Genomic DNA, 54,561 nt, shown 5'->3' with positions numbered 1-54,561 from the left:
TATTGGCGATAAGCGCCACGTCCAGAGTGCCCTCGGCCAGCCGCTCGCGCAGCTTGACGCCCAGATCCAGCTCGATCTCGTAAGTGACGCGGGGCAAGGCCCGCCGCAAGGCGGGAATGAGAGCGCCCAGCCAGGTCATGGACACCTCGCCCAGGCCCAGCCGCACGGTGCCGGCGGGCTGGACCGCGGCTTCCGTGTCGTTGAAGACCGCCTCGACCTGATGCAAGAGCGGCGCGACACGTTCGACAAAACGCCGCGCCTGCAAAGTCAGCTCCTGCCGCCGGCCGCGGCGCTCGAACAAGGGATAGCCCAGGGCGGTCTCCAGCTCCCTCATGCGCGCCGAAATCGCCGGCTGGGTCGTGTGCATGCGCTCGGCCGCCGCGGCAAACGTGCCCAACTGGGCGATCCAGCACAGCGTCTGCGCATGCATGAGGTTGGGGCGGGTCATGGCGCCGACTATACATCAATGCAATTGATGATTTTCGATAAACAACTTTGCTTGGATTTATGAATAACAAGTTCGCACAATGCCGGCATCCCCCTTTCTCCGAGCCAGCAGACAGATATGAATTCCGTGCGCGAACACGTCTCCGAGGACGAATGGCAGACCCGCGTGGCCCTGGCCGCGGCCTATCAGCTGGCGGCGCTGCATCGCATGACCGACCATATCTACACGCATATCTCGGCGCGCATCGGCGAGGGGCAGTTTCTGTTGAACGCCTATGGACTGATGTTCGACGAAGTGACGGCCTCCAATCTGGTGAAGGTCGACCTCGACGGCAATATCCTGCTGGACCCGACGGGCCTGGGTATCAACCAGGCGGGCTTCGTCATTCATAGCGCCATCCATGCCCGGCGCCACGACGCGCTGTGCGTCATGCACACGCATACCCAGGCTGGCGTCGCGGTATCGGCCCAGGCCGCGGGGCTGCGCATGCTGTCACAGCATGCCATGCGTTTCTACGGCAAGCTGGCCTACCACGACTACGAAGGCGTGGTGCTGGACCTGGACGAGCAGGCGCGCATTACGCACAACCTCGGCCCGCACAACGCCATGATCCTGCGCAATCATGGCCTGCTGGTCTGCGGCGACACCATCAGCGATGCCTTCGACCAGATGTACTACCTGGAGCGGGCCTGCCAGATACAGGTCGCGGCGCAGGCCGGCGGCGGGCCGCTGATCGAGGCCCCGGACGCCGTGGCGGCCCGCGTGGCCGCGCAATTCGACCGGCCCGGCCGGCCATCGCGCGACAAGCACTGGCCGCCGCTATTGCGCATGCTCGACCGCCTCAAGCCCGAGTACCGCCAATGACGCGCATCCTCATCATCGGCGCCGGCGCCGTGGGCGCCACCCTCGCCTGGCATCTGAGCGGCACCCCGGCCCATGTGGCGCTGCTGGCGCGCGGCGCGCGCAAGGCGGCCATCGAGGACAAGGGCTTGACGCTGTGGCGCGCCGGCCGCCCTCTCGGCACGCGCGCGATCCCGCTGCTGTCAAGGCCGGAGGGCGATTGGGACGCCGTGTTGCTGTGCGTGAAGCAATACGACCTGCCCGCGCTGCTGCCCAGCTTGCCATCGGGCAGCCCGCTGGTGCCCATGGTCAACGGCGTGCCCTGGTGGCTGTTGCGCAGCCACCCCTTGCTGCGCGGGCGGCGCGACTGGGGCGAGTTCTACGGCGGCTTTCCGCCGATGTCCGCCGAGCGCCTGATGGGCGCCGTGGTCTATTTCCCCGCCCAGATGCGCGACGCCTGCAATGTCGAGCAAGGCGGGCGCGACAGCCTGGCCCTGGGCGAGATCGAAGGCAGGCCCGGCGCCCGCCTGCACAAGCTGGCCGCCGCGATCAACGCCAGCGGCCTGCAATGCCGCACGAGCGAGCACATACAAGCCGATATCTGGAACAAGCTCCTGGGCAACGCCGCTTTCAATCCGGTCAGCGCGCTGGCCCGGGCCACCATGCACCAGATGCTGACCGAGCCCGGCCTGCGCCGGCTGTGCGCACGCCTGATCGGCGAGCTGATGGCCGTGGGCCAGGCCCTGGGCTACCAGGAATCCCAGGGCGTGGAAGGCCGCTTGCGCCAGGCCGAATCGGCTGGCCACGCGCGCACCTCCATGCTGCAAGACGCCTTGGCCGGCCGGCCGCTCGAAGGCGAGGCGCTGATAGGCATCCTCACCCGCATGGCCGCCCACCTCGGCATCCCGGCCCCGACGCTGGACAGCGTATGGGCCCTGCTCAACAGCCGCTTTCCCCCAACCGGCGACAGACCATCCGGCGGCTGAACACACCACAACAACATCCTCAGGAGGAAGACATGACGCTTGGCTGCTTACGCCCCACCCTGCTCGCCGCGGCCCTGGCCCTGCCCATCGCCTGCGCCCAGGCCGCCAACTATCCCGACAAGCCCATCAACATCATCGTGCCGTTCTCGCCCGGCGGCGTCACCGACGTCATGGCGCGCCTGGTGGCCGAGAAACTGCAGGATGACCTCAAAGTGCCGGTCGTGGTCGTCAACAAACCCGGCGCCGGCACGACCATCGCCACCAACTATGTGGCCCGCTCGGCGCCTGACGGCTACACCATCCTCATGGCGGCCTCGACCTTTGCCGTGGCGCCGGCGCTCTACAAGGAGAAGGCCGGCTACGACCCGGAAAAAGACTTCCGTCCCGTGTCGCTGCTCGCGGCCGTGCCGCACCTGCTGGTGGTGGCCCCCGGCCTGCCCGCCGACAACGTCGCCAGCCTGGTGAAGTTTCTCAAGGCCGGCGACGGCAAACAGGGCAACTACAGCTCCTCCGGGCCCGGCACCTCCAATCACCTGGAAGGCGAGCTCTTCTCGACCAATGCCGGCGTGCGCCCCAATCACATCCCCTATCGGGGCAGCGTGCCGGCCCTGAGCGCCATTGCCGCCGGCGAGGTCAACTTCATGTTTGTCGATGTGGCGGCGGCCAAACCCTTTCTGGAGGGCGGCAAGGTCCGCGCCCTGGCCGTCACCACGGCCAAGCGGTCCGCGCTGCTGCCCGAGCTGCCGACAGTGGGCGAGTCCGGCGTGGTCAATTTCAGCGCCACGCCCTGGCTGGGCTTCGTCGTGCCGGCGAAAGTCCCCGACCAAGTCGTGGCGACCCTGGGCGGCTCGCTGGCCAAGATGGCCGAAGATCCCAAGCTCAAGCAGCGCTTCTATGACATGGGCCTGGAGCCCAGCTTCAGCCAGCCGGCGGAATTCGGCAGCTTCATGGCGCAGGACCGCGCCAAATGGGATGCCGTCATCCAGCAGGCCGGCATCGTCACGCTGGAATGAGGGCCAAGGCGCCTGGCGGCGCCTTGGCTGTCAGCGATTGCCGCGCTGGGCGGCGATGAGATGGCGCAGCAGCTGTTTTTCCGTCTCGTCGCGGTCCGAGCCTTCCCATTCGTAGACGCCGCTGCCGGACTTGGCGCCCAATTGCCCCGCCGCGACTTTGTCGCGGAACAGCCGCGGCGCGGCCTTGGCATCCGACAGGCTGGGCGAGAGATAATCCATGATGTTGCAGGTCAGGTCCAGGCCGATGAAATCGGCATTGCGCAGCGGACCGACCGCGGCCCAGCGGCGGCCGAAGGTCAACCTGGCCACCAGGTCCACGGTCTCGGCAGAACAAATCCCCTCCTCGACCAGATAGGCGGCCTCGCGCATCAAGGCAAACTGCATGCGATTGCCCACGAATCCCGGCACGTCGCGGTAGACGTCCACCGGCGTCTTTCCCGCCTGCCGGAGCCAGCCGGAAACCCGCTCGGCGACCTCCTCGCGGGTCTTCTCGCCGCGCACCACCTCGACCACCGGGATCAGGTAGGGAGGATTCCACCAGTGCGTGCCGACGACCCGCTCGGGCCGCGCGCTGCCCTCGGCGATCTCGCTGATGCGCAGCACCGAGGTATTGGTGGCGATGATGCAGTCCGGGTGGATGGCGTCGATGGCCGCCAGCAAGGCCCGCTTGAGTTCCATTTTCTCGGGCACGGCCTCGACCAGTAGATCACAGCCGGCCACGCAGTCGGCCAGGGTCTCGCAGACCCGGACCTGTACTGGCGCATCCAGGCCCATCAGCGCCAGGTGCTCGGCGATGCGCGTCTTGACCGAGGCGCGCGCCGCTTCGAGCGGATCCCAGATGGAGACGTCAAACCCCGCGACCATGAAGGCCTGGGCAATGCCGTGCCCCATGAGGCCGGCGCCGACCACGGCGACGCGGGCGCTCATGCGCCCTCCGCCAGGCGGCTGATCCGATACCCTTGAGGCGAAAAACTGCCGTTCTCCTTACGGAACTGAGTCATGAAATCCGGCCACAGCGCGGTGAGCTTGCCGCTTTGCGGATGCAGATACCAGCTGCTGCAGCCGCCCTCCACCCAGACCGTGCCGGCGCTGCGCCGGTAAATGCTCTCGACATAGGCCTGCTGCGCGGCCGCGTCAGGATTGACCACGGCCTGGCGTTCAAAGATGAAATCGACCGCGCCGCGGATGTAGTTGATCTGGGTCTCGATCATGAAGATCATGGATCCCGCGCCCAGGCCGGTGTTGGGGCCCAGCATCATGAAGAGATTGGGAAAGCCGGCCACGGCGGTGCAGGCGAAAGCCTGGCCGCCGCCGCGCCATTGCTCGGCCAGGCAGACCTCGTTTTCACCGTGGATGCGCTGGGCGATGGGCAGCTCGGTGGCCTCGAAGCCGGTGGCAACCACCAGCAGGTCCAGGTCCACGCGCTCGCCGTTCTTCAGGATGACGCCCTCGGCGTCGATGCGCGCGATGCCGGCCGTCTCCAGCGAGACATTGGGCTGCTGCAGCGCCGGATAGTAGTCGTTGGAGATCAACACGCGCTTGCAACCGATGGCGTAATGCGGCGTGAGCTTCCGGCGCAGGCGCTCGTCGGGCACCTGCTGACGCAGATGGTTCAGCGCCGTGGCCGTGATCTGCTCAATGAAGGCCGGCACCTGGCGGCGCTGCGGAAAGCGGCTCTCATTGCCCCAGAAGAGTTCGTCGCGCAGCTCCTGGGCGGCTTGCGGAAAACGCTCAAAGAGGCCTTTTTCCGCCTCGCTATAGACATGGTCGCGGCGCGGGATGATGTAGGGCGCCGAGCGCTGGAAGACCGTCAGGCGCTCGGCCGAACGCGCCAGTTCCGGCACGATCTGGATGGCCGAGGCGCCGGTGCCGATGACGCCGATGCGCTTGCCGGCCACGTCATAGCCGGCGTCCCATTTGGCCGAATGGAAGACGCGGCCCTTGAAGCCGGCCAGGCCTTCGATATCGGGATACGAGGGATCGGAGAGATGGCCCGCCGCCGAAATCAGCACGCGCGCCTTGAAGCCGCCGGCGGCGGTGTCGACCAGCCAGGCGGCCGAGTCAGCGTCCCACTGGGCCCGGCTGACCTCGGCGCCGAAGCGCACATGGTCGAGAATGCCCTCATCGCGGGCGGTGTCGCGCAGATACTGATGGATCTCGGGCTGGGGCGCATACACGCGGCTCCAGCGCGGATTGGGCCGGAAAGAATAGGAATAGAGGTGGGACTGGATATCGCAGGCCGCCCCCGGATAGGCGTTGTCGCGCCAGGTGCCGCCGACGTCGGCGGCGCGTTCGAGCACCAGGAAGTCCCGCTGGCCCTGGCGCTTGAGCGCCACGGCCATGCCCAGGCCGGAGAATCCCGTGCCGATGATGAGCACCTCGGTTTCGGTGCGCGGCGCGGCGTGGTTGGCTTTCATGTCTGTCTCCCGCTTCAGGCGTGGCTGTTCTGGACGACATGCCCGGCGGGCCAGCCATCGGGCTGCCGCACAAAGCTGTCTATCATGATGAAGAGTTCGGAGGGGCGCTCATGGACCACCCCATGGCCGGCATGGATTTCCGCATAGCGGCAGTTCTTGATGCTACCGAACAACAGGCGGGAATGGCGCAAGGGCGCCATCTGGTCCTGCGTGCAGGCGATGACCAGGCTGGGCACGGCGATGGCCGCCGCCTCGGCGCCGATATCGACGTCGCGGTTGAAGGCCATCTTGCGCGAGCGGTCCGGCCCCGTGCGCACGCCCTGGATCAGGGCGTCGAGTTCGGCGTCGTTCTTGGCATTGAGAAACGCCTGGCTGAAATTGGTGAACACCGAGAAAGGCGCGAGGGCGTCGTGACCGCTTTCGTACAGGCTGCGCCAGATGTCATTGCGCAGCCGCTGCTGGGCGTCCGTCTTGAGCCAGCCCGCCACCAGCGTGAGCGAGGCGAGCTGCCCGCCATGGCGCGCGGCGTACAGCGCGCCGATCACCGCGCCGAAGGAGTATCCGACCAGATGCACGGGGCCGTCCAGCGCCTGCACCACGGCCTGCACCTGATCCAGGTAGGCCTGCGCGCCAGGCGTCTCGGGATCGACGAAATCCAGCGCCACCACGCGATGACGCATGGCCAGCATGGGAAACAGCGCCCAGAAGTTGTTCTCCGCCGAGCCGCCCGTGCCGTGCAGCAGCACGATGGTCTTGGCCTCGGCCGCCCCGGGCGCGGAATCGTAGTACGTGACCGGGACATCGCCGGCCGACACGCGGCCCGTGTATACGTCTTTCATCAAAGTCATGAGCGGCAATCCATCAGTTTTCGAAAGTGACGACCTGGGTGACCGCCTGGATGTTCTTCTCTTCGGCCAGGATCTGGCGCGCCAGATCCTGCGGCGGGCCGCCCAGCGGCCGGGCGCCCAGCGAAGCGATGCGCTCTCTGACCGCCGGATCGGCCAGCACCTTGTTCAGGGCGGCATTCAGGATGCTTATCCTGTCCTTGGGCGTGCCGGCCGGCGCCGCCACGCAGAACCACACCGACACTTCGTAGTCCGGAAAACCCGCCTCGCGCAAGGTGGGCACATCGGGCAACTGGGCCGAACGGGTGCGCGACGTGACGGCCAGGGCGCGCAGCTTGCCCGACTGCACAAAGCCCAGCGCCGAAGAAATCTGGTCGATGGTGAAATCGGTATTGCCGCTCATCAGGTCGACCAGCATGGGCGAGCTGCCCTTGTAGGGCACGTGCATGGCGCTGATATGCGCCTGCAGCTTGAACAGCTCCGTCGAAACATGGCCGCTGGATCCCACGCTGGGGCTGCCGAACGTCAGGCCGTCTTTTTTCTTCTGCGCCAGGCTGATCAGCTCGGCCACGCTGTTGACGCCCAGCTTGGGGCTGACCATGAGGGCATTGGGCAGTTCGGCCACCAACGCCACGGGCGCGAAGGCCGTCTTGGGGTCGAAGGCGAGGTTTTTATAGACATATTTGTTGACGATCATGGGGCCCGGCGTGCCCAGCATGATGGTGTTGCCGTCGGCCTTGGAGCGCAAGACCGATTGGGCGCCCAGATTGCCGTTGGCGCCGGCGATGTTCTCGGCGATGACCGTCACGCCCAGCTCCTTGCCCAGGCCTTCGGCCATCATGCGGCCCAGAATGTCGGTCGTGCCGCCCGGGGCGAAGGGAATGACCAGCCGTATCGGCTGCGAGGGCCAGGACGCGGCGCTGGCGGCCTGGGCGAGCGATAGGGCCAGGGCGCCCAGGAACAATCTCATGGGTTTGATCATGATGTCTCCATTTTTTTGATTGAAAGAAAACCGGGGATGGCTAGCCGTAGCGTCCGCCGCTGATGTGCAGGACCTCACCCGTGATGAAGCCGGCCCGCGCCGAGGCCAGGAAGGCGACCGCGTCGGCGACCTCCTCCGGCTGGCCGATGCGCTTGATGGGCATGCCGGCCAATGAACGGGCCTCGATGCCGGCGAATTGGGGCAGATTGCGCAGCCGCTCCGTCTCGATGATGCCGGGCGCCACGGCGTTGACCGTCACGCCGCTCGGGCCCAGTTCAATGGCCAGGGCGCGCGTCATGCCGATGACGCCAGCCTTGGAGGCGGAATAATTGGCCTTGTTGACATCGCCGAAATGCGCGCGCGACGCCATGTTCACAATGCGGCCATAAGCGCGCTCGACCATGAGCGGGGCGATCTCGCGGATGCAATGGAAAGCGCCGCTCAGATTGACCGTGAGCACGTCCGCCCATTGGGCATCGCTCATCTGCGCAATGGCGCTGTCGCGCGAAAACCCCGCGTTGTTGACCAGGATGGAGATGCCGCCCCAATTCGCCAGCACATCGGCCACCACCAGCTTGACCGAGTCCGGCCGGCTGACGTCCAGCGTCCGGGCCAGCGCCGCGCCGCCGGCCTGGACGATGGCCTGGGCCGCGCATTCGGCCGCCGCCCCGTCGATGTCCGCCACCACCACCCTGCAACCCTCGCGCGCCAGGGTCCGCGCGCAGGCCAGGCCTATGCCCTTGGCCGCCCCGGTGACAAACGCCACCTGATTCTCGATACCCAGTTCCATGTCACCTCGCAAAACCGGCGTGTCGTCCGCCGTGATGCGAGCAGTGTGCCGGGGGCAGGCAGGCGACGGTTAGCGCGACATGACGCTTTAATCACAATATGAACAAGATGCTCATAGCGTGGTCCGGCTGCCGCCCGCGAAGACTTCAGCCGGCCCGCGAGAACGAGGGGATGACGCCTCCCAGCTGCAGTTCTTCGGCGATCAATTGCGCGATCCAGGCCTTGCGCTCGGCCGTCATGCGGCTGCGGATGGCCGCGACACTGAGCGCGGCCTGGCTGCCGCTGGCAAACTCGAAGCGCATGCCCACGCCGCTGACCCCATCGGCCACCAGATCGGCGGTGTCGGCATAGCCCCGGCGGCGGGTCTGCTGCACCAGCTTGCGCAGGTCACCCAGACTCAGGCCGCGCGGATCGAACTCGTCCTGGTGGCGGTGATACAGGGCGGCGATCTCATCGTCCGGCAGCGTGGACAACAGCGTGCTGCCGGCCGATCCTATGCCCAGCACGCGCATGCCGCCGACCTGCAGAACCAGCGCCTTGACCGGATAAGCGCCTTCTTCGCTATGCAGGCAATGGCCGTAATCGCCGTTGCGCACGACCAGGAAAACCGTGTCCTCGGTGCGCCGCGCCAGCCGGCGCATGATGGGCCGCAGACGCTCGACCACGGGCGCCGAGCGCATGGCGGCCAAGCCCAGCTGCATGGCCTCCACGCCCAGGCGGTACTGGCGCGTCGCATCGCGTTCGGCCAGGCCGAACTCCACCAGGCTGGAGGCCAGCCGATAGGCCGTGGAGCGGTCCAGCCCGGCCTGGACGGCCAGTTCGGCGATCCCTATGCCCTGCGGGTGGGCATGCGAAATATGGCGCAGCAGGCTGAGCGCGCGAAACACCGCCTGGGCGCCTTTGGTCGACGCGGTCATATGGGAGAGGTAAGGACGGCCGAAGGGTTCACAGGGCGATCATAAGCGGGGCCGTCATAGGCGGCCGCGCGCAATGCCGGCCAGTCCTGGCCGCGCACCGCCCGCGCCAAGTCCGCGAACCCCGCCGGCCCGCCGGGCCACTCCCGCGCCACGTCCCGGCACAACTCCCTCGTCCGGCGCGCATCCAGCACGAAGTCGCCCTCGCAGCCGCCGGTATGAACCGTGCCGTCGGCCAGGGTCAGCGACAGGCGGCAGGCCCAGCGATTCACCGACTCGCAGGCCCTGACCTTCACCATGGCCGAGCGCGCGTGCAAGGGCCCTTGCCCAAACTGCGCCGTGAAATGCGCCATGCCAGGCTGGCCATCCTGCAGCGTGGCGGCCAGCATGAAAGGCGCGCTCATGATGGCGCCCGAAGGCGTGGCAAAGGGACCATGGGCATCGATGCCCGGATACGCCGCGTCCAGCGGATGCATGGCCAGGTCCACCGCCACGACTTGGCCGGCATCGATCGTCGCGAGCAGGGCGCGCAGCGCGTGCACCGGCGCCTGATTGAAGGCGCAGCCCGGATAAGGCTTGAAGGCCATGCGCGGCAAATGCCAGTCCGCAAGCGCCTTGGCGTCCGCCATGGCCGCCGGACCCGCCGGACCGGCATAGGCCCGCGCAAAACCGCTGCCGCCTTCCAGGCAGCGCGGCGCGCCCTGCATGCCGGCGCGCGCCAGCAGGGCCGAACTGACGGCGTCGCGGCTGGCCTTGGCGACTTGCAGGCGCCACTCCTGCGAGCCGTCCACCCAGGGCTGCAAGGTGCCCGAAGCATGTTGCGTGGCGATGGCCAGCGCCGACACCGCCTGCGCCGGCGGCAGGCGCAACACGCGGGCACAGGCCACGGCCGCGCCCAGCACCCCATAAAGCGGCGTGGCCCGAAAGCCCTGGCGGCTGGTTTGCCCGGCCAGGCCTAGCGCCAGCCGGGGAATCAACTCATAGCCCAGCAACAGGGCGTCCCAGATATCCTCCGGCGCGGCCTCCTCGGCCAAGGCCAGCACCGCCGGGATGACGATGCAGCCGATGTGCGTGACGACCTCCGGATGGGTGTCATTCTGGCCGCGCGCGGTGATGAGCCCGGCGTTGATGAAAGCCGCGTCGCAAGCGCTGCGGCTGCCGCGGCCGCCCAGCAGGCGGCTGGCTCCCGGCGCGCGCGCCACGCTGGCCAGCACATCGCCCAGCGGATCATCGGCCGGGTCCACCGCCAGGCCCATGGTCAGGTTGTACAGAAGACAATTGCGCAGCGCCTGGCGCACCGGCTCGGGCGCCGCCTCATCGCGCAGGGCATACGCCCAATCAACGAACTGGCGGGCAAGCGGGACGTCCTGGACAGCGGTCATCGTGGCAGGGAATGTGGGCCCGCGCAAGCGCGGCGGACGCCCACAATGCCGCCCGCCGCGTCCTGGGGTCAATCCCGGTCTGGATGCTTGTTCACAATATGAACAAATCGTGCCATGGACGAATCTGGCGGCATGGCCGCCCGGAGCACTGCCAATTTCTGAGCCATCGATCTGCCCTTTCTTGCGTAATTGTTCTAAATGATCGTCGTAAAGCTTGTCTGCTCGCGGCATGAATACTTCATACCAGCGGTTCTTCTCGGATCGAAGACCATCAAATCCCCATTGCGCTTGCCAAGAAATCATAGCTTCCATGGAATATTCCAACGAGGGATATATCCGATGGCGCGGACCGTCCCTACGGCATTGCCGTATAATCCCGCAACTTCAGCCGCCGCCCGAACGCGGCGGCCCAGGCCATGGGGGCACGCCCCCTGCCCGTGAACAGATCAAGCCATGAAAAAAGCAGCTCCTCCGCCGCAGCGTCCCGCGCGGTGGCCGGCGTCGCGCATCAGTGAAGCCCGCAGCCGCGTCGGCCTGCCCCAGGCAGACTTCGCCGAACTGCTGGGCGTCAGTGTGCGCACCCTGCAAGATTGGGAACAAGGCCGGCGCAACCCTTCGGGCGCGGCCCAGACCCTGCTGCGGGTGGCGATACGCCATCCGGAGACCTTGCGCGACCTGCCGCCCATGGACGAACCGGCCTGAAAAACTCCCGCGACGCGGCCGCCAGCCGCGCGCGAACCTACGGTGAACAAGATTGGAAATCCTGGAAACATCCCGGGCCGGCAAAGGCCCCAGCAGCACCGGCCAGCGCCCTGAAAAGGACCACGGCTATGGCGGCGGCGCCGGCCAGCCCGGCAAGGGCGGCGATGACCGCGCGCCGCGCGTGGGCTTTGTCAGCCTTGGCTGCCCCAAGGCGCTCGTGGACTCGGAGCGCATCCTCACGCAGCTGCGCACCGAGGGCTATGAAGTCACGCCCGAATACAACGACGCCGACGTGGTGGTGGTCAATACCTGCGGCTTCATCGACAGCGCCAAGGCCGAGTCGCTGGAGGCCATCGGCGAGGCCCTGGCCGAGAACGGCAAGGTCATCGTGACCGGCTGCATGGGCGTGGAAGAATCCGCCATCCGCCAGGTGCATCCCAGCGTGCTGGCCGTCACCGGCCCGCAGCAATACGAGCAGGTCGTGCGCGCCGTGCATACGGCCGCGCCGCCGCGCCTGGATCACAATCCCTATGTCGACCTGGTGCCGCCGCAAGGCATCAAGCTCACGCCGCGCCACTACGCCTACCTGAAGATTTCCGAGGGCTGCAATCATCGCTGCAGCTTCTGCATCATCCCGTCGATGCGCGGCAATCTGGTGAGCCGCCCGGTGGGCGATGTGCTCAGCGAAGCCGAGCGCCTGGTCAAGGCGGGCGTGAAGGAGTTGCTGGTGATCTCGCAGGACACCAGCGCCTACGGCGTAGACCTGAAATACCGCAGCGGCTTCTGGAATGGCCGTCCGGTCAAGACGCGCATGACGGAGCTGTGCGATGCGCTCTCGGAGCTGGGCGTCTGGACGCGGCTGCACTATGTCTATCCCTATCCGCACGTCGACGACATCATTCCGCTCATGGCCGATGGCCGCGTGCTGCCCTACCTTGACATCCCTTTCCAGCACGCCAGCCCGCGCATCCTCAAGGCCATGAAGCGTCCGGCCTTCGAGGACAAGACGCTGGCGCGCATCCATCAATGGCGCGCCGCCTGTCCGGACCTGACCATACGCTCGACCTTCATCGTGGGCTTTCCGGGCGAGACGGAAGAGGATTTCCAATACCTGCTGGACTGGATGACCGAAGCGCAGCTGGACCGCGTGGGCTGTTTCCAGTATTCGCCAGTCGAAGGCGCGCCGGCCAATGCCCTGGCCGACCCGGTGCCCGATGCCATCAAGCAGGAGCGCTGGGAGCGTTTCATGGAGCACCAGCAAGCGATTTCGGCGGCCCGCCTGCAGGCCCGCATCGGCCGCGAGATCGATGTGCTGATCGACGAGGTCGACGAGGACGGCGCGGTGGGCCGCTCCAGCGCCGACGCGCCGGAGATCGACGGCTGTGTGTATGTGTCCAGCGAAACTCCGGTCAAACCCGGCGACATGGTGCGCGTGCGTGTCACCGACGCTGACGAATACGACCTCTGGGCCGACCGCATCTGATCGCCATCGCCGCCAAGATGCGCGGCATGGCGCCAGGCCACACACTGACGGCGCGCAAGGCCGGCGCTCGCGCCTGCATCCCGCGCCGGCCTGACGCCGAGGTCGGCAGGCGCGTAAACTAGAGCGGTTCTTCATCCAGCCGGCCTCCAGGCCGGCCCACCGCTTTAGCAGCCATGCCTCTGAAACAAATCTGTGTGTATTGCGGCGCAAACGGCGGCCGCCAGCCCGAGTATCTCGAACAGGCGCGCGCCTTCGGGCAAGAACTGGTCAAGCGCGACATCGGCCTGGTCTACGGCGGCGCGGCCGTCGGTTTGATGGGCGCGGTGGCCGATGCGGTCATGCAGGCCGGCGGCCAGGCCGTGGGCATCATCCCCGCCAGCCTGGTGCAGAAAGAACTCGCCCACCACGGCCTGACCGAGCTGCACATCGTGCAATCCATGCACGAGCGCAAGACCATGATGGCCGAACTGGCCGATGGCTTCGTGGCCCTGCCCGGCGGCGCCGGCACGCTCGAAGAGATCTTCGAGACCTGGACCTGGGCCCAGCTGGGCATGCACCAAAAGCCCTGCGGCCTGCTGAACGTCGCCGGCTACTACGACGACCTGGCCCGCTTCCTGGATCACACCGTCGCCGAAGCCTTCATGCGGCCCCAGCACCGCGCCATGCTCGCCATCGAAAGCGACGCGAGCGCGCTGCTGGACCGCTTCGCTGCCTATGAACCGCCCACGGTATCCAAATGGATCGCCCCGGGCGAACACTGACGCGCACACCATGATCCAGACCGCCGCCTCGACCACCGCAGACTGTCTGCGCAATTATTTCCATGCCAAGGACGAGAATCGGCCGTGGTATATGACACGCGCCTTCGCGACCGACGCCGTCCTGGAGATGCGCCTGAACACCCAGGCCATCGCCTTCCCGCCGCAGGCGCGGGGCCTGGAGGCCATCACCGACACCTTGGTGCGCAAGTTCGGGCAGACCTACGAAAACGTCTTTACCTTCTACCTGGCCGCGCCGCCCGAGGCGCCGGCCCTGGCGGGCTTTTCCTGCGACTGGTTCGTGGGCATGACCGAGAAGGCCGGCGGCTCGGTGCGCGTGGGCGCGGGCCGCTATGACTGGCTGTTCCAGGCCGAGCCCTATCTGGCGCGCCAGCTCAATATCTCCATCGACGTCATGGAAGTGTTGCCGCCGTCGACCCTGCCAGCCGTGCTCGCCTGGCTGATCCAGCTGCCCTATCCCTGGACCGACGCGGCCCGGGTCGTGGCGGCCGCGCCGCCCATCGAAGCGCTGGCCCCCGTGATGCATTGGCTGCGCCACGAGACCGCCCCGGCCACCCTGATTCAGGCATGAAGTACACCCTCGTCGCCTTCGATTTCGATGGCACCCTGGCCGATACGCTGCCCTGGATGGAATCCATCCTGCATGAGGTGGCTGAAAAATTCGGCTTTCGCAAACCCGATGCCGAAGAACGCTCGCGCCTGCGCCAGCACAATGCCTACGAAATCATGAAGGCGCTGGGCATCCCGATCTGGAAAGCGCCCGCCATCCTGGCCTTCGTGCGCCAGGCCATGGAAGACGCCGTCCCCAAGGTGACGCTGTTCCCCGGGGTGGACGCCACGCTGCGCGCCATGCACGGCGCCGGCGCGCGCCTGGCCGTCGTGAGCTCCAACTCCACGGCCAATGTGCAGCGCGTGCTGGGCCCCGAGCTGGCGGCGCTGATCGCCGACTATGCCTGCGGCACCGATCTGTTCGGCAAGTCCGCCAAGATGGAACACCTGCTGCGCGACACCCGGACCGAGGCCAGGCGGGCCATCCTGATCGGCGACGAGATCCGCGACATCGAGGCCGCGCGCAAAGTCGGCGTGGACAGCGGCGTGGTGGCCTGGGGCTATAACCGCGAGGCCGCGCTGCGTGAACACGCCCCCGACCTGGTCTTCAGCAATGTCCACGAGCTTGCCCGTTCCTTGTTGCCCGCCTCCTGAGTCCCGACCATGACGCCCGATCCGCGCTATCTCATCACCGACGCCCGGGACCTCGCCGAACGCTATGGCGAGCCCGGCCAGCCTTCGCTGGCCAAGGAAGTCGATCATGTGCATCCGCACTACCGGGCCTTCATCGAGGCCGCGCCCTTCGCCATCCTGGCCACCGCCGGCCCCGGAGGCCTGGATGCGTCGCCGCGCGGCGATCCCGCCGGTTTCGTGACGATCGAGGATGAACGCACCCTGCTCTTGCCCGACCGGCGCGGCAACAACCGCATCGACAGCCTGCGCAATGTGCTCGACGATCCGCGCGTGGCGCTGCTCTTTCTCATTCCGGGCGTGGGCGAGACGCTGCGCGTCAACGGCCGCGCCCAGATCAGCGTGGATCCCGACCTGCTGGCGCGCTTCGCCATGGACGGCAAGCCGCCGCGCTCGGTGCTCGTCATCCATGTCGAGAAGGTGTTTTTCCAGTGCGCCCGGGCCATCGTGCGCTCGAGGCTGTGGGATCCGGCCACGCAGATCGCGCGCGACCGGCTGCCCAGCACCGGCCGCATCCTGGCCGACATGAGCGCCGGCGGCATCGACGGCGCGGCCTATGACCGCGACCTGGCCGAGCGCACGCGCAAGACCTTGTACTAAGGCTGCCAGCCGCGCACGAAGACATCGGCCGGCTGGCGCTTGCCGCCGGCTTTCTGCAGCTCCAGCAGGCGCAGCACGCCCTGGCCGGTGGCCAGATCCACGCCTTGGGCGGTGGCGCGCAGCACCGTGCCCGGCGCCGCTGCGCCCGCTTCGTCCAGCGCCTGCGCGCGCCAGACCTTGACCGGATCGGCCAGGCCCGGCAGCCGCACCGTGGCGCCCGGCACCGGATTGAAGGCCCGGATGCGGCGCGCCAGCAACTCGGCGCTTTGGCCCAGATCGAGCGCCGCCTCGGCCTTCTCCAGCTTGGCGGCGTAGGTCACGCCCGTTTCGGGCTGCTTGCGCGGCGCCAGGCTGCCCAGGTCCGCCAGCGCGGCCACGATGGCTTCGGCGCCGGCCAGGGCCAGCGCATCATGCAGCTCGGCCGCCGTCGTGTCGGGCCCGATGGGCACCACGCGCTCAAGCAGCATATCGCCCGTATCCAGGCCATCGTCCATTTGCATGATGGTCACGCCGGTGCGCGTATCGCCGGCCTCGATGGCGCGCTGGATGGGCGCGGCGCCGCGCCAGCGCGGCAGCAGGCTGGCGTGGATATTGAGGCAGCCGCGCGCGGGCAGCTCCAGCGTCCAGCGCGGCAGGATGAGGCCGTAGGCCGCCACCACCATGACATCGGGCGCCACCTCGGCCAGGCGGGCCCGGGCGGCCTGGGCTTCGTCCGGATAGCGGCCGTCCAGGCGCAGGCTGCGCGGCTGGGCCACCTCGATGCCGGCGGCCAGGGCCGCCGCCTTCACGGGGCTGGGCGTCAGTTTCAGGCCGCGTCCGGCGGGCCGGTCGGGCTGCGTCAGCACCAGCGGAATCTCATGGCCGGCGGCCAGGAGGGCCTGCAGGGCCAGGCGGGCGAAATCCGGCGTGCCGGCGAAGACGAGGCGCATGGGGAAACTTCCAGAGTGAGGCAAAAGCGTATTGTGAAACCGGCGCCGCAAAACACAAAGCCCGCCGTCAGGCGGGCCTCATGCGGCGGCGGGGCCGTCAGGCGCGCACGGCTTCGCGCTCGGCCTTCTTGAGCCGGGTCTTGATGCGGTTTTGCTTGAGGACGGAGAGATACTCGACGAAGACCTTGCCGTCCAGGTGATCGATCTCGTGCTGCACGCAGACCGCCAGCAGGCCCTCGGCCTCGAACTCATAGGGCTGGCCCTGGGCGTCGAGCGCCTTGCAGCGGATGCGGGCGGCGCGCTTGACCTCGTCATAGACGCCGGGCACGGACAGACAGCCTTCTTCGTAGACCTGCAGTTCTTCGCTTTTCCAGGTGATCTCGGGATTGATGAGCACGCGCAGCTCGTTGCCCTCTTCGGACACGTCGATGACGATGACGCGCTCGTGCACATCGACCTGGGTGGCGGCCAGCCCCACGCCCGGCGCGTCGTACATGGTTTCGGCCATGTCCTTGACGAGCTGGCGGATGCGGTCGTCCACGACCGCGACCGGCTTGGCCACCTTGTGCAGGCGAGGATCGGGATAGCGGAGGATGGGAAGCAAGGCCATGGAAAAGTCGGAATTACGGAACAATAAGGCGTAGACCCATATGATAGTTCATCAGAAACGGGATTTCTAATAGTTTTCAGCTAATGCGGGCATAGGGCGGCGCGGCTCAGGTCACCGCGGCCCGCTCCCGAAACGCCGGCTGGTCCCAGGCGCGCGTGTCCAGCACCTCGCGCAGGATCTCCACCGCGTCCCAGACATCGGCATAGCCCAGGTAGAGCGGCGTCAGGCCGAAACGCAGCACCTCGGGCTCGCGATAGTCGCCAATCACGCCGCGCGCGATCAGCGCCTGCATGACGGCATAGCCTTCCGGATGGCGAAAGCTCACGTGGCTGCCGCGCCGGACATGCGCCTGGGGCGTGATGAGCGTGAGCGGATGGGCGGCGCAGCGCGTGCGCACAAGCTCGATGAACAGGTCGCCCAGCGCCAGGGACTTGCGCCGGACCTCGGCCATATCGGCCTGCGCGGCGATGTCAAGGCCGCATTCGACCAGCGCCAGCGAGGTGATGGGCTGGGTGCCGCAGAGATAGCGGCGTATGCCCTCGGCCGGTTCATAGCGGTCCGACATGGCGAAGGGCCGCTTATGGCTCCACCAGCCGGACAGCGGCTGCCAGAAGGCGTTCTGGTGGCGCGGCGCCACCCACAGAAAGGCGGGCGAGCCCGGCCCGCCATTGAGGTATTTATAGGTGCAGCCAACCGCGAAGTCCGCGCCATCGGCCGCCAGGGCCAGCGGCACGGCGCCAGCGGCGTGAGCCAGGTCCCAGATGATGAGCGCGCCATGCGCATGGGCCTGCGCCGACACGGCCGCCATGTCGTACATCGCCCCGCTGCGATAATTGACATGCGACAGCACGACCGCGGCTACCCGGTCGTCCAGCGCGTCGGCCAGCGACAGCTGCTCATCGATCAGGCGCAGCTCATACCCCCGGTCCAGGAAATCCATCATCCCTTCGATCATGTAGAGATCGGTGGGGAAGTTGTCGCGCTCGGAAACGATGACGCGCCGCGAACCCTGGAGGCGCAAGGCCGCGGCCAGCACCTTGAACAGATTGAGCGAGGTGCTGTCGGTGACCACCACCTCCTGGCCAGGCACGCCCAGCAGCGGGGCCAGCTTGGCGCCCAGCCGGGCCGGCAGATCGAACCATCCGGCGCTGTTCCAGCTGCGGATCAGCCCCTGGCCCCATTGCTCGCCCACCACGGCCTGGGCGCGCGCATCCGCCGCGCGCGGCTTGGCGCCCAGGGAATTGCCATCGAGATACAGCACCCCGGGCGGCAGCGAAAACTGCGCCTTCAGGGGCGCCAGGACATCGGCCTGGTCAGCGGCCACGCATTCGTCACGGGTGCGCATATTCGTCGGAACAAGAAGCTTGGGGGGAGCTTCATACTAGCAGCGGCCCGTCCGGCCTGCATTGCAAATTCCCCATGACAACCGCGCTTTTTTGCATGATTATGCGAGACATTGGAGACAAATTCGCAAGATATTCGAAATATGACCTTGGACACGATAGATCTCAAGATGCTGGCCCTGCTGCAGAAAGAGGGACGGTTAAGCAACCAGCAACTGGCCGAGCGCGTGGCGCTCTCGCCATCGGCCTGTCTGCGGCGGCTGCGCGCACTGGAAGACAGCGGCGTCATCCTGGGCTATCAGGCCATCGTGGATCCGGCGCGCACGGGCCAGCCCTTCGAGGCCATCGTGCATGTCAGCCTGGATCAATCCCAGCCGGGCTGGCACGAGGCCTTCGTGGCCCATCTGGCCGACTGGCCCGAGGTGCGCGAAGCCAGCATCGTGACCGGCGCCAGCAACTACATCCTGCAAGTGCGCACGGCGGACCTGCAGGCGTTTTCGGGCTTCGTGGTGGACAAGCTCAATCGCGTGCACGGCGTGCGCGAGATCTGCTCGCACATCGTGATGCGCAAAATAAAAACGCCAGGCCAGCCGTCGCCCCGAGGGTGACAGGCCGTCCTGGCGCCGGCGCCGTTCAGCAGCAGGCGATGCGCTTGCCGCCGCCGTAACGGGCGCTCTGCCGCTCGCGGAAGAACGCTTCGTAACTCATCGGCTCCTGGTCGGGATGCGTGCGGCGCATATGCTCGACATAGTTCTGGTAGTCGGGCACGCCGACCATCAAACGCAGCGTCTGGCCCAGGTAGCGGCCGGCGGTGCTGGCCGCCTGGCCCATGTTGGCAAATAGCATATGCGCCTCCCTGTCAGTGCGAGCTCGCCGCGGCGGGCGTGGCGGGCATGGGTTGATACGGCGTTTCCTGGGCGGTGGGCTTGTTGCTGCCGCGCGCGCGGATCACCGAGCGGATGCCGAAGACCACCACGCTGAGCACCACCAGCATGAAGATGCCGCACAGGCCGGCGTTGATGTAGTCGTTCAGGACCACGCGGCCCATCTCCTGCAAGGACTTGGCCGGCGCCAGGACCTTGCCTTCGGCGATGGCGGCGTTGTACTTGGAGGCATGCGCCAGGAAGCTCACCTTGGGATCCGTGTCGAAGATCTTCAGCCAGCCGGCGGTCAGCGTGCAGGCCAGCAGCCAGATGGTCGGCAGGATGGTGACCCAGGCGTAGCGGTCGCGCTTCATCTTGAACAGCACCACCGTGCCCAGCATCAGCGCCACGGCGGCCAGCATCTGGTTGGCGATGCCGAACAGCGGCCACAGCGTATTGATGCCGCCCAGCGGATCGACCACGCCCTGGTGCAGGAAGTAGCCCCAGGCCGCCACGCACAGGCCGGTGGCGATCAGGTTGGCCGGCAGGGACTCGGTGCGCTTGAGCGAGGGCACGAAGGTGCCCAGCAGATCCTGCAGCATGAAGCGGCCCGCGCGGGTGCCGGCATCCACGGCCGTCAGGATGAACAAGGCCTCGAACAGGATGGCGAAGTGATACCAGAAAGCCATCATGGACGGGCCGCCCAGCGCCTGGTGCAGGATGTGCGCCATGCCCACGGCCAGCGTGGGCGCGCCGCCGGCGCGCGAGATGATGGTGCTCTCGCCGACGTCCTTGGCCGTCTGGACCAGCTCGGCCGGCGTGATCACGAAGCCCCAGCTGGAGACGACCTGGGCCACCTGGTCCGGCGTGGTGCCGATCACGGCGGCCGGGCTGTTCATGGCGTAGTAGATGCCCGGTTCGATCACGCAGGCGGCGACCAGGGCCATGATGGCCACGAAGGACTCCATCAGCATGCCGCCGTAGCCGATATAGCGGGCCTGGGTTTCGTTCTCGATCAGCTTGGGCGTGGTGCCCGAGGAGATGAGCGCATGAAAGCCCGACACCGCGCCGCAGGCGATGGTGATGAACAGGAAGGGGAAGAGATTGCCCGACCACACCGGGCCGGAGCCGTCGACGAACTTCGTCAGCGCCGGCATCTTCAGGTCCGGGGCCACGAACAGGATGCCGATGGCCAGGCCGACGATGGTGCCGATCTTCAGGAAGGTCGACAGGTAGTCGCGCGGAGCGAGCAGCAGCCACACGGGCAGCACGGCGGCAACGAAGCCGTAGCCGATCAGCACCCAGGTCAGGCCCACGCCGTCGAAGTCGAAGTGCGGCGCCCAGGTCGGGCTTTCGGCGACATTCTGGCCGAAGATAATGGCGGCCATGAGCAGCACGAAGCCGACGACGGAGATCTCGCCGATGCGGCCGGGCCGGATATAGCGCAGGTAGATCCCCATGAAAATGGCGATGGGCACGGTGGCGGCGACGGTGAAAGTCCCCCAGGGCGAGTGCGTCAGGGCCTTGACCACGATGAGGGCCAGCACCGCCAGGATGATGACCATGATCATGAAAGCGCCGAACAGCGCGATCACGCCCGGGACGGTGCCCAGTTCTTCCCTGACCAATTCGCCCAGCGACCGGCCGTCGCGGCGCGTGGAGATGAACAGGATGGTGAAATCCTGCACCGCGCCGGCGAAGACCACGCCGGCCAGGATCCACAGCATGCCGGGCAGATAGCCCATCTGGGCGGCCAGCACGGGCCCGACCAGGGGGCCGGCGCCAGCGATGGCGGCAAAGTGGTGGCCGAACAGCACGTGCTTGTTGGTGGGCACGTAGTCCAGGCCGTCGTTGTACTTCCAGGCCGGCGTCATCCGCGTGCCGTCGAGCTGGAACACCTTGTCGGCAATGAAACGGCTGTAATAGCGATAGGCGATGAGATAAACGCAGACGGCGGCGATCACCACCCAAAGCGCATTGACGGTCTCGCCACGGGCCAGAGCGACGGTGCCGAGCGCGAACGCGCCCAGTATCGCCACGGCCACCCAGACCAAATGCTGGCCCAGTCCCTTGCTGGTATGCATAGAGCTCCTCCTGCAGGCTGATCGCGATCTGTCGATCCGTGAGGCGGGTCTGCCTTGCCTGCTGTGTTGTCATGGAGCGGCCGATAGGCCGCCCGCCCGGTTCGGGCGGGCAATAGTATTTCCATTCGCGGCACGGCAGACAAGCGCGCCATTACGCAGTCCGGCTAAGTACTACTACGTAGTGGGGACGCAGCACCTTCCCAAGCGGTTCCCCAATTTCGGCGAAAATGCCCGAAAAAGCAATCCCTGCCCCGCCCCCCATGAAACTCCGATCCAAGATCCTCCTGCTGGCGGTCGTCCCCCTGCTGGCGGCCGTCAGCGCCATCGCCCTGGGCATCACCATGCAGACGCTGGAGCTCGCGCGGCACCAGAAAGAAGTCCTGCGCGCGGCCTGGATAGACACCAAGGAGGCCGAGCTGCGCCACTATGTGCGGCTGGCCTACAGCGCCATCGCGCCGCTCCTGCACGGGCCGGACACGCCCGAGGCGCGCGCCCGCGCCCTGGAGACGCTGTCCAAGATGGAGTTCGACCGCGACGGCTACTTCTTTGTCTACAGCATGCAGGGCATAAGCCTGATGCACCCGCGTCAGCCCGAATTGGTCGGACGCAATCTGCACGAGATGCGCGACCGCGACGGCAATTGGGTCATCCAGGACCTGCTGGCCGCCGCCCACGCCGGCGGCGCGGCCGGCAGCCCCATCCGCTATCTCTGGGAAAAACCCTCCGTGCACGAGACGGTGCGCAAGCTGGGCTATGTCATGGAAATCCAGCCCTGGGGCTGGATGATAGGCACCGGCATCTATATCGACGATGTCCAGCAGACGCTGGCCCAGGTCGACGCGGCCGTGCAGAGCAGCATCAGCGAAATGATCCGCTGGGTGGGCGGCATTTCGGCGCTTTGCCTGGTGTTCGTGGCGGTCTGCGGCCTGGCGCTGAACATCAGCGACCACCGCCAATCCGATGCCAAGCTGCGCCTGCTGGCGCGCCAGGTGGTGCGCAGCCAGGAAGACGAGCGCGCCCGCCTGTCGCGCGAGCTGCACGACGGATTGAGCCAGGTGCTGGTGTCCATCAAGCTGCAGCTGGAGGCGGCGCGGGCGCGCCTGAAACGCGCGCCCGCCGACGCCGCGCACACCGTCGACCCGCTGCTCGACGGCGCCCTGGGCCGCCTGAACGGCGCCGTGGGCGAGGTGCGCCGCATCTCGCACAATCTGCGCCCCACGCTGCTGGATGACCTGGGGCTGCCGGCCGCGCTGGAGCATCTCACGCGCGAACGCTGGGAAACGCCGCGGGGTCCGCTGGATGCGCGGCTGCGGGTGGAGGGCGCGCCCGAACCCCTGCCCGAAAACCAGGCCACGGCCTTCTTCCGCCTGGCGCAAGAGGCGCTGGCCAATGCCTTGCGCCATGCGCAGGCCAACCATGTCGAGATGCGCCTGCGCTACGCGCCCGGGCAGACCGAACTCATCATCCACGACGATGGCCGCGGTTTTGATCTGCACGCCGTGCGCGACGATCCGCGCGACGGCATCGGCTTGCACAATATGAATGAACGCATGGCGGCCCTGGGCGGAGAGCTTTTCATCCAGAGCGGCCGGCAAGGCACGACGCTGCATGCCCGGCTGCCGCGCGCGGCCGTCAAGGAGGCCTTTGCATGACCCCTTCGCGTATCCTGCTGATCGACGATCACGCCCTTGTGCGCGATGGCCTGAAGCTGCATCTTGAATCCCACCCCTGGCTCACCGTCGTCGGCGAGGCCGACAACGCCCAGGCCGCCCTCGACCTGCTGGCCCGCTGCCCGCCCCATGAGCTGCCCGACCTGGTGCTGCTCGATCTCTATATGCGCGGCATAGACGGCCTGGAGCTGGCCAGGCTGCTGCACGAGCGCTATCCGCAGATCGCGGTCCTCATCCTGTCCATGCACGACAACGTCGAGTACATGCTGCAGGCCGTGCGCGCCGGCGCGCGCGGCTATCTGCTCAAGGACGAGCCCGCCGAAGACATCCTCACGGCCATCAAGACCGTGTCCGCCGGACGCAATTATTTCAGCGCGCGCGTGGCCATGAAGCTGGCCCAGAGCTGCGCGCCGGCCTCCCTGCTCACCCAGCGCGAGCGCGAAATCCTGCGCCACATCGGCCTGGGACAGGCCAACAAGCAGATCGCCCAGGCGCTCAATCTTTCCGTGCGCACGGTGGAGACCCACCGCCAGAACCTCAAACGCAAGCTGGGCATCGAAGGCCAGGCCGAGCTCATCAAATACGCCATCGAGCATCGCCTGCCCTGACATCGGGCCCGCCGACGCCTGCCCCGCAAGATGCGACCTGGCGGTCACGCCCGGTCGCCCGCTTGCCTGCTACGCTTGCGGCTGCAAGCCACACCCGATACCGACATGCCCCTGCAACACGACCCCGAAGAACTCGCCGCCTGGCTGCGGCTGTCGCTGGAACCCGGCGTGGGCCCGGTCACGGCCTGCGGCCTGCTGCGCGCCTTCGGCCTGCCCCAGGCGCTTTATGCGCAAAGCGCCGGCGCCCTGGCCCGGCAGTTGCCTCAGCCCCTGGCCGTCCAGCTGGCCGCCGACGCCGCGCCCGCGGTGCAAGCCCTGGTCCAGCGCGGCCTCGAATGGGCGGCGGCCGATGATCACTACATCCTGACCCTGGCCGACCCGGCCTATCCGCAATCGCTGCTCAGCATCACGGATCCGCCGGTGCTGCTCTACGTCAAGGGCCGACCCGAGCTGCTCAACCGCCCGACGCTGGCCGTCGTGGGCGCGCGCAACGCCACCCCCATGGGCGCGCAGAACGCCCGCGCCTTTGCCCGCCACCTCGCCGCCCATGGCTGGTGCGTCGCCAGCGGCCTGGCCCTGGGCATAGACGCCGCCGCGCACGAGGGCGCGCTGGCCGCCGGCCCTGGCGGCGGCGGCACCGTGGCGATCCTGGGCACGGGCGTGGACCGCGTCTACCCGGCGGGCAACCGCCAACTGGCCCATGCCATCGCGGCCGGCGGCGCTCTGGTCTCGGAGTTCGCGCTCGGCACGGGCGCCCAGGCCCATCATTTCCCGCAGCGCAATCGCCTGGTGGCCGGCCTGTCGCGCGGCGTGCTGGTCGTGGAGGCGGCGCGCCAAAGCGGCTCGCTCATCACGGCGCGCCTGGCCGGCGAGAACGGCCGCGAGGTGTTCGCCATCCCGGGCTCCATCCATTCGCCGCTGTCGCGCGGCTGCCATGCGCTCATCCGCCAAGGCGCCAAGCTGGTCGAGACCGCGCAGGACATCACCGACGAACTGGGCTCGCCCCAGCGCGCGCCGCGTCAGCCGGCGCCGGCCGCGCCGCCGCAAAGCGCGGCGCTCGATGCGCTGGGCTACGACCCGCAACATCTCGATTCCCTGGCCGCAGGCAGCGGCATCGATGCCGCCGCGCTTGCCGCCCAGCTCACCGAACTGGAAATCGAAGGCTGGGTGGCGCGCCTGGACGATGGGCGCTACCAGCGGCTCAAATAGGCGCGGCGCCGCGTTTCGCCGCCGGCGCATGGGTGGTCTACACTTGGACAACAAGCGCTACACCATCAGGAACAGACATGCCTTTGCCCACCCGCGTCAAGATTGTCGAAGTCTCCCCCCGTGACGGTCTGCAGAACGAAAAAGACTTCGTTCCCACCGATATCAAAGTCGAATTGGTCAATCGCCTGAGCGCGGCGGGTTTCCCCAATGTCGAGGCGGCCTCCTTTGTATCGCCCAAATGGGTGCCGCAGATGGCCGACGGCGCCGAACTGATGGCGCGCATCGAGCGCCGCCCCGGCACGATCTATTCCGTCCTCACGCCCAATCTCAAGGGCCTGGAAGGCGCGTTGGCCGCCAAGGCCGATGAAATCGTCATCTTCGGCGCGGCCAGCGAAGCGTTTTCGCAGAAGAACATCAATTGCTCCATCGCCGAATCCATCGCCCGCTTCGAGCCGGTCGCCGAGGCGGCCCGCGCCGCCGGCCTGCGCGTGCGCGGCAGCATCAGCTGTGCGCTGGGCTGCCCCTATCAGGGCGAAGTGCCGATCTCCAGCGTGGTGGACGTGGCGCGCCGCTTCAAGGCCCTGGGCTGCGATGAAATCGACGTGGCCGACACCATAGGCGTGGGCACGCCGCGCCGCGTGCGCGAAGTCATGAGCGCGGTCAGCGCCGTGATGGATCCTTCCGGCCTGTCCGGCCATTTCCACGACACCTATGGCCAGGCGCTGGCCAACATCCTCGCGGCGATGGAGACGGGCATCGCGATTTTCCACAGCTCGGTCTCCGGCCTGGGCGGCTGCCCCTATGCCAAGGGCGCCACCGGCAACGTGGCCACCGAGGACGTGCTCTACATGCTGCGCGGCCTGGATATCGATACCGGCATCGATTTCGACGCCGTGGTGGACATCGGCCAATGGATGGCCGCCAAGCTGGACCGCAAGGGTTCGAGCCGCGCCGGCAACGCCATTGCGGCCAAGCGCCAAGGCTGAGGCGGGCGGTCCGCGCCGTATCCCGCCCCATACCGCCGTGACCGCCAACGCTCCATCGCCCCAAGCGCGCGCCGATCTCCTGCAAGAGATCGGCCCGCTGCCGCTCAATGGCCAGGCCTGGCCCGACTGGGTCCGCATCCTGACCTGGATCGTCCTGGCCATCATCGGCCTGGAGCTGCTCAACAGCGCCATCGGGCTGCCGCCGGGCCGCATCAACATGCCGCTGGCCGCTGGCGTCGCGCTGGCCTTTTTGGGGCTGGCCCTGGTGTCCTGGCATATGCAGGTGTCGATCACCACCATCGACGACCGCGGCCTGCACCAGAGCTGGTTCACGCGGCGCGACGTCGCCTGGGATGACATTCAGTCCGCCCGCTTCCTGCCCTGGCTGTTCTCCAAGCGCCTGGTGGTCGTCACGCGCCAGGGCCGCCCGGTGGTCTTCCAGGCCGGCACGCGCGAGCTGCAAGCCGCCTTCGGCAAGATCTCGCGGCTGTACCGCCCCGGCGGCTGACGGTCAGCGTATCGGCAGCGCGTACATCAGGCCGCCCTGGTTCCATTGCGCATTCAGGCCGCGGGCGATCTTCAGCGGGCTGCCCTGGCCGACATTGCGCTCGAAGCTCTCGCCATAATTGCCCACCTGCTTGATGATGTTGTAGGCCCACTTTTCGTCCAGGCCCAGATTGGCGCCCGCGCCCGGCACCACGCCCAGGATGCGGCGGATGTTGGGATTCTCGCTCTTGGCCTGCTCGTCCACATTGGCCGAGGTCACGCCGTACTCCTCGGCTTCTATCATGGCCGACAGCGACCAGCGCACCACGTTCAGCCAGGCGTCGTCGCCCTGGCGCACGAAGGGGCCCAGCGGCTCCTTGGAGATGATCTCGGGCAGCACGACGTAGTCATCGGGCTTTTCCAGCTTGGAGATGCGAATCGAGGCCAGGCCCGAGGCATCGGTGCTGAAGACATCGCAGCGGCCCGCGGCAAAGGCATTGACCACTTCGTTGAAGGTCTCGATCACGACCGGCTTGTAGCTGACCTTGTTGGCGCGCGCCCAATCGGCCAGGGTGTTTTCGTTGGAGGTGCCGGTCTGCAGGCAGATGGTGGCGCCATTGAGTTCCTTGGCGCTCTTGACGCCGAGTTTCTTGGGCACCAGAAAGCCCTGGCCGTCATAGAAGTTGATGCCGGCATGGATGATGCCCAGCGCGGTATCGCGCTGCTGCGTCACCGTGGTGTTGCGCGTCAGCACGTCGACTTCGCCGGATTGCAGCGCGGTGAAGCGCTGCTGCGAATTCAGCGGCACGATCTTGAACTTGCCGGCATCGCCGAATACGGCCGCCGCCACGGCGCGGCAGAGATCGACGTCCAGGCCGCGCCAGACGCCCTGGGCGTCTGGCGCCGAAAAACCCGCGAAACCCGTGGTCGTGCCGCACACCACGGCGCCGCGCTTCTTGACCACGTCCAGCGTGGCGGCTTGCGCGCTTTGCAGGCCGGCCAAGGACAGGGCGGCAAACGCCGCCAGAGCTGCAATCTTCATACCGTACTCCTCTCGTTACCCAGCATGGCGCGCCTGGCGCCGAAACGTCCGCAAGCGTACCCAGAAGCGGCGCGCGGGCAAAATAAGCCGCGCGCATTCCGATATAGCCGCGATGCCTAAGGCCGCCCCCTAGGCGGCCAACGAGATCGATACCGGCTCATTGGCCTGGCAGGCATCCAGGGCCCGCGCCAGGCGCTTGACGCCCAGGGCGATCTTCTCTTCGTTCATGGTGGCGAAGGACATGCGCATGGCAAAGGCGTCCGCCTTGGATTCATCGGCATAGAAGGCCTTGCCGGGCACATAGACCACTTCTTTCTCGATGGCGTAGGGCAGCAGGCGCGTGGCGTCGATATCGCCGGTCAGGCGCGCCCAGAAGAACATGCCCCCCTGGGGCTTGGAGAAGGTGACGCGGCCCGGCAGCTCGCGCGCCAGCGCATCGGCCAGCGCGTCGCAGCGCAGGCCATAAGCCTGGCGGATACGCGGGACATGGTGGGCGTAATGGCCATCGGCCAGGTACTGCGCGACGATTTCCTGTATCCAGGCCGAGCAGGCCATGTCGTCGGCGGCCTTGGCGCTCACGCAGCGGCGGCGCACCTCGGCCGGCGCGACCATCCAGCCGATGCGCAGGCCCGGCGCCATGGTCTTGGACATGCTGGAGATATAGACGACCCATTTGCGCTGCTCGGCGTCGGCCAGCGCGGCGATGGGCGGCACCGCCTCGCCCGAGAAACGCAGCTCGCCGTAGGGATCGTCCTCGACGATGAGAAAACGGTGTTTGACCGCCAGCTCCAGCAGGCGCAGGCGGCGCTCGCGGCTGATGGTCGCGCCACAGGGATTGGAAAACGACGCCACCACGCAGACCATCTTGGGCTTGACCCGGGCGGCCAGCTCGTCCAGCGCGTCGATGTCTATGCCTTGCGGGCCGGAGTCGACGGTATGGACGTTGGCGCCGGTGTACAGCATGGCCTGCACCGAGTTCGGGAAGGCCGGGCTTTCGATAATGGCGTTATCGCCCTTTTGCAGCATGACGCGGGCCAGCAGGGCCAGCGACTGCTGCGACCCGCCGGTGACGGCCAGCTCGGTGTCCGGATCGCAGCGCAGCCCGCGCTCGGCCGACAGCCGGGCCAGTTCATGGCGCAGGCTGGCCTGGCCGTCGATATTCGAATACTGCAGGCAAGCGCCCAGGCGGGCCAGGACCTGGGTCGATGCCGCGGACAGGCCGGCGACGTCGAAGAGTTCCTGGGCCGGATAGCCGCCAGCCATGGAAATCGTGCCCGCGCGCATGGCGTAGGGCATGAGGGAGCGGATGGGCGGGATATAGGGCGCCTGAAACGGCGCGGCAAAGGCGTACTCGGTTGCGGCGAAGGACATGAGAGCGGAACGGAGGCGATCCCCGTCACATGGCGGCACGGCCAACCCTGGCCGCGCTTGCGAGGCGCCAAGCAACGATGGCTTAATTCTTGAAACATGAAGTGCTGCGTCGATTCTATGCCCGCGGCGCACGCCGGGCAACGCGGCGCCGCCCGGCCGCTGCCCGGCGGACCTAAACTATGGCGCAAAGGCCGCAATCCGGACCGTCAACCACGAGAACTCCGCATGACCGATACCATGGCCACACGCCTGGCCGCCCTCGAACAACGCATCGCCCAGGCCTGCGAGCGCGCCGGCCGCCCGGCCGGCAGCGTCCAGCTGCTGCCGGTGAGCAAAACCTTCGACGCCGAGGCCGTGCGCGAGGCCGCCGCCCTGGGCCTGCGCCGTTTCGGCGAAAACAAAACCCAGGAGATCCGCCAGAAGGCCGATCCGCTGGCCGACCTGGGCCTGTCCTGGGTGATGATCGGCCACCTGCAGACCAACAAGGCCAAGGATGTCGTGCGCGACGTCGCCGAGGTCCAGTCGCTGGACCGCCAGGAGCTGGCCGATGCCTTGCAGCGCCGGCTGGAGCCGGCCGGCCGCAGCCTGGATGTCCTCATCCAGGTCAAGACCTCGCCCGAGCCGAGCAAATTCGGCCTGCCGCCCGAAGCCCTGCCCGGCTTGCTGGCGCATCTGCGCCAGGCCTGCCCGGCGCTGCGCGTGCAGGGCCTGATGACCATGGCGGTCAACTCGGACGACAGCGCCGCGGTGCGCGCCTGCTTTCGCCGCCTGCGCGAGCTGCGCGAGCGGCACGCCACGGCCGAACTGCCGCTGGCGCGCCTGTCCATGGGCATGAGCGGCGACTTCGAGATCGCCATCGAGGAGGGATCGACCGAGGTGCGCATCGGCAGCGCGCTGTTCGGCGCGCGCAGCTACGCGATCTGAGGCAAGACAGGCGGCAAGGGCGGCGGCATAATGTGCCCCGTAAAGGCGCGGGACCGCGCCGATAACGATAATTTCCCGCAAGGAGACAAGCCATGCACAAGCATGCCAAGCGCCTGCTGGCGTTTGCCGCCCTGGGCTTTGCCGCCGCCGCCTCGGCGCAAAGCTGGCCCACCCAAGCCGTGCGCTGGATCGTGCCCTACCCGGCCGGCGGCGGCGCCGACGTCGTGGCGCGCAGCGTGGCCAGCGGCCTCGAAAAACCGCTGGGCCAGACCCTCGTGGTCGAAAACCGCCCCGGCGCGGCCACCATCATCGGCGCCACCGCCATCGCCCAGGCCGAACCCAATGGCTACATGATAGGCACGGCCGACTCCGGCACCCTGGCCTTCAATCCCTCGCTCTATGCCAAGCTGTCGTATGACCCGGCGAAGTTCAGCTATATCGGCGGCATCGCGCGCTTCCCGCTGCTGCTGGCCGTCAATGCCAACTCGCCCTTCAAGACGGTCAACGACGTCCTGCAGGCCGCGCGCAAAGAGCCGGGCAAGCTGACCGCCGCCTCGGCCGGCGCGGGCTCGCCCCACCACCTGGCGCTTGAACTCTTCAAGCAGCGCGCCAACGTCAACATCCTGCACGTGCCCTACAAGGGCGCCGCTCCCGCCATCCAGGACCTGCTGGGCGGCCAGGTCGACGTGATGTTCATCGACCTCGCGGCCGGCCTGCCCAATGTCAAGGCCGGCAAGCTGCGCGTGCTGGCCTCGGCCACGCCCTCGCGCCTGAAGGCCCTGCCCGACGCGCCCACCATGGCCGAGCAAGGCGTGCCCGACTTCACGGCCTACGCCTGGCAAGGCCTGGTCGGCCCGGCCGGCCTGCCCAAGCCGGTGATGGACAAGCTGTCGGCCGAACTCCAAAACACCCTCAAGTCCGAGGCGGTGTCGCAAAAGCTCAACGACATGGGCGTCGAACCCATGCCCATGGGCCCGCAGGACTTCAAGGCCTTTGCCGAAGGCGAGCGCGCCGCCTGGGCCGAGGTCATCAAGAAGGCCAACATCCATCTCGAATAAGCCGCCGGTTCCCATGGAAAAAAATAACGGCCCGTCGGGCCGTTATTTTTTTCGCATCAGTGTTTCATGTGGCCATGGTCCATGCCCGGGTTGTGGCTCACCGGCTTGACCTTGAAATTGACCTGGACCTCGCCGGCCTTCTCGAACTTCAGCGTGGCGGGCACGGTGCCGCCCTCGGCGAAGGGCGTCTTCAATTTGAGGAACATGACGTGATAGCCGCCCGGCCTGAGCTCGACCTTGCCGTCGGCCGGCACCTCGATGCCGCCGTCGACCTCGCGCATGCGCGCCATGCCGTTTTCATTCTTGACGGTGTGCAGCTCCACGCGCTCGGCGGCCGCCGATGACACCGACACCAGGCGATCCGGCGTCTTGGCGTCGTTTTCGATCTCCAGATAGCCCGCGCCGTTTTCCTGGCCGGGGGCCGAGGCCCGCACCCACAGATCATCCACCTCGATCTGGCCGACCTTGTAGTCCGCGGCCATGGCCGTCGCGCCCGTAGTCAAGGCCAGCGCGGCCGCAAGGACGAGCTTACGCAAAGTCATCGCATTACTCCAAAGCAAAGCCGGCGCCTGGCCGGCGGGTTACAGGGCCTGTCCCTGGCGCTTGCGCACCAGGGCGCGGGCGGCGGCCAGAACGGCGTCCGTCAGGGCCACCATGGCCTGGGAGTTTACCCGCCAATGCTGCCAGAAGAGGGGCACGTCTTCCCAGGCGCGGGCGCGCAGAGGCACCAGGCGGCCGCTGTCCAGATCCTCCTTGATGAGCGGCAGCGGATTCATGGTCCAGCCCAGCCCGTCCAGCGTGGCCTGCACGAAGGCGCGGCTCGACGGCACCCACCAGACCGGCGGCTGCCAGGGCTCGCGGCCCATGATGCGGCGGGCGAACCGGGCCTGCAGCCCGTCCTTGCGGTTGAACACCAGCACCGGCGCCTGGGCCAGGGTGCGCGCATTGACGCCCTGGGAAAAATGGCGCGCCTGGAAGCCGGGCGAACAGGTGGCCACGTAGCGCATGCTGCCCAGGGGATGGATGCGGCAGCCCTGCACCGGCTCGGCCAGCGTGGTCACCGCGCCCAGCACGGCGCCATTGCGCAGCAGGGTCGCGGTGTGGTCCTGGTCTTCGGACTGCATGTCCAGGGTGGCGCGCGACCGGGCGGCAAAGCGCGTGGCGGCGTCGACGAACCAGGTCTCCAGGCTGTCATGGTTGACGGCCACGGGGATGCTCGCCTGCGTGATCTCGTCCTCGGCCACGCCCAGGCGCAGCAAGGCATCGTGCTCCAGCAAGGCGGTTTGTTCGGCCAGCTGGACCAGCACCTGGCCATCGGGCGTGGCCCGCGCCGGCACCGTGCGCTGCACCAGCAGGCGGCCGCTGCGGTCCTCCAGCGTCTTGATGCGCTGCGACACCGCCGACGGCGTGATATGCAGGGCCGCCGCGGCGCGCTCGAAACTGCCTTCGCGCACGACGGCGGCCAGGGCGCGCAGATGATCGTGGTCCAGTCTCATGGCCAGGGTAGCCGCTCCGATTAAGTTTTACTTAAGATGGTTAATCAAAATTAGCTGTATTTCACTGCCAAGGCAAGCCAGAATGACCTCATCCCGGCTGCGGCGCCTCGCCCGGCCGGTTTTCATTCCAGGCTGCAAACGATGTTCACGCTCACCTTTCCCGCCTTCTTCACCGCCTGGGCCAGCGGCACCGCCACCGGCCTGGGGCTGTTTGCCGTGGTCGGCGCCCAAAGCGCCTTCGTCCTGCGGCAGGGGCTGATGCGCGCGCACGTCATGACCGTGCTGGCGACCTGCGCGCTGGTGGACGCGGTCTTCATCTTCGGCAGCGTCTGGGGCCTGCAGCGCCTGACCGAATGGGTGCCGGGCCTGACCCGGGCCATTCTCTGGTTCGGCGTGGCCTTCCTGGCCTGGTACGGTCTGCAATCGGCGCGCCGCGCCTACAAGGGCGGTTCGCTGGCCCATTGCCGCGAAGCCGTGCCGTCGCGCGGCGCGGCCCTGCTGGGCGCGCTGGGCTTCTCGCTGCTCAACCCGCATTTCTGGCTCGACATGGTGGTGGTGGGGTCGCTGGCCCACGGTTTCGCCGAAGCGCGCCCGGCCTTCGCCGTGGGCGTGCTGACGGCCTCGGTGCTGTGGCTGGCCGTGCTGGGCGTGGGCTCGCGCCTGTTCGCGCCCTTTTTCAGCCATGCACGGGCCTGGCGCGTGCTGGACGGCATCATCGCCGTCGTGATGCTGGTCCTGGCGGTCTCCCTGGCCACGGGCGACCTGGGCGGCTAATTCTGTCCCTATAATGGGACTCCCCATCCTGTCACGGTCGCCGTTGCGGCCCTCCAGCCCATGCGAGGAACCCGAGAGCAACGCCTGCCCTCCCTGGCCGCCATCCAGGCCTTCGAGGCCGCCGCCCGTCTGGGCGGCTTTGAACCCGCCGGCGCCGAACTGGGCGTCACCGCCAGCGCCATCGGCAAGCGCATCGGCACCCTGGAGGCCCAGCTCGATACCGTGCTGTTCGTGCGCGGCCGGCGCGGCGCCACGCTGACCCCGGCCGGCCGCGAATATCTCGAACAGGTGCGCAGCGCCCTGGGACAGCTGTCGGCCGCCGCGCTCAAGGCGCGGGCCGAGCCCCCCACGGAACTGCTGCGCGTGGTCTCCACCCCCACCTTCGCCCGGCAGGTCCTCATCCCCTATCTGCCCGAGTTCACCGACCGCCATCCCCAGGTCGACCTGGAGATCCTGTTCTCGGTGCCCTATCTCGAGATCGCCCCGCCCAATGCCGATCTCTGGATACGCTTCGGCAATGGCCAGTATCCGGGCCTGCATGTCCAGCAGCTGACCGACGACGAAGTCTTCGCCGTGTGCTCCCCGGGCTACCAGAAGCGCCATGGGCCCTTCGAGCGGCCCGGGGACCTGGCCCGCGCGGCCCTGCTGCGCTGCCCCATGGAGCCCTGGCGACCCTGGTTCGACCGGGCCGGGCTGGGCTGGCCCGAGCCCACGAAGGGCGTCTGGCTGGTGGACCTGGGCATGGTGCTGGCCGCCGCCCATGCCGGCCAGGGCGTGGCGCTGGGCCGCAAGACCCTGGCCGCCGAGTGGCTTAACGAGGGCAAGCTCGTGCGGCTCTTCGATGTGACCTCGCGCGGCGAGTTCCAGTACTACCTCTGCCATGAGCAGCGCCGGCCCCTGCAAGGCGGGGCGCGCGCCTTCGCCGACTGGATCGCCGGCGTCTGCGCCCATATCGCCCGCCGTTGAGCCCATCACCGGAAAATAATTCCGGCACCCATCGGAATTCCCCTCCGATTGGGCCCCTTTCTTCTAGGGATTTACGAGAAAACGGCGGCGAATATAAGTTTCGCGTAAGCATTAAAGACCAGAGTACCGAGCTCAAAGAGGAGAGCGCCCGCGACGCAGCACGACAAGAGTGGCGCAAAGAACTGGTTTTTTCGCAGTCGGACCAACCACGGCCAAAATCACATTAGTGTGGACGGTCCCCATGCCAATCACAACGGAGACATCATGGACTTTCGTTTGAAGCTGCTTGCCGGTACCCTGACGCTCGCCCTCTCGGCGGGAGCCTACGCGGCAGACCCCATCAAGATCGGCGTGGCCGGTCCCTACACCGGCGGTTCTTCTTCCATGGGCGTGAGCATGCGCGACGGCGTGCGCCTGGCCATCGAAGAAATCAACAAGAACGGCGGCGTGCTCGGCCGCCAGCTGGTCGGCGTCGAGCGCGACGACGAAGCCAAGAACGAACGCGGCGTGCAGATCGCCCAGGAGCTCATCAACAAGGAGCGCGTGGTCGCCACGGTGGGCTACATCAACACCGGCGTGGCCCTGGCCTCGCAGCGCTTCTACCAGGACGCCAAGATCCCGGTGATGAACAACGTCGCCACCGGCAGCGTGATCACCCACCAGTTCAAGGCGCCGGAGTACCCGGACAACTACGTCTTCCGCAACGCGGCGCATGACAGCATCCAGGCGCCCATGATCGTCGAAGAGGCCGTCGCCCGCCGCGGCTTCAAGAAGGTCGCCATCCTGGCCGACTCGACCAACTACGGCCAGCTCGGCCGCGAAGACCTCGAAAAAGCCCTGGCCTCCAAGGGCATCAAGCCCGTGGCCGTCGAGAAGTTCAACATCAAGGACGTGGACATGACGGCCCAGCTGCTCAAGTCCAAGGAAGCCGGCGCCGAAGCCGTCCTGACCTACGGCATCGGCCCCGAACTGGCCCAGATCGCCAACGGCATGGCCAAGCTCGGCTGGAAGGTGCCCATCATCGGCAGCTGGACGCTGTCCATGGCGAACTACATCGACAACTCCGGCGCCAACGGCGAAGGCGCGCGCATGCCGCAAACCTTCATCCAGGATCCGGACACGCCGCGCCGCAAGGCTTTCATCGACGCCTACCTGGCCAAGTTCAAGCCCAAGAACAACCGCATCGACTCTCCGGTGTCGGCGGCCCAGGGCTATGACTCCATCTACCTGCTGGCCGCGGCCATCAAGCAGGCGGGCAGCACCGAAGGTCCCAAGGTGCGCGAAGCCCTGGAAAACCTCCAGACCCCGGTCGAGGGTGTGGTGATGACCTACAACAAGCCCTTCAGCCACGACAACCACGACGCCATCACCGAGAAAGAAGTCGTGATCGGCGAGGTCAAGGGCGGCCGGGTCGTCAAGGCCAAGTAATACACAAGCTGTCTACCGCAGCGCGGGCCCGCACGGGCCCGCGCGGTATCCGCTCGGCGCGCGGGCCGGGGTTCTCACTGCGCATACATGATGATTCTTCTACAGCTTATCTACAGCGGTATCGCGCTGGGCATGATCTATGCCGTCATAGCGTTCGGATATCAGCTCACCTTTGCCACATCCGGCACGCTCAACTTCGGCCAGGGGGAAGCCCTGATGCTGGGCGCGCTGGTCGGCCTGACGCTGGTGGGCCTGGGCGTGAACTACTGGGTCATGATTCCCATCGTCTGCGTCTTCGGTTTCCTGCAGGGCATGTTCGTCGAACGGGTCGGCGTGCGGCCGGCCATCAAGACGCGCTCCGAGTTCGGCTGGATCATGGCCACCATCGCCCTGGGCATCATCTTCCGCAACGTGGCCGAGAACGTCTGGGGCCGCGATGACCTGCGCTTTCCGTCGCCGCTGCCCGAGGCGCCGCTGAAGGTCCTGGGCGCCAATGTGCTGCCCATGGAACTGCTGGTGGTGTTCGGCGCGCTGGCCATGATGCTCCTGGTGGAGCTGTTCAACCGCAAGTCGATCTACGGCAAGGCCTTCGTCGCCACCTCCAATGATCGCGATGCCGCCGGCCTGATGGGGATCAGCACCGGTCTGGTCATCACCTTTTCCTACGCCATGTCGTCGCTGACGGCGGCATTCGCCGGCGTGCTCGTCGCGCCCCTCACCCTGACCGGCGCCACCATGGGCGCGGTGCTGGGCCTGAAGGCCTTCGCCGTGGCCATTATCGGCGGGCTGTCCAGCGGCATGGGCGTGGTCGTGGGCGGCCTCATCCTGGGCATCGCCGAGACCACCACCGGCTTCTATCTGTCGACCGGCTACAAGGATGTTCCCGGCCTCGTGCTGCTGCTCCTGGTGCTGACCTTCAAACCCGCCGGCCTGTTCGGCAAGACCGCGATCAAGAAGGTGTAAAGCCGATGAAACCCTTGCACCGTGTCCTGGCCGTCGTGGCCCTGGCCTGCCTGGCGGCCATCCCGCTGGGCGTGACCAACACCTATTATCTGCACCTCATCGAAACCATCATGATCTACTCGATCCTGCTGTTCGGGCTCGACATCGTGGTGGGTTATACCGGACAGGTATCGCTGGGCCATGCCGGCCTGTTCGGCGTCGGCTCCTACGTGGCCGGCGTGCTGGTCTTCCATCTACAGATGCCTATCTGGGTGACGCTGCCGGCGGCCATCGTCATCGCGGCGGCCTTCGGCGCCGTCCTGGCGCTGCCCGCGCTGCGCGTCACCGGCCCTTATCTGGCCATGGTGACGCTGGCCTTCGGCACCATCATCCAGATTCTCATCAACGAGATGACCTTCCTGACCGAAGGGCCGCTGGGCATCAAGATCAACAAGCCCGCCTTCGGCGGCCATGTGCTCGACAAACAGGAGTACTTCTGGCTCGTCGCCCTGCTGCTGGTGCTGTCGCTCATCGTGGTGCACCGCATCCTCAAGTCGCACCTGGGCCGCTCCTTCGAGGCCTTGCGCGACAGCCCTATCGCCTCGGATTGCATGGGCGTATCGGTCTACCGCCACAAGGTGATCGCCTTCGTGATCAGCGCCGGCTTCGCCGGCCTGGCCGGCGCGCTGTACTCGTATTCCGAGCAATACATCTCGCCCAATACCTACAACTTCGAACTCACCATCCTGTTCCTGCTGGCCATCATCATGGGCGGGCGCAAGACGCGCACCGGCGCCATCCTCGGCGCCTCCATCATCGTGCTGCTGCCCAAGATGCTGGATGACATCGGCACTTTCCGCCTGATCGCGCTGGCCGTCGCCATCCTGGTGACCGCGGGCTGCGCCGCGGCGGTGGCGCGCGGCCAGGCCCAGCCGCGGCGCGTGGCCGTGCCGGTCGTCGGCACCATCGCGCTGGCCGTGTTCGCCTATTGGCTGGATGCCGTCACCGACTGGCGACTGAGCATCTTCGGCGTGATGATTCTCTTTGTCGTGTACTACCTGCCCGACGGCATCGTGGGCTTCGTGCGCAACCTCTTCTTCTCGACCCGGCGCACGGCGCTGTCGGTCAAGACGGAACTCGCCAACCACGCCGACGCCGTGCCCGCGGCCGCGGCCGGCCCCGCCGAGACCCTGCTGCAGGCCCAGGGCGTGCTTATGCAGTTCGGCGGCCTGAAGGCGCTCAACCAGGTGGACCTGACCGTCAAGCGCGGCACCATCCACGGTCTGATCGGCCCCAACGGCTCGGGCAAGAGCACCATGATGAACGTCCTGACCGGCATCTACGTGCCCACGGCCGGCAGCGTGTCCTTCTCGGGCCGCTCGCTGGTGGGGCTGACGCCGGCCGACATCGCCGCCAATGGCGTGGCGCGCACCTTCCAGAACGTGCAGCTCTTCGGCGAGATGACGGCGCTGGAGAACGTGCTGGTGGGCCTGCACCACAGCTTCACGACCGGTCTGGCCAATATCGCGCTGCGCACCGCCCGCTGGAAGAACGAAGAACAGCAGGCGCGCGCCCGCGCCCTGGCGCTGCTGGAGTTCGTCGGCCTGGCCGAATACGCCGGCGAGGAGGCCCGCAACCTGCCCTATGGCAAGCAGCGGCTGCTGGAGATCGCCCGCGCGCTGGCCCTGGATCCGCAACTGCTGCTGCTGGACGAACCCGCCGCCGGCCTGACCGCGCCCGACATCGCCGAGCTGCTGGTCATCATCCGCAAGGTGCGCGACCACGGCATCACGCTCATCCTCATCGAACACCATATGGACGTGGTCATGAGCGTGTGCGACACCGTATCGGTGCTGGACTTCGGCCAGAAGATCGCCGAGGGCCTGCCCGGCGAGATCCAGCAAAACCCCAAGGTCATCGAAGCCTACCTGGGCGGCGCGACCGCCTGACGCCCGCCGGAGACATCGACAATGCTATCTGTGAAGAATCTCGAAGCGGGTTACGGCAAGGTCAAGGTGCTGCATGGCATCAGCCTGGACGTGCCCAAGGCCAAGGTCGTTACCCTGATCGGCTCCAACGGCGCGGGCAAGACCACCACCATGCGCGCGCTGTCGGGCATGATCCGGCCCACGGCTGGTGAAATCACCCTCGACGGCCGCGCCATCGCCGGACAGGAGTCCTTCCGCATCGCGCGCCTGGGCCTGGCCCACTCGCCCGAAGGGCGGCGCGTCTTTCCCACCCTGTCGGTCACCGACAACCTCCTGCTGGGCGCTTTCCCGCGTCTGACGGGCAGCCGCCCGCGCGGCGACGTCCAGGCCGATCTGGGCCGGGCCATGGATCTGTTTCCGCGCCTGAAAGAGCGCCGCGACCAACTGGCCGGCACCCTGTCGGGCGGCGAGCAGCAGATGCTGGCCATGGCGCGCGCCATCATGCTCAATCCCGAGCTGGTGCTCCTGGACGAGCCGTCCATGGGCCTGGCGCCCATCCTGGTCGAAGAGGTCTTCCGCATCATCGCGCGCCTCAAGGAACAGGGCGTGACCATGCTGCTGGTGGAACAATTCGCCGCCGCCGCGCTGAACGTCGCCGACTATGGCTATGTGCTCGAAAACGGACGCATCTCGGTGCACGGGCCGGCCGAGCAGCTCAAGCACGACCCGGCCGTGATCGCCGCCTATCTGGGCGGCGGCCACTGAGATACGCGGCTGCCCCGGCGGCCGCGTATCTCAAGCCGAAAAAACCGGCCCGCTGCCGCCAACCGGCCGCGGGCCGGTTTCAACACGCCGGCCGACAGGCGCGATCAGTCTTCGTCGATGGCCGCGCGATCCGCGCCGTAGTGCTTCAGGCCCTCGAGGTCCATGACCCGCACCGCGCCATACTCGACCTTGAGCAGGCCCGCGCCTTCGAGCTTGCGCAGGGCCTGGTTGGCGCGCTGGCGCGAAACGCGCGCCAGATAGCCGACTTCTTCCTGGGTGATGGCCAGGCGCATGCCCATGCCGGGATACAGCAGGGGATTGAAGAGCTCCGCCAGGCAGCGCGCCACGCGCGCATCGGGATCGAGCAGGCGGTCATACTCGGCCTTGCCGATGAATTGCGCCACGCGCTCGTTCAACTGATGCAGCAGGTATCGGTTAAAGGGGATGCTGCTGTCGAGCAGCCACTCGAAGGTAGCCGAGGGCAGGCGCGCCACCACCGAATCGCGCAAGGCCACCACATCGTATTTGCGCACCTCGCGCTTGAGCAGCGAGCCTTCGCCTATCCAGCCGCCGGCGGGCACGCCGGTCAGCGAGGCCACCTTGCCTTCGGCGTTGCCCACCGAGACTTTCACCAAGCCCGCGAGCACGCCTATCCATGCCTGGGCGAGCTCGCCTTTACGCTCTATGATCGTGCCAGCCTGGACATGCTGCACCGAGACATCGCGCTCGACGCGCGCGCGCTGTTCGCTGTCCAGCGTGCGAAACCAGGCGGCGGCGAGATGTAGCGAATCGGCGAGCTGCATCGGGAATACCCTAAATGGTCCTTGAATGTCGTGATGGTGACAGTTGGCGGCGACCCAACCTTATACCTTAACTCCTGCCGTAAATCTAAAACGAACTGGTCAAGCGCAGGTCGGGAAGCCTAGCTCGCAACACTCCCGTCCCCCGCCCAAACCGGAGGAGACAACGTGGCACATTCCCAGCCCCCGGCCCGCCCGGCGGCGGCGCAGACCTTTCCTGCGCTCCTGCTCGAACATGCCAGCGTGCGCCCATCGCGCCCCGCGATCCGCGAAAAAGACCTGGGCATATGGCAAACCCTAAGCTGGGCCGACGTGGCCGAGCATGTGCGCCTGCTGGCCCATGGGCTGGCGGCCCTGGGCATCGGCCCGGGCAAGCACATCGCCGTCATCGGCGAAAACCGGCCCCGCTTGTACATCGCCATGATGGCGGCCCAGGAAATGGTCTACGTGCTGCAGGACGCCGAGATCAGCGTGGCGATCGTCGAAGACCAGGAGCAAGTCGACAAGATGCTGGAAGTGCGCGCGCAATGTCCCGCGCTCAAGGCCGTGGTCTATGACGATCCGCGCGGCATGCGTCACTACCACGACGCGCTGTTGCAGTCCTATGAGGCGCTGGAAGAAACCGGACGCCAACACGCGCAGGCCCACCCGGACTTCTACCTGCAGGCCGCGCGCGCCGTGCGGCCCGACGATACGGCGGCCATGTTCTACACCTCCGGCACCACCGGCAAGCCCAAGGGCGTCGTGCTGACCCATCATGCGCTCATCGACCGCGCGCGGGCGGTGGCCGAAATGGAGAAGCTGAGCGACCAGGAAGACGTGCTGGCCTATCTGCCGCCCGCCTGGATAGGCCAGAACATGTTCTCCTACACCCAGCTGCTGGTGTCCGGCTTCACCGTCAACCATCCGGAATCGCCGGACACCGTGCCCATCGATATGCGCGACATCGGGCCGACCTATTACTTCGCGCCGCCGCGCGTGCTCGAAGGGCTGCTGACCCATGTGATGATCCGCATGGAAGACGCCGGACTCCTCAAGCGCAAGCTGTTCCACGCCTGCATGAACCTGGCTCGCCGCGTCGGCGCCCGCATCCTCGACGGCGAGCCCGTATCGGCCTGGGATGCGCTGCGCTACAAGCTGGGCGACCTCATGATCTATGGCCCCTTGCGCAATGCGCTGGGCATGAGCCGCGTGCGGGTGGCTTATACCGCCGGCGAGGCCATCGGCCCCGACCTGTTCGTTTTCTACCGCTCCATCGGCATCAATCTCAAGCAGCTGTATGGTTCGACCGAGACCTCGGTCTTCGTCTGCGTGCAACCCGACGGCCAGGTGCGCGACGACACCGTGGGCCCGCCTGTCGACGGCGTGCAGATCCGCGTGGCCGACAGCGGCGAGATCCTGGTCAAGAGCCCGGGGCTCTTCAAGGAGTACTACCGCAACCCGGCCGCCACCGCCGAGGCGCGCGATGCCGAAGGCTGGTTCCATACGGGCGATGCGGGCTATCTGGACAGCGACGGCCAGCTCAAGATCATCGACCGCGCCAAGGACGTGGGCAAGCTGGCCGACGGCAGCCTGTTCGCGCCCAAGTACATCGAGAACAAGCTCAAGTTCTTCCCGCATATCAAGGAAGCCGTGGCCTTCGGCGCCGACCGCGACCAGGCCTGCGCCTTCATCAACATCGACCTGGAAGCCGTTGGCAACTGGGCCGAACGCCGCGGCCTGCCCTATGCCGGCTACACCGACCTGGCCGCCAAGGACGAGGTCTATGCCCTGATCCGCGATTGCGTCGAGAAGGTCAACGCCGATCTGGCCAACGACCCGCGCCTGGCCGCTTCCCAGATCCACCGCTTCCTTATCCTGCACAAGGAGCTGGACCCGGACGATGACGAGCTGACCCGCACGCGCAAGGTGCGCCGCGCCTTCATTGCCCAGAAATACGGCGTGCTGATCGACGCGCTGTACAGCGGCAAGGACAGCCAGTTCATCGAAACCGAGGTCAAGTTCGAGGACGGCCGCAGCGGCAAGATTTCCGCCGACCTGCGCATCTGCCCGGCCAAGACCTATCCCGCCATCACCGCCAAGGCCGCTTGATATGAGCTTCTCCTCCCGCGACCAGCAGATCGGCGAAGTCATGCTGGACATGCAGAACATCTCGCTGTCCTTCGGCGGCGTCAAGGCGCTCACGGATATTTCCTTCAATGTGCGCGAACATGAGATACGCGCCATCATCGGACCCAACGGCGCCGGCAAGAGCTCCATGCTCAACGTCATCAACGGCGTCTACACGCCCCAGCAGGGCGGCATCATGCTGCGCGGCGAGCGCTTCTCGCGCATGAACCCGCGCCGCGCCGCCGAAATGGGCATCGCGCGCACCTTCCAGAACCTGGCGCTCTTCAAGGGCATGAGCGTGCTGGACAACATCATGACCGGCCGCAACCTGCGCATGAAATGCGGCCTGCTGGCCCAGGCCTTGCGCCTGGGCCCGGCCGAGCGCGAAGAAATGGCGCACCGCGAGTTCGTCGAGAACATCATCGACTTCCTGGAGATCCAGGCCTATCGCAAGGTGCCTGTCGGGCGCCTGCCCTACGGCCTGCAAAAGCGCGTGGACCTGGGCCGCGCGCTGGCCATGGAGCCTCGGCTGCTGCTGCTCGACGAACCCATGGCGGGCATGAACATCGAGGAAAAGCAGGACATGAGCCGCTTCATCCTCGACGTCAATGATGAGTTCGGCACCACCATCGTCCTCATCGAGCACGACATGGGCGTGGTGATGGACATCTCCGATCGGGTCGTGGTGCTGGACTACGGCAAGAAGATCGGCGACGGCACGCCCGACGAAGTGCGGGGCAATCCTGATGTGATCCGCGCCTATCTCGGCGTGGCCCACGGCTGAACGGACGGGATACGAGATGGGATTCTTTCTGGAAACTTTCCTGGGCGGGCTGATGAGCGGCATGCTGTATTCGCTGATCGGCCTGGGCTTCGTGCTCATTTTCAAGGCTTCGGGCGTCTTCAATTTCGCCCAGGGCGCCATGGTGCTGGTGGCCGCCCTGTCCATGGCCCGCTTCTCGGAGTGGATACCGCAGTGGCTGGGCTTCGAGAACATGCTGGTGGCCAATGTGTTGGCCTTCATCGTGAGCGCGGCCATCATGTTCCTGCTGGCCGTGGTGATCGAGCGCCTGGTGCTGCGCCATCTGGTCAACCAGGACCTGACAACCCTGCTCATGGCCACGCTGGGCATCAGCTACTTCCTGGACGGGCTGGGCCAGATCACCTTCGGCAGTTCGGTCTACTCCATCAATGTGGGCATGCCCAAGGAACCCTGGATGGTGTTGGACTCCGTCTTCGAAGGCGGCCTGCTCATCAACCTCGAAGACCTGACCGCCGCGCTCATCGCCGCGCTGCTGGTGGCCGCGCTGGCGCTGTTCTTCCAGTTCACCTCGACCGGCCGGGCGCTGCGCGCCGTGGCCGACGACCACCAGGCCGCGCAATCCATCGGCATCCCGCTCAACCGCATCTGGGTCATTGTCTGGAGCGTGGCGGGCCTGGTCGCGCTGGTGGCCGGCATCATCTGGGGCTCGAAGTTCGGCGTGCAGTTCACGCTGTCGACGGCCGCCTTGCGGGCCCTGCCCGTGGTCATCCTGGGCGGCCTGACCTCGGTGCCCGGCGCCATCCTGGGCGGCCTGATCATCGGCGTAGGAGAAAAACTGTCGGAAGTGTATCTGGGCTCGCTGGTCGGCGGAGGCATCGAAATCTGGTTCGCCTACGTGCTGGCGCTGGTCTTCCTGCTGTTCCGTCCGCAAGGGCTGTTCGGCGAAAAAATCATTGACCGGGTCTAGAGCCCCAGATTGGAGTCATCATGTTCTACCGCGAAAACGGCCAATTCAAGACCAGCTATCGCGCCGACCAGCAGATCTTCCCGATCCGGCAGGACCGCATCTTCTTCACGCTCCTGATGGCGATCGCCTTCGTGGCGGTGCCGCTGCTGGCCAGCGACTACCTGCTGCGCGCCATCCTGATCCCCTTTCTCATCCTGGCCCTGGCGGCCGTGGGACTGAACATCCTGGTGGGTTATTGCGGCCAGATCTCGCTGGGCACCGGCGCCTTCATGGCGGTGGGGGCCTACGCGGCCTGGAACATCGGCGTGCGCTTTCCGGGCTCGCCGCTCCTGCTGCAGATCGTGATCGGCGGCGGCTTCGCCACCCTGGTGGGCGTGATCTTCGGCATCCCCAGCCTGCGCATCCGCGGACTCTATCTCGCCGTGGCCACCCTGGCCGCGCAGTTTTTTGTCGACTGGGCCTTCCTGCGCATCCCGTATTTCACCAACTACTCTTCCTCGGGCAACGTGTCCGTGCCGCCGCTCACGGCCTTTGGCCTGCCGGTGCAAAGCGCGCTGGAGAAATACCTCTTCGTCCTGATCCTGGTGGTGGTCTTCACCCTGCTGGCCAAGAACCTGGTGCGCGGCGCCATCGGACGCCAATGGATGGCCATCCGCGACATGGACGTGGCCGCCGCGGTGATCGGCATCCGCCCCATGTACGCCAAGCTGTCGGCCTTCGCGGTCAGCTCCTTCATCGTCGGGGTGGCCGGAGCGCTCTGGGGCTTCATTCATCTGGGCTCCTGGGAACCGCTGGCTTTTGACCTCGGCCGCTCCTTCCAGCTGCTGTTCATGGTCATCATCGGCGGTCTGGGCTCCATCCTGGGCAGCTTCTTCGGCGCGGCCTTCATCGTGCTGGTGCCGGTGGCGCTCACCAACATCCCCCATCTTCTCGGGCTGTCGCTGTCGGTGGACACCGCGGCCCACGTCGAGCACATGGTGTTCGGCGCGCTCATCGTGTTCTTCCTGATCGCCGAGCCGCATGGCCTGGCGCGTCTGTGGAGCATAGGCAAGGAAAAGCTGCGCATCTGGCCGTTCCCGCATTGAATCGGCGCGGGCCTACCCGGCCCGCGCTCTCACACAACCCGGCTTCAGACCGGGCCAACCCCGGTGTTCGATAGCAAGCACCACGCAGGAGGTAAATGGAGATGAAGCGTCTTAACCTGAAATTGGCCGCGGCCCTGATGGCCGCATCCGGCGCGATGGGCGCCATCGCCACCCCGGCGGCCGCCGCCGAGGAGCAGTTCGTGCCGCTGCTGGTGTATCGCACGGGTTCGTTCGCGCCGCTGGGCATTCCCTGGGCCGATGGCAAGCTGGACTATCTGAAGCTGGTCAACGAGCGCGACGGCGGCGTCAACGGCGTGAAAATCAGCTATGAAGAGTGCGAGACCGCCTACGCCACCGACCGCGGCGTGGAATGCTACGAGCGCCTGAAGAACAAGGGCACCGGCGCCTCCGGCTTTGACACCCAGTCCACCGGCATCACCTTCGCCGTGACCGACAAGGCCATGGTGGACAAGGTGCCGGTCGAGACCATGGGCTATGGCCTGTCGCAATCGGTCGACGGCAGCGTCTTCGAATGGAACTTCCCGCTGCTGGGCACCTACTGGACCGCGGCCGACGTCATGATCCAGGACATCGCCAAGAAGGAAGGCGGGCTGGCCAAGCTCAAGGGCAAGAAGATCGCCCTGGTGTATCACGACTCGCCCTATGGCAAGGAGCCCATCCCCCTGCTGCAGAAGCGCGCCGCCAAGGAGGGCTTCGAACTGCTGCTCTATCCGGTGACCGCGCCGGGCGTGGAGCAGAAATCCACCTGGCTGCAAATCCGCCAGCAGCGTCCGGCCTATGTGCTGCTCTGGAGCGCCGGCATCATGACGCCGACGGCCATCCGCGAAGCCCAGGCCAGCGGCTATCCGCGCGACAAGATGTATGCCATCTGGTGGGCCGGCTCCGAGGGCGACGTCAAGGACCTGGGCGATGTCGCCAAGGGCTATAACGCCATCACCATCCACAACAGCGCCGGCACCGGCAAGGTCTACGAAGACCTGAAGAAATACGTCTACGACAAGGGTCAGGGCGCCGACAAGTCGGGCAACACCACGCTGGGCACCATCGCCCACACGCGCGGCATGATGATCTCCATGATGCAGGTCGAGGCCATCCGCGCCGCGCAGGAGAAGTTCGGCAAGGGCAAGGCGCTCACGCCCGAGCAGGTGCGCTGGGGCTTCGAGAACCTCAACCTCACCCAGGAGCGCCTGAACGCGCTGGGCTTCGGCGACATCATGCGCCCGGTCAAGACCAGCTGCAGCAATCACATGGGTGACGACTGGGCCCGCATCGTGCAGTGGGACGGCAAGAAGTTCAACGTCGCCTCCGACTGGTATCAGGCCGACAAGGCCCTGGTGGATCCGCTGGTCAAGGAAGGCGCCGCCAAGTACGCCCAGGAGAAGAAAATCACGCCGCGCAAGTGCGAAGGCTGATGAGCAGCGGCCGCCGGCTCCGGCCGGCGGCCTTTCGTATTCCGCAGGAAACGCCATGACTGTCGCTCCCTCTTCCACGCCGTCCAAGGTGCTGCTCGATGTCAACGGCATCGAGGTCATCTACAACCACGTCATCCTGGTGCTCAAGGGCGTGTCCCTGCGCGTGCCCGAAGGCAAGATCGTGGCCCTGCTGGGCGCCAACGGCGCGGGCAAGACCACCACGCTGCGCGCCGTCTCCAACCTGTTGAAGGGCGAGCGCGGCGATGTCACCAAGGGCTATATCCAGTACCGCGACGAGCGCATCGAAAGACTGTCGCCCGCCGAGCTGGTCAAGCGCGGCGTGGTGCAGGTCATGGAGGGCCGCCATTGCTTCGCCCACCTGACCATCGAAGAAAACCTGCTGACCGGCGCCTACACCCGCCATCTGTCGCGCGGCGAGGTCAGCGCCGCCCTGGAGCGCGTGTACCAGTATTTCCCGCGCCTGAAGCAAAGACGCGGCAGCCAGGCCGGCTACACCTCGGGCGGCGAACAGCAGATGACGGCCATCGGCCGCGCCCTGATGGCCAGCCCCAACATGATCCTGCTCGACGAACCGTCCATGGGCCTGGCCCCGCAGATCGTCGAGGAAATCTTCGAGATCGTGCGCGATCTCAACCAGCGCGAGCGCGTGAGCTTCCTGCTGGCCGAACAGAACACCAACATCGCGCTGCGCTATGCCGACTACGGCTACATCCTGGAAAACGGCCGGGTGATGATGGATGGCGCGGCCGGCGACCTGGCGCAGAACGAGGACGTCAAGGAGTTCTACCTCGGCATCTCCAGCGGAGAGCGCAAGAGTTTCCGCGACCAGAAGTTTTATCGCCGCCGCAAGCGTTGGCTGGCCTGAACCGACCCAACACCGCGAAGGTGCGAATCCATGTCCGAGTTCTTCGATACCCTGGAAACCCGCGATCCGGCCGCGCGCGAACGCGCCCTGATGCAAGCCCTGCCCGGCGCCATCGCCCAGGCCCAGGCGCGCGCCCCGGCCATCGCCGCCCAGCTGCGCGGCGTGGATGCCTCGCGCATCACCAGCCGCCAGGCGCTGGCCGCGCTGCCCGTGCTGCGCAAACACGAACTGCTGGCGCTGCAGCAGGAAAGCCGGGCGGGCGATGGTCCGGCCGGCCCGCAGAAAGCCTTTGGCGGCTTCTCGGCGGTGGGCTGGGGGCAGGCCGCGCGGGTCTTTGCCTCGCCCGGCCCCATCTATGAGCCGGAGACTGCCCGGCCCGATTACTGGCGCTTCGCACGCGCCCTCTATGCCGCGGGCTTTCGCGCTGGCGAACTGGCCTACAACTGTTTTTCCTACCATTTCACGCCAGCCGGCTCCATGATGGAGACCGCCGCGCACGCCGTGGGCTGCACGGTTTTTCCGGGCGGCACCGGCCAGACCGAACAGCAAGTGCACGCCATCCGCGACCTGGCGCCTTCCGGCTACACCGGCACGCCCAGCTTCCTGAAGATCATCCTGGAGAAGGCCGACGAACTCGGCCTGCCCCTGAGCTCGCTCAAGCGCGCCCTGGTCTCCGGCGAAGCCTTCCCGCCTTCGCTGCGCGACTGGCTGGCCGCCCGCGGCATCGCGGGCTACCAGGCCTATGGCAGCGCCGACCTGGGCATGATCGCCTTTGAGACCGCGGCGCGCGAAGGACTGGTGCTGGGCGAAGACCTCATCCTGGAAATCGTGCGCCCCGGCACCGGCGAGCCGGTGCCCGACGGCGAAGTGGGCGAAGTGGTCATCACCACGCTCAACCCCGATTACCCTCTGGTGCGCTTCGGCACCGGCGACCTTTCGGCGGTCCTGCCGGGGCGCTCGCCTTGCGGACGCAGCAATACCCGCATCCGCGGCTGGCTGGGCCGCGCCGACCAGACCACCAAGGTGCGCGGCCTGTTCGTCCATCCCTCGCAGGTGGCCGAAGTGCTGCGCCGCCATCCCGAAGTCGGCCGCGCCCGCCTGGTCATCACCGGCACCACCGGCGCCGAACGGATGGCGCTGCACGTCGAGACCGGACAACTGCCGGCCGAGCTGTCCTTGCGGCTGGTCGAGTCCGTGCGCGACATCACCAAGCTGCGCGCCGACATCCTCCGCGCCGAACCCGGCAGCCTGCCCAACGACGGCAAGGTGATCGAGGATCTGCGCAGCTACGAGTAAGGCGTCTGGTGCCAGGCGCCCTGGCGGACGACCGGCGATGGCCGGGATCCGCCGCGTGGTGCCCGGCGCGGCCGCGCTCAGCGCGCGCGATCCGAGGTCGGCCTCTGCCAGAAAGAAAACGCCCCCATGCCGACCAGCATGGCGATGGCGAAGGTCAGGGCGTCCTCGTAGCCCAGGGCGGCGGTCACCACGGCCGGGCCCGGGCACAGCCCCGCCAGCCCCCAGCCGATGCCGAACAGCAGGGCGCCGCTCAACAGGCGCCGGTCTATCTTGCGGGCCGTGGGCCATTGCAGGGGCGCGCCGGCGGTGATCGTGGCGCCGCGCCGCTTCAGGAGGGCGTAGACCGGCGCGGTGATCGCGATCCCACCCAGCATGACAAAGGCCAGCGAGGGATCCCAGTGGCCGCCGATATCGAGAAAGCCCAGCACCTTGGCCGGGTCGGTCATGCCGGAGACGATGAGGCCCACGCCGAACAGCAGGCCGCAGAACAGGGCGAGGACGAGATGCATATCAGTTCCCCAGGAGGTGGCGGACCACGGCGACGACCGCCATGCCGGTCAGAATGAAGACCAGGACCGAGGCCACCGAACGCACCGAACCGCGCGACAGGCCGCAGATGCCGTGACCGCTGGTGCAGCCCGAGCCCAGCCGCGTGCCGAAGCCGACCAGCAGCCCGGCGAGGATGAGCGTGGGCGTGCTGGACGTGAAGTGCGGGGTGGGCAGCTCGGCGAACAAGCCGTATAGCCAGGGAGACAGGACCAGCCCCCCGATGAAGGCCACCCGCCAGGCGGAGCCCGCCGCCGGCGGCACCAGCGCCCCCAGAATGCCGCTGATGCCGGCGATGCGGCCCAGGGTGGCCATCAGCAAGGCGGCGGCCGCGCCGATCAGCAGACCGCCTGCCAGGGCGCTGCCAGGTGTGAAGGATTCCCATGCGATGCTCATTGCGCGTGCTCCAGGACCTGCCCGCAATACAGGCCCGAAAGGGTTTTCATGATTTGGCTCACCTCATGGCTGGCCAGGCGGTAGTAAATGAATTTACCGGCGCGCCGGGTGGCGACCACCCCCTCGTCGCGCAGAACGCCCAGCTGCTGCGACAGCGTGGGCTGGCGGATGCCGGTCTGGGCTTCGAGTTCGCCCACATTGCGTTCGCCTTCGACCAGCTGGCACAAGAGCAACAGCCGATCGGCATTGGCCAATGCTTTCAGGAGCGCGCAGCATTGATCGGCCGAGGCGCGCAGCGCCACGATATCGGCATCGGTAAGAGAAGCATGCATAAAAGAAGAAAACCGGACATTGATCTACATTATTATATAATATAATTAGATATATCATTTGCCGGAAGCCGCCATGCAGCCTCAAGCCTTCTTCGATCCCACGACCGGCACCATTAGCTATGTCGTGCACGATGGCCGCGATTGCGCCGTGATCGACCCGGTGCTGGACTACGACCCCAAATCCGGGCGGACCTCCACGGCCGGCGCCGACGCCATCGCCGCCTTCGTGCGCGCCGAGGGCTTGCGCTGCCAATGGATACTGGAGACGCACGCCCATGCCGATCATCTATCGGCGGCGCGCTATCTGCAAGGCCTGCTGGGCGGCACCCTGGCCATCGGCCAGGCGATCCGCGAAGTGCAAGCGGCCTTCAAACCCATTTTCAATCTCGATCTGCCCACCGACGGCCGGCAGTTCGATCATCTGTTCAAGCCCGACGAAAGCTTTGCCATCGGCAGCCTGCAGGCCCGCGCCCTGCACGTGCCCGGACATACGCCGGCCGACATGGCCTACCAGGTCGGCGACGCGGTCTTCGTGGGCGACACCCTCTTCATGCCCGATGTGGGCACGGCGCGCTGCGATTTCCCCGGCGGCGACGCCGTCCAGCTGTACCGTTCCATCCGGCGGCTGCTGTCCCTGCCCCCGGCCACGCGCCTGTTCATGTGCCATGACTATCCGCCCGAGCACCGGGCCCCGGCCTGGGAAACCACGGTGGCGGCGCAGCGCGCGGGCAATATCCACGCGCGCGACGGCGTCAGCGAGGCCGACTTCGTCGCCATGCGCCAGAAGCGCGATGCCACCCTGGCCATGCCGACCCTGATCCTGCCGGCCATCCAGGTCAATATCCGCGCCGGCGAGCTGCCCGCCGCCGAAAACAACGGCACGCGCTACCTCAAGATCCCGCTGAACCGCATCTAGCGCCTCTTGCGCGCCCAGGCAATATCCCGCAACATCGACCGGTCGACAGCCAGACCGGAGCCGCAAACATGTTTATGGAAGCGCAAGCCGACCCTATCCTCTCGAAAGAGGATTACAAGGCATGCGAGCGCCGCCTGCGCACGGCTCTGCTCAAGGCGCAATACGACCGTCTGAACCGCGCCGACCGGACGCTGCTGATCGTCGTGGCCGGCATCGACGGCGCGGGCAAGGGGCAGACCATCAACCTGCTCAATGACTGGATGGACCCGCGCCACATCCACACCCTGGCCTTCGGCGAACCCGACGAGATCGAATCCGAGTTCCCGCCTTTTTGGCGCTACTGGAACGCCATGCCGCCCAAGGGCGAGACCGGCATCGTCTTCGGCTCCTGGTATGTGCCCCTGCTGCGCGAGTGCTATCGCAAGAAAACCCGGCCCGAACGGGTGGAGGCGCTGGCCGCCCAGATACGGCGCTTCGAAGGCATGCTCATCACCGAGGGCGTGCAGATCGTCAAACTCTGGTACCACCTGTCGGCCAAGGCGCAGACCGATCGCATCAAACGCCTGAAAGCCAGCCCCGAGACCTCCTGGCAGGTGTCCCCCGACGACTACCAGGTCGCCAAGAAATACCACCGCATCTGCGATGCCGCGCACATCGCCCTGGCGCACACCGACGCCGATCACGCGCCCTGGGTCGTCATTCCCAGCGCCGACGACAATCTGCGCGTGGTGCGCACGGCCCAGACCGTGCTGGCCACCATGAAGCGGCGCGCCATTCCGCTGGTCGCGCGCGCCGGACTGGACCGCCCCCGCCTGGGGCCGGTGGCCGACCGGCTGGCCGGGCTGGACTACGAGGCGCGCGAAGACAAGCAGGACTACGACAGCGAACTGGGCCTGTTGCAAGGCCGCCTGGCGCGCGCGGTACGCAGCGAAAAATTCCGCGAACGCTCGCTGATCCTGGCATTCGAGGGCCAGGACGCCGCCGGCAAGGGCGGCGCCATCCAGCGCGTGGTGCAGGCCCTGGACGCCCGGCAGTACGACATCACGCCCATTGCCGCGCCGCTGCCGCATGAACTGGCCCGCCCCTATCTCTGGCGCTTCTGGCGTCATGTGCCGCGCCAGAACCGCGTCGCCATTTTCGACCGCAGCTGGTATGGCCGCGTGCTGGTCGAACGGGTCGAGAAACTCACGGCGCCCGCGCTGTGGCGCCGCGCCTATGCCGAGATCAATGATTTCGAGCGCCAGCTCACCGACAACGGCGCCATCATCATCAAGTTCTGGCTGGCCATCACCCAGGACGTGCAGCTCGAACGCTTCAAGGAGCGCGAAAAAACGCCCTTCAAGCGCTACAAGATCACGCCCGACGATTGGCGCAACCGCAAGAAGTGGCGCGAGTACGCGCAGGCGACCAACGAAATGCTGGCCCGCACCGACCTGCCCGATGCCCCCTGGTATCCCATACCGGCCAATGACAAGCGCTATGCCCGCCTGCAGGTGCTGCGTCACATCGTCGCAACCCTTGAACAACACCTCTAGGACCCGCCCCTGGACTTTTCCGGAAGAGATACATCATGAGCTCGATTGAAATCCGCCCCATCTCCCAGGCCGACTTCGCCGTCTGGCTGCCCTTGTGGAAGGGCTACCAGGCCTTCTACAACGTCGACATCGCCGAAGCGGTCACCCGCGTGACCTGGGAGCGTTTCCTGGACCCCGCCCAGCCCATGCATGCCGCGCTGGCCTATGACAATGGCCGGGCCATCGGCATGGTGCACTGGATCTACCACCGCTCCACCTGGACCGCGGGCGATTATGTTTATCTCCAGGATCTGTTCGTGTCCCAGGATGTGCGCGGCAAGGGCGCCGGCCGCGCGCTGATTGAGCATGTCTACCGCGACGCCGAGGCCAACAACGCCGCGCGCGTCTATTGGCTCACCCACGAAACCAATCACACCGCCATGCAGCTCTACGACCACATCGCGGACCGCTCCGGCTTCATCCAGTATCGCAAGGTGCTGGCTTGAGCACACGCGATCCGCAATGCCCCCTGTGCCAGGCCGAGGGCGGCGAACTGCTGTGGCAAGGCCCGCATCTGCGCGTCGTCGACGCGCAGGATCCCGACTACCCCGGCTTTACACGGGTCATCTGGAATGCGCACCTGCCCGAGATGACCAGCCTGTCCACGCATGGCCGGGACCTGATCATGCGCGCCGTCTACGCCATCGAACAGGCGCAGCGCGACACGCTGCAGCCCGACAAGATCAACCTGGCCTCGCTGGGCAATATGGTGCCGCACCTGCATTGGCATGTGATCCCGCGCTGGCGCGAAGACCGCCACTTCCCCAACGCCGTCTGGGCAGCGCCGCGCTTTGCCGCCGGGGCCGAGCCGGCCGATTTCCTGGCGCGGCGCGAAGCGGTGCGCGCGCGCCAGCAGCGCTACCGGGACCGTCTGACCGAAGTCATGAATGCCCTGCTCTGGCATTGATAGCGGGATAAAAGACTTAAGTCAGTCTTATTTTCATGAGAAACCTCACTCTGTCCGATATGTTCAGCTAATATTCAGCTTATTCTCCGCTGATACGAGGGCGGCCCTACAGGCCGCCCTCGGCTTTTATAAAAGCGAACGCCGTGTCCCATCCCCGCCCCAAGTCGTTTCTGCACGCTTTTTTTTCCTCCGAGGCCTTGGGCGGCTACATCCTGATGCTGGCCGCCGTCCTGGCGCTATGGGTGGCCAACTCGGCCTGGGCGCCGGGCTATTTCGGCCTGCTGGGCGCCAAGCTGGGGGTTCATATCGGCCCGGTCATGCTGCGCGAGAGCGTGCAGCACTGGATCAACGACGGCCTGATGGCGATTTTCTTTCTGCTGGTGGGCCTTGAGATCAAGCGCGAAATGCTGGATGGGCAATTGCGCGGCCTGTCGCGCGTCGTGCTGCCGGGCGTGGCGGCGGCCGGCGGCATGCTGGCCCCGGCCCTGATCTATCTGGCCGTCAATGCCGGCAACCCGCAAGGACTGCGCGGCTGGGCCATCCCGGCGGCCACCGACATCGCTTTCGCGCTGGGCATCCTGGCGCTCCTGGGCAGCCGCGTGCCCACGTCGCTCAAGATCTTCCTCACCGCGCTGGCCATCCTCGACGACCTGGGCGCCATCGTCATCATCGCCCTCTTCTACACCGCGCAGCTCAATGGTTTCGCGCTGTCCATGGCGGCGGTCTTGCTGCTGTGCCTGATCGCCATCAACCGCCTGGGCGTGGTGGCGCTGTTGCCCTATCTGGCCATCGGCGTGCTGCTCTGGTTCTTCGTGCTCAAGTCCGGCGTGCACGCCACGCTGGCCGGGGTGGCGCTGGCGCTGACCATCCCCCTGCGCCGCCATGGCCAACCCTCGCCGCTGCACAAGCTCGAACACGCCCTGCATCGCCCCGTGGCGCTGCTCATCGTGCCCATCTTCGGCTTTGCCAATGCCGGCGTGTCTTTCGCCGGGCTCGGGCTGGACGCGCTCACCGCGCCCGTGCCGCTGGGCATCGCGCTCGGCCTGTTCCTGGGCAAGCAGCTGGGCGTGTTCGGTTTTGCCTGGCTGGCCATCCGGCTGGGCATCGCCAGCCTGCCGCGCCAGGCCAGCTACCGCCAGCTCTATGGCGTGGCGCTGCTGTGCGGCATCGGCTTCACCATGAGCCTGTTCATCGGCGCGCTGGCCTTCGATAGCCAGGCCGCCATCGACGCCACCAAGATCGGCGTGCTGGCGGGCACGCTGTGCTCGGCCGTGGCCGGCTATCTGCTGCTGCGCTCAGGCGGCCGCGCCGTCCACGCTCAGGCCGGCCATTAAACGGCGCGCGGCCAGGCGGGCTTCGACCATGCTTTGGACCACCACAAACGGAAAGCCGAAGGCGCGCGTCATTTTCTCGGCCTGCCTGCTGGCGCGCTCATAGCCCGAAATATCGGGCTTGACCGCGACATAGCCCCGGCTGACCCGGCGGATGCGGTGCATGTTGTCGGTCTGCCATTGCAGCATCCGCTTGCGGTCCTCGTGCGCGATGGGCGCATCCAGGTCCAATGTCACCAGCACGAAGGGCTCGGGGCTGGCCACCAATTGCTCCATCTCGCGCACCCAGGCCTCGGCATAGCCTTGCGGGGCGCCGTGA

57 protein-coding genes (2 of these 57 only partly in view) are annotated in these 54,561 nt (G+C 66.9%); 35 read left to right on the top strand and 22 right to left on the bottom strand.

Annotated features, from left to right (window positions below; translation table 11 throughout):
• Window positions 1-448: the 5' portion of a LysR family transcriptional regulator gene (locus L540_RS07860; protein WP_043206942.1), read on the bottom strand. The gene continues 473 nt to the left of window position 1, outside the view; the window shows 448 of its 921 coding nt (coding positions 1-448); its start codon is at window positions 446-448; the stop codon falls past the left edge of the window.
• 117 nt (window positions 449-565) lie between these two features.
• Here L540_RS07860 and L540_RS07855 point away from each other — a divergent pair, with 117 nt between their 5' ends.
• From L540_RS07855 to L540_RS07845, 3 genes are read left to right on the top strand one after another with little or no spacing between them, the layout of a single operon-like run.
• On the top strand, window positions 566-1,312 hold the full coding sequence (locus L540_RS07855; RefSeq protein ID WP_043206944.1) for a class II aldolase/adducin family protein: 747 nt from the start codon (window positions 566-568) through the stop codon (window positions 1,310-1,312).
• A complete protein-coding gene (locus tag L540_RS07850; protein WP_043206946.1) occupies window positions 1,309-2,274 on the top strand; it encodes a ketopantoate reductase family protein in 966 nt (321 codons plus the stop codon). Before L540_RS07855 ends, L540_RS07850 begins: the two co-directional genes overlap by 4 nt.
• Before the next feature lie 32 nt (window positions 2,275-2,306).
• Window positions 2,307-3,287, top strand: coding sequence for a tripartite tricarboxylate transporter substrate binding protein (locus L540_RS07845; RefSeq protein ID WP_048026167.1), 981 nt, complete (start codon window positions 2,307-2,309; stop codon window positions 3,285-3,287).
• Between the two features lie 30 nt (window positions 3,288-3,317).
• Here L540_RS07845 and L540_RS07840 read toward each other — a convergent pair whose 3' ends face one another.
• From L540_RS07840 to L540_RS07810, 7 genes are all read right to left on the bottom strand, one after another.
• The gene (locus tag L540_RS07840) at window positions 3,318-4,214 is read right to left on the bottom strand and encodes a 3-hydroxyacyl-CoA dehydrogenase family protein (protein WP_043206948.1); all 897 of its coding nucleotides are present in this window, start codon (window positions 4,212-4,214) and stop codon (window positions 3,318-3,320) included.
• A complete protein-coding gene (locus L540_RS07835; RefSeq protein ID WP_043206951.1) occupies window positions 4,211-5,704 on the bottom strand; it encodes a flavin-containing monooxygenase in 1,494 nt (497 codons plus the stop codon). Before L540_RS07835 ends, L540_RS07840 begins: the two co-directional genes overlap by 4 nt.
• A gap of 14 nt (window positions 5,705-5,718) precedes the next feature.
• Window positions 5,719-6,552: an alpha/beta fold hydrolase gene (locus L540_RS07830; RefSeq protein WP_043207360.1), complete on the bottom strand. Its 834-nt coding sequence runs from the start codon at window positions 6,550-6,552 to the stop codon at window positions 5,719-5,721.
• A gap of 13 nt (window positions 6,553-6,565) precedes the next feature.
• Window positions 6,566-7,531, bottom strand: a complete 966-nt coding sequence (locus L540_RS07825; RefSeq protein ID WP_043206954.1) for a Bug family tripartite tricarboxylate transporter substrate binding protein — start codon at window positions 7,529-7,531, stop codon at window positions 6,566-6,568.
• Window positions 7,532-7,571: 40 nt separating this feature from the next.
• Window positions 7,572-8,321 carry an SDR family NAD(P)-dependent oxidoreductase gene (locus tag L540_RS07820; protein WP_043206956.1) on the bottom strand — a complete coding sequence of 250 codons (750 nt, stop codon included), beginning with the start codon at window positions 8,319-8,321 and terminating at the stop codon, window positions 7,572-7,574.
• A 145-nt stretch (window positions 8,322-8,466) separates the two neighbouring features.
• Entirely contained in the window at window positions 8,467-9,237 is a 771-nt protein-coding gene (locus L540_RS07815; protein WP_043206958.1) for an IclR family transcriptional regulator, read from the bottom strand.
• Window positions 9,234-10,616 (bottom strand): MmgE/PrpD family protein, encoded by a 1,383-nt coding sequence (locus L540_RS07810; RefSeq protein ID WP_048026166.1) that lies wholly within the window; start codon window positions 10,614-10,616, stop codon window positions 9,234-9,236. The genes L540_RS07815 and L540_RS07810 overlap by 4 nt, the downstream gene beginning before the upstream one ends.
• Before the next feature lie 453 nt (window positions 10,617-11,069).
• On the opposite strand from L540_RS07810, the gene L540_RS07805 reads away from it, so the two are divergent.
• From L540_RS07805 to L540_RS07780, 6 genes are all read left to right on the top strand, one after another.
• Window positions 11,070-11,318, top strand: coding sequence for a helix-turn-helix domain-containing protein (locus L540_RS07805; protein ID WP_043206961.1), 249 nt, complete (start codon window positions 11,070-11,072; stop codon window positions 11,316-11,318).
• Window positions 11,319-11,499: 181 nt separating this feature from the next.
• Complete coding sequence (rimO, locus tag L540_RS07800) at window positions 11,500-12,801, top strand: 30S ribosomal protein S12 methylthiotransferase RimO (protein ID WP_043207363.1); 1,302 nt, start codon at window positions 11,500-11,502, stop codon at window positions 12,799-12,801.
• Window positions 12,802-12,974: 173 nt separating this feature from the next.
• Entirely contained in the window at window positions 12,975-13,562 is a 588-nt protein-coding gene (locus L540_RS07795) for an LOG family protein (protein WP_043206963.1), read from the top strand.
• Window positions 13,563-13,572: 10 nt separating this feature from the next.
• Entirely contained in the window at window positions 13,573-14,151 is a 579-nt protein-coding gene (locus L540_RS07790; protein WP_043206965.1) for a hypothetical protein, read from the top strand.
• Window positions 14,148-14,783, top strand: a complete 636-nt coding sequence (locus L540_RS07785) for an HAD hydrolase-like protein (RefSeq protein ID WP_043206966.1) — start codon at window positions 14,148-14,150, stop codon at window positions 14,781-14,783. Before L540_RS07790 ends, L540_RS07785 begins: the two co-directional genes overlap by 4 nt.
• Window positions 14,784-14,792: 9 nt before the next feature.
• Entirely contained in the window at window positions 14,793-15,419 is a 627-nt protein-coding gene (locus L540_RS07780; RefSeq protein ID WP_043206968.1) for a pyridoxamine 5'-phosphate oxidase family protein, read from the top strand.
• Here the strand turns inward: L540_RS07780 and fmt are convergent.
• The 3 genes from fmt to kynU all read right to left on the bottom strand — a co-directional run bounded on the left by fmt (window position 15,416) and on the right by kynU (window position 18,303).
• Window positions 15,416-16,348 (bottom strand): methionyl-tRNA formyltransferase, encoded by a 933-nt coding sequence (fmt, locus tag L540_RS07775; protein ID WP_043206971.1) that lies wholly within the window; start codon window positions 16,346-16,348, stop codon window positions 15,416-15,418. The genes L540_RS07780 and fmt overlap by 4 nt on opposite strands.
• A gap of 97 nt (window positions 16,349-16,445) precedes the next feature.
• Window positions 16,446-16,958 carry a peptide deformylase gene (gene def, locus L540_RS07770; protein WP_043206973.1) on the bottom strand — a complete coding sequence of 171 codons (513 nt, stop codon included), beginning with the start codon at window positions 16,956-16,958 and terminating at the stop codon, window positions 16,446-16,448.
• Window positions 16,959-17,064: 106 nt separating this feature from the next.
• Window positions 17,065-18,303: a kynureninase gene (kynU, locus tag L540_RS07765; RefSeq protein WP_043206974.1), complete on the bottom strand. Its 1,239-nt coding sequence runs from the start codon at window positions 18,301-18,303 to the stop codon at window positions 17,065-17,067.
• A gap of 141 nt (window positions 18,304-18,444) precedes the next feature.
• Here kynU and L540_RS07760 point away from each other — a divergent pair, with 141 nt between their 5' ends.
• Window positions 18,445-18,909 (top strand): Lrp/AsnC family transcriptional regulator, encoded by a 465-nt coding sequence (locus L540_RS07760; protein WP_043206976.1) that lies wholly within the window; start codon window positions 18,445-18,447, stop codon window positions 18,907-18,909.
• A gap of 25 nt (window positions 18,910-18,934) precedes the next feature.
• Here L540_RS07760 and L540_RS07755 read toward each other — a convergent pair whose 3' ends face one another.
• Window positions 18,935-19,147, bottom strand: coding sequence for a YbdD/YjiX family protein (locus L540_RS07755; protein ID WP_372432975.1), 213 nt, complete (start codon window positions 19,145-19,147; stop codon window positions 18,935-18,937).
• A 13-nt stretch (window positions 19,148-19,160) separates the two neighbouring features.
• Window positions 19,161-21,248 carry a pyruvate/proton symporter CstA gene (gene cstA / locus L540_RS07750; protein ID WP_043206979.1) on the bottom strand — a complete coding sequence of 696 codons (2,088 nt, stop codon included), beginning with the start codon at window positions 21,246-21,248 and terminating at the stop codon, window positions 19,161-19,163.
• 260 nt (window positions 21,249-21,508) lie between these two features.
• On the opposite strand from cstA, the gene L540_RS07745 reads away from it, so the two are divergent.
• The 5 genes from L540_RS07745 (at window position 21,509) to L540_RS07725 (ending at window position 26,229) form a co-directional block, all read left to right on the top strand.
• The gene (locus tag L540_RS07745) at window positions 21,509-22,900 is read left to right on the top strand and encodes a cache domain-containing protein (RefSeq protein ID WP_043206981.1); all 1,392 of its coding nucleotides are present in this window, start codon (window positions 21,509-21,511) and stop codon (window positions 22,898-22,900) included.
• Window positions 22,897-23,526, top strand: a complete 630-nt coding sequence (locus L540_RS07740; RefSeq protein ID WP_043206984.1) for a response regulator — start codon at window positions 22,897-22,899, stop codon at window positions 23,524-23,526. The genes L540_RS07745 and L540_RS07740 overlap by 4 nt, the downstream gene beginning before the upstream one ends.
• A gap of 105 nt (window positions 23,527-23,631) precedes the next feature.
• Window positions 23,632-24,735, top strand: a complete 1,104-nt coding sequence (gene dprA / locus L540_RS07735; protein WP_043207366.1) for a DNA-processing protein DprA — start codon at window positions 23,632-23,634, stop codon at window positions 24,733-24,735.
• A gap of 77 nt (window positions 24,736-24,812) precedes the next feature.
• The gene (locus L540_RS07730; protein WP_043206986.1) at window positions 24,813-25,721 is read left to right on the top strand and encodes a hydroxymethylglutaryl-CoA lyase; all 909 of its coding nucleotides are present in this window, start codon (window positions 24,813-24,815) and stop codon (window positions 25,719-25,721) included.
• Between the two features lie 37 nt (window positions 25,722-25,758).
• On the top strand, window positions 25,759-26,229 hold the full coding sequence (locus L540_RS07725) for a membrane protein (protein ID WP_043207368.1): 471 nt from the start codon (window positions 25,759-25,761) through the stop codon (window positions 26,227-26,229).
• 3 nt (window positions 26,230-26,232) lie between these two features.
• On the opposite strand, the gene L540_RS07720 is transcribed toward L540_RS07725, so the two are convergent.
• Entirely contained in the window at window positions 26,233-27,249 is a 1,017-nt protein-coding gene (locus tag L540_RS07720; protein WP_043206990.1) for an amino acid ABC transporter substrate-binding protein, read from the bottom strand.
• Window positions 27,250-27,378: 129 nt separating this feature from the next.
• The gene (locus L540_RS07715) at window positions 27,379-28,620 is read right to left on the bottom strand and encodes an aminotransferase-like domain-containing protein (RefSeq protein WP_043206991.1); all 1,242 of its coding nucleotides are present in this window, start codon (window positions 28,618-28,620) and stop codon (window positions 27,379-27,381) included.
• Window positions 28,621-28,845: 225 nt separating this feature from the next.
• Between L540_RS07715 and L540_RS07710 the strand changes: the two genes are divergently transcribed.
• Both L540_RS07710 and L540_RS07705 read left to right on the top strand, forming a co-directional pair.
• Window positions 28,846-29,544, top strand: coding sequence for a YggS family pyridoxal phosphate-dependent enzyme (locus L540_RS07710; RefSeq protein ID WP_043206994.1), 699 nt, complete (start codon window positions 28,846-28,848; stop codon window positions 29,542-29,544).
• A gap of 92 nt (window positions 29,545-29,636) precedes the next feature.
• A complete protein-coding gene (locus tag L540_RS07705) occupies window positions 29,637-30,602 on the top strand; it encodes a Bug family tripartite tricarboxylate transporter substrate binding protein (RefSeq protein ID WP_043206997.1) in 966 nt (321 codons plus the stop codon).
• 56 nt (window positions 30,603-30,658) lie between these two features.
• On the opposite strand, the gene L540_RS07700 is transcribed toward L540_RS07705, so the two are convergent.
• Complete coding sequence (locus L540_RS07700; protein ID WP_043206999.1) at window positions 30,659-31,144, bottom strand: copper chaperone PCu(A)C; 486 nt, start codon at window positions 31,142-31,144, stop codon at window positions 30,659-30,661.
• Window positions 31,145-31,183: 39 nt separating this feature from the next.
• A complete protein-coding gene (locus L540_RS07695; RefSeq protein WP_043207001.1) occupies window positions 31,184-32,098 on the bottom strand; it encodes a LysR family transcriptional regulator ArgP in 915 nt (304 codons plus the stop codon).
• Window positions 32,099-32,239: 141 nt separating this feature from the next.
• On the opposite strand from L540_RS07695, the gene L540_RS07690 reads away from it, so the two are divergent.
• The 6 genes from L540_RS07690 (at window position 32,240) to L540_RS07665 (ending at window position 38,901) form a co-directional block, all read left to right on the top strand.
• A complete protein-coding gene (locus L540_RS07690) occupies window positions 32,240-32,872 on the top strand; it encodes a LysE/ArgO family amino acid transporter (protein ID WP_043207003.1) in 633 nt (210 codons plus the stop codon).
• A gap of 60 nt (window positions 32,873-32,932) precedes the next feature.
• Window positions 32,933-33,838: a LysR substrate-binding domain-containing protein gene (locus L540_RS07685; protein WP_043207004.1), complete on the top strand. Its 906-nt coding sequence runs from the start codon at window positions 32,933-32,935 to the stop codon at window positions 33,836-33,838.
• Between the two features lie 264 nt (window positions 33,839-34,102).
• A complete protein-coding gene (locus L540_RS07680) occupies window positions 34,103-35,266 on the top strand; it encodes an ABC transporter substrate-binding protein (RefSeq protein ID WP_043207006.1) in 1,164 nt (387 codons plus the stop codon).
• 87 nt (window positions 35,267-35,353) lie between these two features.
• On the top strand, window positions 35,354-36,229 hold the full coding sequence (locus tag L540_RS07675; protein ID WP_029579803.1) for a branched-chain amino acid ABC transporter permease: 876 nt from the start codon (window positions 35,354-35,356) through the stop codon (window positions 36,227-36,229).
• Window positions 36,230-36,234: 5 nt separating this feature from the next.
• Complete coding sequence (locus L540_RS07670; protein ID WP_043207009.1) at window positions 36,235-38,157, top strand: branched-chain amino acid ABC transporter ATP-binding protein/permease; 1,923 nt, start codon at window positions 36,235-36,237, stop codon at window positions 38,155-38,157.
• Window positions 38,158-38,178: 21 nt separating this feature from the next.
• Window positions 38,179-38,901, top strand: a complete 723-nt coding sequence (locus tag L540_RS07665; protein WP_043207011.1) for an ABC transporter ATP-binding protein — start codon at window positions 38,179-38,181, stop codon at window positions 38,899-38,901.
• Window positions 38,902-39,005: 104 nt separating this feature from the next.
• Here L540_RS07665 and L540_RS07660 read toward each other — a convergent pair whose 3' ends face one another.
• Complete coding sequence (locus tag L540_RS07660) at window positions 39,006-39,704, bottom strand: Crp/Fnr family transcriptional regulator (RefSeq protein ID WP_043207014.1); 699 nt, start codon at window positions 39,702-39,704, stop codon at window positions 39,006-39,008.
• Between the two features lie 165 nt (window positions 39,705-39,869).
• Between L540_RS07660 and L540_RS07655 the strand changes: the two genes are divergently transcribed.
• From L540_RS07655 to L540_RS07625, 7 genes are all read left to right on the top strand, one after another.
• Complete coding sequence (locus tag L540_RS07655; RefSeq protein ID WP_043207017.1) at window positions 39,870-41,792, top strand: AMP-dependent synthetase/ligase; 1,923 nt, start codon at window positions 39,870-39,872, stop codon at window positions 41,790-41,792.
• A gap of 1 nt (window position 41,793) precedes the next feature.
• The gene (locus L540_RS07650; RefSeq protein ID WP_043207018.1) at window positions 41,794-42,594 is read left to right on the top strand and encodes an ABC transporter ATP-binding protein; all 801 of its coding nucleotides are present in this window, start codon (window positions 41,794-41,796) and stop codon (window positions 42,592-42,594) included.
• A gap of 16 nt (window positions 42,595-42,610) precedes the next feature.
• Window positions 42,611-43,540: a branched-chain amino acid ABC transporter permease gene (locus L540_RS07645; RefSeq protein WP_043207020.1), complete on the top strand. Its 930-nt coding sequence runs from the start codon at window positions 42,611-42,613 to the stop codon at window positions 43,538-43,540.
• Window positions 43,541-43,560: 20 nt separating this feature from the next.
• Window positions 43,561-44,625 (top strand): branched-chain amino acid ABC transporter permease, encoded by a 1,065-nt coding sequence (locus tag L540_RS07640; protein WP_043207022.1) that lies wholly within the window; start codon window positions 43,561-43,563, stop codon window positions 44,623-44,625.
• Between the two features lie 95 nt (window positions 44,626-44,720).
• Entirely contained in the window at window positions 44,721-46,058 is a 1,338-nt protein-coding gene (locus L540_RS07635; protein WP_109842506.1) for an ABC transporter substrate-binding protein, read from the top strand.
• Window positions 46,059-46,113: 55 nt separating this feature from the next.
• A complete protein-coding gene (locus L540_RS07630; RefSeq protein ID WP_043207025.1) occupies window positions 46,114-46,944 on the top strand; it encodes an ABC transporter ATP-binding protein in 831 nt (276 codons plus the stop codon).
• Between the two features lie 30 nt (window positions 46,945-46,974).
• A complete protein-coding gene (locus L540_RS07625) occupies window positions 46,975-48,240 on the top strand; it encodes a phenylacetate--CoA ligase family protein (protein ID WP_043207027.1) in 1,266 nt (421 codons plus the stop codon).
• Between the two features lie 77 nt (window positions 48,241-48,317).
• Here L540_RS07625 and L540_RS07620 read toward each other — a convergent pair whose 3' ends face one another.
• The 3 genes from L540_RS07620 to L540_RS07610 are packed head-to-tail and all read right to left on the bottom strand — an operon-like array spanning window position 48,318 to window position 49,514.
• On the bottom strand, window positions 48,318-48,749 hold the full coding sequence (locus tag L540_RS07620; protein ID WP_043207029.1) for a YeeE/YedE family protein: 432 nt from the start codon (window positions 48,747-48,749) through the stop codon (window positions 48,318-48,320).
• Between the two features lies 1 nt (window position 48,750).
• Window positions 48,751-49,182 carry a YeeE/YedE family protein gene (locus L540_RS07615; RefSeq protein WP_043207031.1) on the bottom strand — a complete coding sequence of 144 codons (432 nt, stop codon included), beginning with the start codon at window positions 49,180-49,182 and terminating at the stop codon, window positions 48,751-48,753.
• Window positions 49,179-49,514 carry an ArsR/SmtB family transcription factor gene (locus L540_RS07610; RefSeq protein ID WP_043207033.1) on the bottom strand — a complete coding sequence of 112 codons (336 nt, stop codon included), beginning with the start codon at window positions 49,512-49,514 and terminating at the stop codon, window positions 49,179-49,181. The genes L540_RS07615 and L540_RS07610 overlap by 4 nt, the downstream gene beginning before the upstream one ends.
• A 73-nt stretch (window positions 49,515-49,587) precedes the next feature.
• Between L540_RS07610 and L540_RS07605 the strand changes: the two genes are divergently transcribed.
• The 5 genes from L540_RS07605 (at window position 49,588) to nhaA (ending at window position 54,245) form a co-directional block, all read left to right on the top strand.
• On the top strand, window positions 49,588-50,430 hold the full coding sequence (locus tag L540_RS07605) for an MBL fold metallo-hydrolase (protein WP_043207035.1): 843 nt from the start codon (window positions 49,588-49,590) through the stop codon (window positions 50,428-50,430).
• A 68-nt stretch (window positions 50,431-50,498) separates the two neighbouring features.
• Window positions 50,499-51,965, top strand: a complete 1,467-nt coding sequence (pap, locus tag L540_RS07600) for a polyphosphate:AMP phosphotransferase (protein WP_043207037.1) — start codon at window positions 50,499-50,501, stop codon at window positions 51,963-51,965.
• 35 nt (window positions 51,966-52,000) lie between these two features.
• Window positions 52,001-52,450 (top strand): GNAT family N-acetyltransferase, encoded by a 450-nt coding sequence (locus L540_RS07595; protein WP_043207039.1) that lies wholly within the window; start codon window positions 52,001-52,003, stop codon window positions 52,448-52,450.
• Window positions 52,447-52,911 carry an HIT family protein gene (locus L540_RS07590; RefSeq protein WP_043207041.1) on the top strand — a complete coding sequence of 155 codons (465 nt, stop codon included), beginning with the start codon at window positions 52,447-52,449 and terminating at the stop codon, window positions 52,909-52,911. Before L540_RS07595 ends, L540_RS07590 begins: the two co-directional genes overlap by 4 nt.
• 143 nt (window positions 52,912-53,054) lie before the next feature.
• On the top strand, window positions 53,055-54,245 hold the full coding sequence (gene nhaA, locus L540_RS07585; RefSeq protein ID WP_043207043.1) for a Na+/H+ antiporter NhaA: 1,191 nt from the start codon (window positions 53,055-53,057) through the stop codon (window positions 54,243-54,245).
• Here the strand turns inward: nhaA and L540_RS07580 are convergent.
• On the bottom strand, window positions 54,207-54,561 hold the 3' portion of the coding sequence (locus L540_RS07580; RefSeq protein WP_043207046.1) for a hypothetical protein. The gene runs 62 nt beyond the window's last position; 355 of the gene's 417 nt are visible here — the last part of the coding sequence; its start codon lies beyond the right edge, outside the window; it ends in the stop codon at window positions 54,207-54,209. The two genes, nhaA and L540_RS07580, sit on opposite strands and share 39 nt — an antisense overlap.

Origin of the sequence: Bordetella pseudohinzii (assembly GCF_000657795.2) — a bacterium.
Classification (GTDB): Bacteria; Pseudomonadota; Gammaproteobacteria; order Burkholderiales; family Burkholderiaceae_B; genus Bordetella; species Bordetella pseudohinzii.
The sequence above is the reverse complement of the archived record's forward strand: the minus strand, read 5'-3'. Positions and strand labels throughout refer to the sequence as shown.

What these genes read in the sequence shown, in the direction of transcription:
- L540_RS07855 (WP_043206944.1), top strand. Translation starts at nt 566, where the DNA reads ATGAATTCCGTGCGCGAACACGTCTCCGAGGACGAATGGCAGACCCGC.
- L540_RS07850 (WP_043206946.1), top strand. Translation starts at nt 1,309, where the DNA reads ATGACGCGCATCCTCATCATCGGCGCCGGCGCCGTGGGCGCCACCCTC.
- L540_RS07845 (WP_048026167.1), top strand. Translation starts at nt 2,307, where the DNA reads ATGACGCTTGGCTGCTTACGCCCCACCCTGCTCGCCGCGGCCCTGGCC.
- L540_RS07840 (WP_043206948.1), bottom strand. Translation starts at nt 4,214, where the DNA reads ATGAGCGCCCGCGTCGCCGTGGTCGGCGCCGGCCTCATGGGGCACGGC.
- L540_RS07835 (WP_043206951.1), bottom strand. Translation starts at nt 5,704, where the DNA reads ATGAAAGCCAACCACGCCGCGCCGCGCACCGAAACCGAGGTGCTCATC.
- L540_RS07830 (WP_043207360.1), bottom strand. Translation starts at nt 6,552, where the DNA reads ATGACTTTGATGAAAGACGTATACACGGGCCGCGTGTCGGCCGGCGAT.
- L540_RS07825 (WP_043206954.1), bottom strand. Translation starts at nt 7,531, where the DNA reads ATGATCAAACCCATGAGATTGTTCCTGGGCGCCCTGGCCCTATCGCTC.
- L540_RS07820 (WP_043206956.1), bottom strand. Translation starts at nt 8,321, where the DNA reads ATGGAACTGGGTATCGAGAATCAGGTGGCGTTTGTCACCGGGGCGGCC.
- L540_RS07815 (WP_043206958.1), bottom strand. Translation starts at nt 9,237, where the DNA reads ATGACCGCGTCGACCAAAGGCGCCCAGGCGGTGTTTCGCGCGCTCAGC.
- L540_RS07810 (WP_048026166.1), bottom strand. Translation starts at nt 10,616, where the DNA reads ATGACCGCTGTCCAGGACGTCCCGCTTGCCCGCCAGTTCGTTGATTGG.
- L540_RS07805 (WP_043206961.1), top strand. Translation starts at nt 11,070, where the DNA reads ATGAAAAAAGCAGCTCCTCCGCCGCAGCGTCCCGCGCGGTGGCCGGCG.
- L540_RS07795 (WP_043206963.1), top strand. Translation starts at nt 12,975, where the DNA reads ATGCCTCTGAAACAAATCTGTGTGTATTGCGGCGCAAACGGCGGCCGC.
- L540_RS07790 (WP_043206965.1), top strand. Translation starts at nt 13,573, where the DNA reads ATGATCCAGACCGCCGCCTCGACCACCGCAGACTGTCTGCGCAATTAT.
- L540_RS07785 (WP_043206966.1), top strand. Translation starts at nt 14,148, where the DNA reads ATGAAGTACACCCTCGTCGCCTTCGATTTCGATGGCACCCTGGCCGAT.
- L540_RS07780 (WP_043206968.1), top strand. Translation starts at nt 14,793, where the DNA reads ATGACGCCCGATCCGCGCTATCTCATCACCGACGCCCGGGACCTCGCC.
- fmt (WP_043206971.1), bottom strand. Translation starts at nt 16,348, where the DNA reads ATGCGCCTCGTCTTCGCCGGCACGCCGGATTTCGCCCGCCTGGCCCTG.
- def (WP_043206973.1), bottom strand. Translation starts at nt 16,958, where the DNA reads ATGGCCTTGCTTCCCATCCTCCGCTATCCCGATCCTCGCCTGCACAAG.
- kynU (WP_043206974.1), bottom strand. Translation starts at nt 18,303, where the DNA reads ATGCGCACCCGTGACGAATGCGTGGCCGCTGACCAGGCCGATGTCCTG.
- L540_RS07760 (WP_043206976.1), top strand. Translation starts at nt 18,445, where the DNA reads ATGACCTTGGACACGATAGATCTCAAGATGCTGGCCCTGCTGCAGAAA.
- L540_RS07755 (WP_372432975.1), bottom strand. Translation starts at nt 19,147, where the DNA reads ATGCTATTTGCCAACATGGGCCAGGCGGCCAGCACCGCCGGCCGCTAC.
- cstA (WP_043206979.1), bottom strand. Translation starts at nt 21,248, where the DNA reads ATGCATACCAGCAAGGGACTGGGCCAGCATTTGGTCTGGGTGGCCGTG.
- L540_RS07745 (WP_043206981.1), top strand. Translation starts at nt 21,509, where the DNA reads ATGAAACTCCGATCCAAGATCCTCCTGCTGGCGGTCGTCCCCCTGCTG.
- L540_RS07740 (WP_043206984.1), top strand. Translation starts at nt 22,897, where the DNA reads ATGACCCCTTCGCGTATCCTGCTGATCGACGATCACGCCCTTGTGCGC.
- dprA (WP_043207366.1), top strand. Translation starts at nt 23,632, where the DNA reads ATGCCCCTGCAACACGACCCCGAAGAACTCGCCGCCTGGCTGCGGCTG.
- L540_RS07730 (WP_043206986.1), top strand. Translation starts at nt 24,813, where the DNA reads ATGCCTTTGCCCACCCGCGTCAAGATTGTCGAAGTCTCCCCCCGTGAC.
- L540_RS07720 (WP_043206990.1), bottom strand. Translation starts at nt 27,249, where the DNA reads ATGAAGATTGCAGCTCTGGCGGCGTTTGCCGCCCTGTCCTTGGCCGGC.
- L540_RS07715 (WP_043206991.1), bottom strand. Translation starts at nt 28,620, where the DNA reads ATGTCCTTCGCCGCAACCGAGTACGCCTTTGCCGCGCCGTTTCAGGCG.
- L540_RS07710 (WP_043206994.1), top strand. Translation starts at nt 28,846, where the DNA reads ATGACCGATACCATGGCCACACGCCTGGCCGCCCTCGAACAACGCATC.
- L540_RS07705 (WP_043206997.1), top strand. Translation starts at nt 29,637, where the DNA reads ATGCACAAGCATGCCAAGCGCCTGCTGGCGTTTGCCGCCCTGGGCTTT.
- L540_RS07700 (WP_043206999.1), bottom strand. Translation starts at nt 31,144, where the DNA reads ATGACTTTGCGTAAGCTCGTCCTTGCGGCCGCGCTGGCCTTGACTACG.
- L540_RS07695 (WP_043207001.1), bottom strand. Translation starts at nt 32,098, where the DNA reads ATGAGACTGGACCACGATCATCTGCGCGCCCTGGCCGCCGTCGTGCGC.
- L540_RS07690 (WP_043207003.1), top strand. Translation starts at nt 32,240, where the DNA reads ATGTTCACGCTCACCTTTCCCGCCTTCTTCACCGCCTGGGCCAGCGGC.
- L540_RS07685 (WP_043207004.1), top strand. Translation starts at nt 32,933, where the DNA reads ATGCGAGGAACCCGAGAGCAACGCCTGCCCTCCCTGGCCGCCATCCAG.
- L540_RS07680 (WP_043207006.1), top strand. Translation starts at nt 34,103, where the DNA reads ATGGACTTTCGTTTGAAGCTGCTTGCCGGTACCCTGACGCTCGCCCTC.
- L540_RS07675 (WP_029579803.1), top strand. Translation starts at nt 35,354, where the DNA reads ATGATGATTCTTCTACAGCTTATCTACAGCGGTATCGCGCTGGGCATG.
- L540_RS07670 (WP_043207009.1), top strand. Translation starts at nt 36,235, where the DNA reads ATGAAACCCTTGCACCGTGTCCTGGCCGTCGTGGCCCTGGCCTGCCTG.
- L540_RS07665 (WP_043207011.1), top strand. Translation starts at nt 38,179, where the DNA reads ATGCTATCTGTGAAGAATCTCGAAGCGGGTTACGGCAAGGTCAAGGTG.
- L540_RS07660 (WP_043207014.1), bottom strand. Translation starts at nt 39,704, where the DNA reads ATGCAGCTCGCCGATTCGCTACATCTCGCCGCCGCCTGGTTTCGCACG.
- L540_RS07650 (WP_043207018.1), top strand. Translation starts at nt 41,794, where the DNA reads ATGAGCTTCTCCTCCCGCGACCAGCAGATCGGCGAAGTCATGCTGGAC.
- L540_RS07645 (WP_043207020.1), top strand. Translation starts at nt 42,611, where the DNA reads ATGGGATTCTTTCTGGAAACTTTCCTGGGCGGGCTGATGAGCGGCATG.
- L540_RS07640 (WP_043207022.1), top strand. Translation starts at nt 43,561, where the DNA reads ATGTTCTACCGCGAAAACGGCCAATTCAAGACCAGCTATCGCGCCGAC.
- L540_RS07635 (WP_109842506.1), top strand. Translation starts at nt 44,721, where the DNA reads ATGGAGATGAAGCGTCTTAACCTGAAATTGGCCGCGGCCCTGATGGCC.
- L540_RS07630 (WP_043207025.1), top strand. Translation starts at nt 46,114, where the DNA reads ATGACTGTCGCTCCCTCTTCCACGCCGTCCAAGGTGCTGCTCGATGTC.
- L540_RS07625 (WP_043207027.1), top strand. Translation starts at nt 46,975, where the DNA reads ATGTCCGAGTTCTTCGATACCCTGGAAACCCGCGATCCGGCCGCGCGC.
- L540_RS07620 (WP_043207029.1), bottom strand. Translation starts at nt 48,749, where the DNA reads ATGCATCTCGTCCTCGCCCTGTTCTGCGGCCTGCTGTTCGGCGTGGGC.
- L540_RS07615 (WP_043207031.1), bottom strand. Translation starts at nt 49,182, where the DNA reads ATGAGCATCGCATGGGAATCCTTCACACCTGGCAGCGCCCTGGCAGGC.
- L540_RS07610 (WP_043207033.1), bottom strand. Translation starts at nt 49,514, where the DNA reads ATGCATGCTTCTCTTACCGATGCCGATATCGTGGCGCTGCGCGCCTCG.
- L540_RS07605 (WP_043207035.1), top strand. Translation starts at nt 49,588, where the DNA reads ATGCAGCCTCAAGCCTTCTTCGATCCCACGACCGGCACCATTAGCTAT.
- pap (WP_043207037.1), top strand. Translation starts at nt 50,499, where the DNA reads ATGTTTATGGAAGCGCAAGCCGACCCTATCCTCTCGAAAGAGGATTAC.
- L540_RS07595 (WP_043207039.1), top strand. Translation starts at nt 52,001, where the DNA reads ATGAGCTCGATTGAAATCCGCCCCATCTCCCAGGCCGACTTCGCCGTC.